At 71.5% G+C, this 41,979-nt stretch carries 41 protein-coding genes and 1 tRNA gene (1 of these 42 only partly in view); 20 read left to right on the top strand and 22 right to left on the bottom strand.

Annotated elements, in window-relative coordinates; translation table 11 throughout:
- The coding region (locus tag ABWI04_RS07370) for a PAS domain S-box protein (protein ID WP_353831853.1) at positions 1-1,019 on the bottom strand (1,019 nt) is incomplete at its 3' end.
- Positions 1,020-1,433: 414 nt separating this feature from the next.
- The gene (locus ABWI04_RS07365; RefSeq protein ID WP_353831852.1) at positions 1,434-1,826 is read right to left on the bottom strand and encodes an STAS domain-containing protein; all 393 of its coding nucleotides are present in this window, start codon (positions 1,824-1,826) and stop codon (positions 1,434-1,436) included.
- Between the two features lie 469 nt (positions 1,827-2,295).
- Here ABWI04_RS07365 and ABWI04_RS07360 point away from each other — a divergent pair, with 469 nt between their 5' ends.
- From ABWI04_RS07360 to ABWI04_RS07345, 4 genes are all read left to right on the top strand, one after another.
- The gene (locus tag ABWI04_RS07360) at positions 2,296-2,628 is read left to right on the top strand and encodes a hypothetical protein (RefSeq protein ID WP_353831851.1); all 333 of its coding nucleotides are present in this window, start codon (positions 2,296-2,298) and stop codon (positions 2,626-2,628) included.
- Between the two features lie 442 nt (positions 2,629-3,070).
- On the top strand, positions 3,071-3,532 hold the full coding sequence (locus ABWI04_RS07355) for a DUF5994 family protein (protein ID WP_179842321.1): 462 nt from the start codon (positions 3,071-3,073) through the stop codon (positions 3,530-3,532).
- Positions 3,533-3,606: 74 nt separating this feature from the next.
- Complete coding sequence (locus ABWI04_RS07350; protein WP_353831850.1) at positions 3,607-4,038, top strand: STAS domain-containing protein; 432 nt, start codon at positions 3,607-3,609, stop codon at positions 4,036-4,038.
- A 189-nt stretch (positions 4,039-4,227) separates the two neighbouring features.
- Complete coding sequence (locus tag ABWI04_RS07345) at positions 4,228-4,650, top strand: hypothetical protein (RefSeq protein ID WP_353831849.1); 423 nt, start codon at positions 4,228-4,230, stop codon at positions 4,648-4,650.
- A 198-nt stretch (positions 4,651-4,848) separates the two neighbouring features.
- On the opposite strand, the gene ABWI04_RS07340 is transcribed toward ABWI04_RS07345, so the two are convergent.
- From ABWI04_RS07340 to ABWI04_RS07310, 7 genes are all read right to left on the bottom strand, one after another.
- Positions 4,849-5,748, bottom strand: a complete 900-nt coding sequence (locus ABWI04_RS07340; RefSeq protein ID WP_353831848.1) for a carbamate kinase — start codon at positions 5,746-5,748, stop codon at positions 4,849-4,851.
- Positions 5,745-6,683 carry an ornithine carbamoyltransferase gene (gene argF, locus ABWI04_RS07335; protein WP_353831847.1) on the bottom strand — a complete coding sequence of 313 codons (939 nt, stop codon included), beginning with the start codon at positions 6,681-6,683 and terminating at the stop codon, positions 5,745-5,747. The genes ABWI04_RS07340 and argF overlap by 4 nt, the downstream gene beginning before the upstream one ends.
- A complete protein-coding gene (locus ABWI04_RS07330; RefSeq protein ID WP_353831846.1) occupies positions 6,680-7,888 on the bottom strand; it encodes an arginine deiminase in 1,209 nt (402 codons plus the stop codon). Before ABWI04_RS07330 ends, argF begins: the two co-directional genes overlap by 4 nt.
- 25 nt (positions 7,889-7,913) lie before the next feature.
- Positions 7,914-9,278 carry an amino acid permease gene (locus ABWI04_RS07325; protein WP_353831845.1) on the bottom strand — a complete coding sequence of 455 codons (1,365 nt, stop codon included), beginning with the start codon at positions 9,276-9,278 and terminating at the stop codon, positions 7,914-7,916.
- 1,958 nt (positions 9,279-11,236) lie between these two features.
- Positions 11,237-11,635, bottom strand: a complete 399-nt coding sequence (locus tag ABWI04_RS07320; protein ID WP_353831844.1) for a hypothetical protein — start codon at positions 11,633-11,635, stop codon at positions 11,237-11,239.
- Positions 11,632-11,874 (bottom strand): helix-turn-helix domain-containing protein, encoded by a 243-nt coding sequence (locus ABWI04_RS07315; protein ID WP_353831856.1) that lies wholly within the window; start codon positions 11,872-11,874, stop codon positions 11,632-11,634. Before ABWI04_RS07315 ends, ABWI04_RS07320 begins: the two co-directional genes overlap by 4 nt.
- A gap of 232 nt (positions 11,875-12,106) precedes the next feature.
- On the bottom strand, positions 12,107-12,394 hold the full coding sequence (locus ABWI04_RS07310) for a hypothetical protein (protein WP_179842312.1): 288 nt from the start codon (positions 12,392-12,394) through the stop codon (positions 12,107-12,109).
- 573 nt (positions 12,395-12,967) lie between these two features.
- Between ABWI04_RS07310 and ABWI04_RS07305 the strand changes: the two genes are divergently transcribed.
- The 5 genes from ABWI04_RS07305 (at position 12,968) to ABWI04_RS07285 (ending at position 18,359) form a co-directional block, all read left to right on the top strand.
- Positions 12,968-13,159 carry a transposase gene (locus ABWI04_RS07305; protein ID WP_353831855.1) on the top strand — a complete coding sequence of 64 codons (192 nt, stop codon included), beginning with the start codon at positions 12,968-12,970 and terminating at the stop codon, positions 13,157-13,159.
- Positions 13,160-13,403: 244 nt separating this feature from the next.
- A complete protein-coding gene (locus ABWI04_RS07300) occupies positions 13,404-14,828 on the top strand; it encodes a DUF4331 domain-containing protein (protein ID WP_353831843.1) in 1,425 nt (474 codons plus the stop codon).
- Positions 14,829-14,883: 55 nt separating this feature from the next.
- Positions 14,884-16,185 carry a tetratricopeptide repeat protein gene (locus ABWI04_RS07295; RefSeq protein WP_353831842.1) on the top strand — a complete coding sequence of 434 codons (1,302 nt, stop codon included), beginning with the start codon at positions 14,884-14,886 and terminating at the stop codon, positions 16,183-16,185.
- A 158-nt stretch (positions 16,186-16,343) separates the two neighbouring features.
- Entirely contained in the window at positions 16,344-17,783 is a 1,440-nt protein-coding gene (locus ABWI04_RS07290) for a High-affinity nickel-transporter (protein ID WP_353831841.1), read from the top strand.
- Between the two features lie 294 nt (positions 17,784-18,077).
- Positions 18,078-18,359 carry a hypothetical protein gene (locus ABWI04_RS07285; RefSeq protein ID WP_179848283.1) on the top strand — a complete coding sequence of 94 codons (282 nt, stop codon included), beginning with the start codon at positions 18,078-18,080 and terminating at the stop codon, positions 18,357-18,359.
- Between the two features lie 607 nt (positions 18,360-18,966).
- Here ABWI04_RS07285 and ABWI04_RS07280 read toward each other — a convergent pair.
- From ABWI04_RS07280 to ABWI04_RS07270, 3 genes are all read right to left on the bottom strand, one after another.
- Positions 18,967-19,359, bottom strand: coding sequence for an STAS domain-containing protein (locus ABWI04_RS07280; RefSeq protein ID WP_353831840.1), 393 nt, complete (start codon positions 19,357-19,359; stop codon positions 18,967-18,969).
- A gap of 78 nt (positions 19,360-19,437) precedes the next feature.
- The gene (locus ABWI04_RS07275) at positions 19,438-20,016 is read right to left on the bottom strand and encodes a DUF5994 family protein (RefSeq protein WP_353831839.1); all 579 of its coding nucleotides are present in this window, start codon (positions 20,014-20,016) and stop codon (positions 19,438-19,440) included.
- 67 nt (positions 20,017-20,083) lie between these two features.
- Complete coding sequence (locus tag ABWI04_RS07270) at positions 20,084-20,395, bottom strand: hypothetical protein (protein ID WP_353831838.1); 312 nt, start codon at positions 20,393-20,395, stop codon at positions 20,084-20,086.
- An 822-nt stretch (positions 20,396-21,217) separates the two neighbouring features.
- On the opposite strand from ABWI04_RS07270, the gene ABWI04_RS07265 reads away from it, so the two are divergent.
- Both ABWI04_RS07265 and ABWI04_RS07260 read left to right on the top strand, forming a co-directional pair.
- Complete coding sequence (locus ABWI04_RS07265) at positions 21,218-21,574, top strand: PRC-barrel domain-containing protein (RefSeq protein ID WP_353831837.1); 357 nt, start codon at positions 21,218-21,220, stop codon at positions 21,572-21,574.
- 32 nt (positions 21,575-21,606) lie between these two features.
- Complete coding sequence (locus tag ABWI04_RS07260) at positions 21,607-21,774, top strand: hypothetical protein (RefSeq protein WP_345172709.1); 168 nt, start codon at positions 21,607-21,609, stop codon at positions 21,772-21,774.
- A 192-nt stretch (positions 21,775-21,966) separates the two neighbouring features.
- Here the strand turns inward: ABWI04_RS07260 and ABWI04_RS07255 are convergent, their stop codons facing one another.
- From ABWI04_RS07255 to ABWI04_RS07240, 4 genes are all read right to left on the bottom strand, one after another.
- Positions 21,967-22,170, bottom strand: a complete 204-nt coding sequence (locus ABWI04_RS07255) for a hypothetical protein (protein WP_353831836.1) — start codon at positions 22,168-22,170, stop codon at positions 21,967-21,969.
- Positions 22,171-22,355: 185 nt separating this feature from the next.
- Positions 22,356-22,622: a hypothetical protein gene (locus tag ABWI04_RS07250; RefSeq protein WP_353831835.1), complete on the bottom strand. Its 267-nt coding sequence runs from the start codon at positions 22,620-22,622 to the stop codon at positions 22,356-22,358.
- A 367-nt stretch (positions 22,623-22,989) separates the two neighbouring features.
- Positions 22,990-23,062: transfer RNA gene (locus tag ABWI04_RS07245), tRNA-Lys, on the bottom strand.
- A 44-nt stretch (positions 23,063-23,106) separates the two neighbouring features.
- Positions 23,107-24,393, bottom strand: coding sequence for a cytochrome P450 (locus ABWI04_RS07240; protein ID WP_353831834.1), 1,287 nt, complete (start codon positions 24,391-24,393; stop codon positions 23,107-23,109).
- Positions 24,394-24,417: 24 nt separating this feature from the next.
- Here ABWI04_RS07240 and ABWI04_RS07235 point away from each other — a divergent pair, with 24 nt between their 5' ends.
- Both ABWI04_RS07235 and ABWI04_RS07230 read left to right on the top strand, forming a co-directional pair.
- Entirely contained in the window at positions 24,418-24,810 is a 393-nt protein-coding gene (locus ABWI04_RS07235; protein WP_353831833.1) for a PaaI family thioesterase, read from the top strand.
- Between the two features lies 1 nt (position 24,811).
- Positions 24,812-25,498, top strand: coding sequence for a dienelactone hydrolase family protein (locus tag ABWI04_RS07230; protein WP_353831832.1), 687 nt, complete (start codon positions 24,812-24,814; stop codon positions 25,496-25,498).
- A 55-nt stretch (positions 25,499-25,553) separates the two neighbouring features.
- On the opposite strand, the gene ABWI04_RS07225 is transcribed toward ABWI04_RS07230, so the two are convergent.
- Positions 25,554-26,084, bottom strand: coding sequence for a C40 family peptidase (locus ABWI04_RS07225; protein ID WP_353831831.1), 531 nt, complete (start codon positions 26,082-26,084; stop codon positions 25,554-25,556).
- A 650-nt stretch (positions 26,085-26,734) separates the two neighbouring features.
- On the opposite strand from ABWI04_RS07225, the gene ABWI04_RS07220 reads away from it, so the two are divergent.
- The gene (locus ABWI04_RS07220; RefSeq protein ID WP_345172725.1) at positions 26,735-28,114 is read left to right on the top strand and encodes a glycoside hydrolase family 1 protein; all 1,380 of its coding nucleotides are present in this window, start codon (positions 26,735-26,737) and stop codon (positions 28,112-28,114) included.
- 70 nt (positions 28,115-28,184) lie between these two features.
- On the opposite strand, the gene ABWI04_RS07215 is transcribed toward ABWI04_RS07220, so the two are convergent.
- Both ABWI04_RS07215 and ABWI04_RS07210 read right to left on the bottom strand, forming a co-directional pair.
- Positions 28,185-29,207 (bottom strand): DNA topoisomerase IB, encoded by a 1,023-nt coding sequence (locus ABWI04_RS07215; RefSeq protein WP_345172727.1) that lies wholly within the window; start codon positions 29,205-29,207, stop codon positions 28,185-28,187.
- Between the two features lie 10 nt (positions 29,208-29,217).
- Positions 29,218-30,066 carry an SDR family oxidoreductase gene (locus ABWI04_RS07210; RefSeq protein ID WP_353831830.1) on the bottom strand — a complete coding sequence of 283 codons (849 nt, stop codon included), beginning with the start codon at positions 30,064-30,066 and terminating at the stop codon, positions 29,218-29,220.
- 179 nt (positions 30,067-30,245) lie between these two features.
- On the opposite strand from ABWI04_RS07210, the gene ABWI04_RS07205 reads away from it, so the two are divergent.
- The 5 genes from ABWI04_RS07205 (at position 30,246) to ABWI04_RS07185 (ending at position 37,680) form a co-directional block, all read left to right on the top strand.
- Positions 30,246-31,019 (top strand): SDR family oxidoreductase, encoded by a 774-nt coding sequence (locus ABWI04_RS07205; protein WP_345172731.1) that lies wholly within the window; start codon positions 30,246-30,248, stop codon positions 31,017-31,019.
- A gap of 8 nt (positions 31,020-31,027) precedes the next feature.
- Positions 31,028-31,792 carry a crotonase/enoyl-CoA hydratase family protein gene (locus ABWI04_RS07200; RefSeq protein WP_345172734.1) on the top strand — a complete coding sequence of 255 codons (765 nt, stop codon included), beginning with the start codon at positions 31,028-31,030 and terminating at the stop codon, positions 31,790-31,792.
- Positions 31,793-32,010: 218 nt separating this feature from the next.
- The gene (locus ABWI04_RS07195; RefSeq protein WP_353831829.1) at positions 32,011-32,754 is read left to right on the top strand and encodes a L,D-transpeptidase family protein; all 744 of its coding nucleotides are present in this window, start codon (positions 32,011-32,013) and stop codon (positions 32,752-32,754) included.
- 81 nt (positions 32,755-32,835) lie between these two features.
- Positions 32,836-35,649, top strand: coding sequence for a helix-turn-helix transcriptional regulator (locus ABWI04_RS07190; RefSeq protein ID WP_353831828.1), 2,814 nt, complete (start codon positions 32,836-32,838; stop codon positions 35,647-35,649).
- A 222-nt stretch (positions 35,650-35,871) separates the two neighbouring features.
- Positions 35,872-37,680 carry a M4 family metallopeptidase gene (locus ABWI04_RS07185; protein WP_353831827.1) on the top strand — a complete coding sequence of 603 codons (1,809 nt, stop codon included), beginning with the start codon at positions 35,872-35,874 and terminating at the stop codon, positions 37,678-37,680.
- Between the two features lie 210 nt (positions 37,681-37,890).
- Here the strand turns inward: ABWI04_RS07185 and arfB are convergent, their stop codons facing one another.
- The gene (arfB, locus tag ABWI04_RS07180; protein ID WP_353831826.1) at positions 37,891-38,316 is read right to left on the bottom strand and encodes an alternative ribosome rescue aminoacyl-tRNA hydrolase ArfB; all 426 of its coding nucleotides are present in this window, start codon (positions 38,314-38,316) and stop codon (positions 37,891-37,893) included.
- A gap of 129 nt (positions 38,317-38,445) precedes the next feature.
- On the opposite strand from arfB, the gene ABWI04_RS07175 reads away from it, so the two are divergent.
- Positions 38,446-39,315, top strand: coding sequence for an oxygenase MpaB family protein (locus ABWI04_RS07175; protein ID WP_353831825.1), 870 nt, complete (start codon positions 38,446-38,448; stop codon positions 39,313-39,315).
- A gap of 176 nt (positions 39,316-39,491) precedes the next feature.
- Here the strand turns inward: ABWI04_RS07175 and ABWI04_RS07170 are convergent, their stop codons facing one another.
- A complete protein-coding gene (locus tag ABWI04_RS07170) occupies positions 39,492-40,466 on the bottom strand; it encodes a S1C family serine protease (protein ID WP_353831824.1) in 975 nt (324 codons plus the stop codon).
- A 271-nt stretch (positions 40,467-40,737) separates the two neighbouring features.
- Positions 40,738-41,979, bottom strand: the 3' portion of a protein-coding gene (locus tag ABWI04_RS07165) for a sensor histidine kinase (RefSeq protein WP_353831823.1). Its footprint extends 303 nt past the window's final position; only the last 1,242 of its 1,545 coding nucleotides appear in the window; its start codon lies off the right edge, out of view; its stop codon occupies positions 40,738-40,740.

Here is a 41,979-nt window from a genome sequence, read left to right as displayed (position 1 = left end):
TGGGTGGTGTACAGCCGGGCGTTGGACAGGACGAGGCCGGTGCGGCGCGCGATGTCCTCCACGACGAGCCGGTCGTCAGGACCGTAGCCGTGCCGGGGGCGGGAGTAGCCCAGGGTCAGCGCGCCGTAGGTCTCGCCCCGGGCCGTCAGGGGGGTGATGATCACGTTGTGGGCGTCCATGGTCTGGAAGAGCTCGTGCTGCGCGGCGGTGAGCGGCTCGTCGGAGTACGGCCGGGCATCGTCGCCACTGATGACCATGGTCGGGGCGCCGTGCAGCACTCGTGCGAGGGGGCCGCGCGGGGACCGGGGGAGTGGCGGCAGTGGCCCTTCCAGGAGAGCGGTGTCGGCGGGGGAGAACTCGCGGTGGGTCGCGGCCACCCGCTCGACGCGTCCGTCCGGGATGAGCAGGTCGACCTCCGCCCAGTCACCGAGCGCGGGGACGGCCAGCCGGACCAGCCGCCGCAGCACCTCGTTCTCGTCCAGGGTGGACGACAGCACGGTGGTGATCTCGGCGACCAGCTCCAGCCGGGAGTTGGCCCGCCGCGCCTGCTCCATCCGGTCGTGCTGTTCCCGCTCGATCCGGAGCCGCTCGGTCACGTCCTGCAGCACGATGACCGCTCCGGTCACCGTCCCGGCCTCGCGTTCCTCCGTTCCCGGCTCGCCGGCGTAGATCGGAGCGGACGACCAGGCCAGCATCACCGGGTGTCCGTCGCGATGGGTGAACGAGTCAGCGCCGGCGTCGACGGGGACACCGGCCCGCAGCACACGCAGGATGCGGTGGTCCCACCGCGGATGGGCACCGCCCTCGGCGACGCGGTGCAGGAACCGCTCCACTGGCCGTCCCAGCGCCTCCTCGGCGGTGTGGCCCAGCAGGTGCCGGGCCCAGGGACTCCAGGCCGTGATCATGCCGGACGCGCTGACGGCCACGATCGCTGAGTCCATCGCACCGACCGGGCCCGCGTGGTCCGCGCCGACCCGGGCGTGCGGCTGCCCGCTCATCTGCTCCTCCTGGTCGGACATCAGGATCCCTGCCCCCCGCGGCCACCGGAACACCTCGGTCCCGCGGGTGCGTGGCCGATCTGGCGCCGGTCCCTGGAAAGTCCCTCCGGTTCCGGTGCACTGTGCGGTCGCCTCCGGTCGGCCGGTTCAGGAGACGATCAGAGAGACGACGGCGACGACCGCGCAGACGGCGGTCAGCGCGATGGCCATGCCTGCGGCGAGGCCCTTCATCAGCGCGAGGTATTCGTCTTTCATCGTCATCGGCTCGCCTCGGAGTTCGATGGACCTCTCGTCGGGGTCGCCGGTGCGGAGAGCGCGCGGCGGGGGATCACGCGTCCGCCCTGTCAGTGAACGCCCCGCGCCGTCTGGTACGACCAGCCTGATCGGACACGGTGCGCTCTGGCGCCATACCCGTGGCGTCCAGAGTCCCGGCGGTCATGCCGCGGCCGCGACCTGCGCCCCCGGAGCATTCTGGACCACGAGTACGCGGTCCAGGCCCGTGAGGTGGAGGAGTTCGGTGGGTTGCCGGTTCGCGGCACCGAGGCGGACGGTGATCCCGAGTCCTGCGGCGCGGCGCTGGATGCCGACCAGGACGGCGAGCCCGGCCTCGTCGCAGGACGACACCTCACCCATATCGAGTATCAGCAGCCGGCTGCTGGAACGCAGCACTCCCAGCAGGTGCTCGCGCAGCGCCGGCGCAGCGCCGGAGTCCAAGGCGCCGTGCAGCGCGACGATGGTGTGGCCGGGGCGCCGATGGGCGGGCATCCGCACCTCGGCGGGCGCCGCGGTCAGGCCATCGGCGGTGGACGCGGCGGTCATGGCGCTCATTGGTGATCTCCGATCACGGAACGCTCTACCGCCCCGGGAGGTAGGCGACGAATGACACCGAATCGCGTGGCACGGCAGGCGAGGAGCTCCTCCGCAGCACATCGCCGACCGGGACCGCCGCCTGACGACACATGCGAATCGAGCAGTGTGCGGGCCATCTCGAAGGCCCCGTTCTCGGTCCGTCGAGGACCGGGTCGTGATCGCCGAAGACGGCGCCGACGTGGCGGCCCGCGCACGAAGTGCCTCCGGTACCACCGAGCCTACGCCACCGGGCCCCGCCCGGGGGCTGCTGCCGGCGATCGAGGTCACTGGAGTGCCGGACCGACCTGCGCCGGCTCATCGCGATGGGTGGGCCTGTTCGTTCGGGGGTATGAGCTGGCCACTCCTCCGGAACCACGGGCACGGACGCCGGGCGCCCCTCTCCGGGCCGGCAAGCCGATGCAAAAGGACGGGGCTCACTGTGGGCGCGATGGATCACATGCTGCGGTTACTCGGTGTCACAAGACCGCCCCGTCCCGAACCAGCATCCGCCCCACCGCTGGCAGCCGCGCGGCACCGGGAGTTGGCCGACGCCATGCGGTGCCTGCCCGGGGGTTTCCAGGATCGGCTGCCCTCCTCGACGCTGCACCGCGTTGCCGACTCGGCCGCCCGCGGCTCGTGGGAGAAGGCGATCGGCGAGCTGATCATGGGCTTGTACATGAGGGATGCGCCGGTCAGCGCAGCAGAGCGCGACGAACTGCGCGACGCTCTGCAGGCGCTCGGTGTACCGGCCCATCGCCTCGACAGGCTGCGCTCACGCTGACCCCGGCGGCCACCGTCGGAGCCGGTGAGGCGATCGAGCCACGTCGGGCCACGACAGCTCTTCTCACACCTGGTCTTCCCGCCACGCTCGATGACCAGGAAGCCGGACGGGGCGGAAATGCGATGGAAATCCACCGCCGTCAAACCCGCGAAATCCAAAGACAGAAGAAGAAATGTCGAAAACTTGGGCAGACATTACTCCAGGTTTTTGAGGCGTCGAGGATTGGCGACTAGAGTTATCGATATCCGGCAAAGACGACATCCCCGCCCTTGAGGGTGATCCGCCGCACCGGCTCGTTCGCTGATCGGAACCGCCCCGCTTGCCGGGTTCTGCCGCATCACCCCGCATCTGCGGGGGAGCCCCAGACCTGTCGGCCGGTCCGTCCGATCGACAGCTCACCCAGAGGAGCCGCCTCGCGGTTCCGGGGGGAGGGGAATAGTCCATGCGCACCACCGCGGAACCGATCACGACCGGCGGGCTCCCGCCGCCCCCGGCCCCCCGGCTCGCCCTGCAGCCGTCCGCCCCGCTCATGCGCCACCGTTCAGGGCGGGGACGCGCGCTTCTGGACGGCGCCTGGTGGCCCCGCTCGGCCGATCCGGTCGCCGAACTGCCCGCGTTGCTGCTGGCCTTGCGGGCCCACGGCCCACCCGGCGACCGCCAGCCGATCAGCCACGTCCTGCTGCGGGCGGCCGACTGGCACACCCATCCGCGCCGCCTGCTCGTCAACGGCCCCAACGACACCCGCGAGGTCCTGCTGAGCTGGTTCGACAACCTGCCCGCCGGGCTGCTCACCGCGATCTACGCCGACGGCCGCCGCATCGACCTGCTCACCGTCCCGGCCGCCACCGGCCACACGGCGGCCCAGGCGGCCCTGGACAAGGCCGCCGATCGGCTGACCGCGTGAACCGTCAATGCCGCGCTGACCCGCGGACACGACCGGCACGGCCGAATTCATCCACCCCGCGATCGGAAATCGCCATGACCGGCGGCAAGCCCACGACCGTATGCACCCGGTACTCCGGCCCCACCCGGTTCACCGCCGTCAGCCGATCCCGGGCCGTCGCCAGGGCCACCGCGCCTTCCCCCGGACGTCCGGGCATCACCATCGTCGCCTTGCGGGGCGATCTCGACATGGCTTCCGCCCCCGCACTGGGCGAGCGACTTCTCACCGCACTGCCCCAAAGCGCCCGGCTGCTGATCCTCGACCTGCGCGAGGTGACCTTCTGCGACGCGGCCGGGCTGACCATGCTGATCGGCATCCAGCGCGATGCCACCGAATTCGGCATCAGCCTTTACCTGTCCGCCCCCCGCCCGCAGGTCGCCAAACTGTTGCGCATAACCGGCCTGGACCGCGGTCTCAACGTCCACCCAGGCTCTTCCCGCCACGCCCCGGATGCTCCAGGCAGCTGATGCGGTCGAACTGGAAATCCACGGCGCCCGCCAGACCGCCCGCCGTCCGGTCGACCAGAACGGCGGCCGGCCGGACCGGCGTGGTGGCCGCCCGGTGCGTTCGGTGCTGCGGCCGGGCTCGCGCGGCGGGCGGAGCGAGCGCACCGCCGCGGGCCGGCGTCCTTCAAACCATCAAGGAAGTGGTCTGCGATGCCGGAACACCCGCCCCACCTACCCGCGGACGGCGGGCCCCCAGACTTCAGCGTGCTGGCCGATGGGCTGATCCGCCAGGCGTTCACCGTCAGCATGGACCTGCACCAAGACCTCGCCCGGCTCAGCCCACACGACGGTGACGACCATCCGCCCCGGCGGCAGCGCGACGGCAGGCCCGGTCGGCCTGCCGCTGCGGCGCCGGCCCATCGCCAGGTGACCCCCGCTGAGGCCGAGCGGCTACGCAGGACACTGCGGCAGGCGATCGGCACACTGGACGAGATCATCCACGGCATCCGCGCCGCGGCGCTCGCCCACGCCATCGCCCAGGCGCCGCCGGCCCCACCGACCACGACCTTCGCACCCGACGGGAGACTCGGTGCCGCACGCCACCGCCGCTGGACGGCGGAACGGCCGCACTGAGGCCATCGGCGTCCCTGCCTTCCGGGACGGGACGGGCCGGGCCGGCGCTCCCTCGTCGACCTCGGCTCCCCGGCCATGACGAAGTTCACCGGCAGGGTGGACGCGGGGCCGCCGTCCCGGCTCAGGCGATCCGGCCGACCGCGAGGTCCTGCGGCAGGGCAGGACAGGTGTCGGCATCGAGGGCCTGCGGTCCGGCGCTCATGGTGTCTCGATTCTGGTGCCCGCCTCGCCGGTGAGCAGGGCGGGCGCGTCGGCGAGGGAGCCGATGACCGCCGCGGCGCCGGGACGCTGCTCGGCGAAGCGGCAGGCGGCTTCCGCCTTCGGCCCCATGGAACCGCTCGGGAGGTCCATCGCGCGTAGCCGGGCCGGGGTGATGAGGCCGACGGGACGGGCGTCCGCGGTGCCGTAGCCGGCCATCACGGCAGGAACGTCGGTGAGCAGCATCAGCGTGTCCGCCTTCAGGCGCGCGGCGAGGAGCGCGGCCGTGAGGTCCTTGTCGACCACCGCCTCGACACCGTGGTGGTCCGGGTCGATCGGGACGCCTCCGCCGCCGGCCGCGATCACCACGCAGCCGTCGTCGACGAGCCGCCGCATGGCCGCGAGTTCCACGATGTCGCGCGGTTCGGGGGAGGGGACGACCCTCCGCCACATGCGGCCGTCCGGGCGCATCGCCCAGCCCCGGGCGTCCCGCAGCCGCCGTGCCTCGGCCGGTGGGTAGCCGCGGCCGATGAACTTGGTCGGGTCGCGGAAGGCGGGATCGGCCGGGTCGACCAGGGTCTCGGTCAGCAGGGCGACGACCTCCCGGTGGGGAAGGACGCGGCGCAGCTCGCGGATCAGCCAGTAGCCGATCATGCCCTGGGTCGCGGCGCCGAGGGCATCGAGCGGGTAGGGCGCGGCGAGTTCCGGGTCCGCGGCGCTCTCGATCGCCAGTAGCCCCACCTGCGGACCGTTCCCGTGCGTGACGATCAGATCGTTGCCGTCCGCCAGAGCCGCGAGGCCGCGGACGGCCTCGCGGACATGCGCGATCTGGACGGCGGCGTCAAGGGGTTCCCCGCGCTGGAGCAGCGCGTTGCCCCCGAGCGCGGCGACGATCCTCATCGTCGGCCTTCCAACTGGTCGGTCAGGAGGGCGTAGAGGACGGCCTGTGTGGCGGGCAGCCGGTTGGCGGCCTGCCTGAAGGCCAGCGACCGTCCGCCGTCGATGACGGCCGCGGTGACCTCCTCGCCGCGATGGGCGGGAAGGCAGTGCATGAACACGGCGTCCTCACCGGCACGGTTCATGAGGTCCTGGTCGACCCGGTACGCGGCGAACACGGAGCGGCGGCGCGCGTGTTCGTCCTCGGAATCTCCCATGGACAGCCAGACGTCGGTGTAGACGACGCTTGCGCCGCTGACGGCCGCGGCGGGGTCATGCGTCACCACGATGCTTCCGCCGCGCCTTCCGGCTTCGGCCTGGGCGGCCGCGAGGGCCTCCTCTTGGGGCAGGTAGCCGTCCGGGGCGGCGATGGCGATGTCCATGCCGGCGACCGCGGCGGCCTCCATCAGGCTGCGGGCGACGTTGTTGCCGCCGTCGCCGACGTAGGCGATGCGGTTGCCGTGCAACTCGCCGAAGTGCTCCTTGACGGTCAGCAGGTCGGCGACGGCCTGCAGCGGATGGTGCCCGTCGGTCAGCGCGTTGACCACCGGGATCGGGGCGGCGGCCGCCAGTTCCTCGACGTCGGTGTCGGCGAAGGTGCGGATGACGATCGCGGCGGCGTAGGAGCCCACCACCCGGGCGGTGTCGGCGATGGTCTCGCCGCGCCGCAACTGCAGTTCGTCCGGCCCGACGGTGACGGGTGCGCCGCCGAGTCGCGCGACCGCCGCCGCGGTGGACAGGCGGGTCCGGGTGGACGGCTTGGCGAAGTACATCGGGACGATGCGGCCGGCCAGCAGGTTGTGAGCCGAGCCCGGTTCGTCCTGGAAGCCGGTGGCCAGCTTCAGCAGCATGGCCAGGTCGTCGGCGCTGAGGTCCGCGGTGCGGAGCAGGTCCTTCATGGGGTCACCTCGTCGCGGTGCAGGGGGCAGCTCATGCATCGGGGGCCGCCTCTGCCGCGGCCGAGTTCGCTGCCGGGGATGGTGATGACCTCGATGCCGTGGTGGCGGAGCATGGTGTTGGTGGTGACGTTTCGCTCGTAGGCGACGACGACGCCGGGTGCGACGGCCAGGACGTTGTCGCCGTCGTCCCACTGCTCGCGCTCGGCGGCGCGGACGTCCTGATCGGCGGTCAGGACGCGGACGTGCGGCAGGTCGAGGGCGCGGGCGATGGCGGGGAACAGCGCCTCGTTCTCGTGCACCAGCACCTCGGTGGCCCGGCCGGGCGTGAGCGTGTAGGACCGCAGCGGCGGAAGCCCGCGGTAGACGGTGAAGGCGTCCCGGTCGACCATGGTCATGACGGTGTCCAGGTGCATGAACGCCCGCCGCCGGGGCAGCTGGGCGGCGATGACGCGGTGCGCGGCGCCCTCGGCGAACAGCCACCGGGCGAGCAGCTCGATGGCCTGCGGTGTCGTCCGCTCGCTCATGCCGATCAGGACCAGGCCCTTGCCGAGGACGTGGATGTCGCCGCCTTCGAGCGTGGGGAGGGCGAAGTCCGCGCCCGGATACCAGACGGGCTGGTGCTGCTCGGCGAACATCGAGTGGTACCGGTAGATCGCGTCGAGATGGAGGGTCTCGCGGCGGCGGGCGGGCTTGGCCATCGGATGCAGGGTGACGCCGCCGTACACCCAGGCCGACGGGTCGCGGGTGAACAGGTGGTTGGGCAGCGGCGGCAGGACGAAGTCGCCGTCGTCGAGCGAGGCCAGCAGGAGGCTGTGGACGGCCAGGCCCATCTCGGCCTTCGTCAGCCCGCCGATGAGGTGCCGGGCGAGGGTGTCGGGGTCGAGGCCGTCCAGCGCGGCCCGGACGGGATCGGCCAGCGTCGGCCCGAGCACGGTCTCGGCGGCGGTGTGGTCCAGCACGTGCGCCCGCGCCTGGTCGTCCTTGAGGGTCTCGGCCAGCAGGTCGGCGACGTAGAGCACCTGGACGCCGCGCTCGCGCAGGGTGTCGGCGAACACGTCGTGCTCCTGCCGGGCGCGCTTGGCCCACAGCACCTCGTCGAAGAGCAGGTCGTCCTTGTTGGCCGGAGTGAGGCGGAGCAGTTCCAGGTCGGGGCGGTGCAGCAGCACCTGCCGCAGCCGCCCGACCTCGGAGGAAACGGTGAACAAGGGATCTTTCCTTTCGGACGGCGGTTCAGGCGGCCTTGGCGGGCGGTTCGGGCTCGCTTCCGACGGCCTTGAGCGGAGTGCGAGCGTCGCGGTACTTCAGCCACGCGTAGACGGGGAATCCGGCGAAGACCAGCAGCGTGCCCTTGAAGACGACCTCCTGGCCGGCGCCGGAGATCGCCCACACCGAGTAGCCGAACGCCAGCAGCGCGATCACCGCGTCGCGGGCGAGCCGGCGCCCGGAGAACGCGGCATGGTCGGTGGCGAGCAGCACCAGTTCGGCGGCCGCCGCGTAGGCGTAGGGGATGACGGTGGTGAGGGTGGCGAGCAGGATCACGAAGGTGAACTGGTCGACCAGGCTCGCGTTGTAGTTCATCGCCATCAGCGCCGTCACTAGCACACTGGAGATCACCAGGCCGGCGACCGGGGTGCCGCCGCGTCCGGTGCGGGCGAAGATCCGCGGGAACAGCCCGTCGCGCGCGGCGGCGAACGGCACCTGGCCCTGCAGCAGGATCCAGCCGTTCAGCGCCCCGAACGCGCTGATCGCGGCGCCCGCCGCGACGAGGTCGGCGGCCCAGCCGCCGAACGCCGCGTCCGCGGCGTCCGCGAACGGCGCCGTCGAGCCGGCCAGCGCGGCGGCGGGCACCAGACCGAGCACGGCGACGGTGCCGAGGATGTAGATCAGCGCGGTGACGGCGGTGCCGGCGATGGTGGCCCTCGGGATGGTCTTCTCCGGGTTCTCCACGTCCTCGGCCGGAACGGTGGCCGACTCCAGGCCGATGAACGACCACAGCGTCAGCGCCGCGGCGGCGGTGACCGCCGAGAACGCGCCCTCGCCGCTGCCGTTGAACGGCCCGAAGTTGGCGGACTTGATGAAGAACAGCCCGCCGACCGCGATCAGCAGAAGCGGCACCAGCTTCACCACAGTCGTCACGACCTGGACCGCGCCGCCCTGCCGGACGCCGTAGGCGTTCACGGCGGTCAGCAGCCAGATCACCGCGATCCCCACCACGGCCGCCAGGGCCCTCTCGGTGGCCAGCGCGTGCCAGAAGTGGGCCAGGTAGCCGACGAACGCCACCGCGATCGCCGCGTTCCCAGCCCAGACCGCGATCCAGTAGCCCCAGGCCGTCTGGAAACCGACGAAGTCGCCGAACGCCCGCCGCGCGTAGGCGTAGGGCCCGCCCGTCCGCGGGTAGGCGCGGGCCAGGCGCGCGAACACCAGCGCCAGCAGCACGGCGCCCGCGCTCGTGAACACCCAGGCGATCAGGCTGATGGGGCCGTACTCGGCCAGCGAACTGGGCAGCAGGAAGACACCTGATCCGATCATGTTGCCGACGACTAGGGCGGAGGCCATCCAGAAACCCAGTCTTCGGCGGGGGGATTGCGTGCGCATGAGCGTCTCCTCGATGAGCGGCCTGCGTGCCGCGACACTCAGTCGATCACCGGCGGCCCGCCCGATCGCCGGTCGTCCGTCCCCAACCCTCCGGACCAAGGTCCCGCCCCGTGGAGACAATCGGCCGCTGCCCCGCACAATGACGGGCTGCTGGACGCGGCTCTCGCGGACCGGGTGACGCGGAACAGGTGCGGCGAGTCGTGGCCGCCGCGCCGCATTGGGAACGGCGTAGGAGGGCACGGTGACGGCAGAGTTCGCCGCAGCGCCGGCACGCCCCTTACGTCGCAGGAAGCGGTCGGCCAGGAAGGAGGAGGCTTCCCGGCCGCGCACGCCGTTAACCTGGCCGCCCGGCTGCACGGCACGCCATCGGACCCGCCCGCCGAAACGGACGTCGTCGAGGCCCGCATGACGCCCGTTCCGCACCCGTCGGTTGCCGAAAGGCGCATGCTGGTCCACGCTGTGCCGACGGGCACTTCCGTCGGCATCGATTACGTCAGCGGCGAGGGCCCGGACGCGGCCGGTGTGAAAGTCCCGTTCGTAGTGAGTTCGCCCGCCCTCGTGTCTGGCTGCGGCGTTTCTCAATGGTTTATAGGCGGCTGTCCATACTGTTCCAGTGATCATCTTGCTGCCTGGGAAAAGCGGAACGGGATTCAGAGATATGGCCCGCGCCGTGGTGTGATCAGGGCAGGATGCCTTCTTGAGGGGACGGATCGGTGGCCGGGCTCATGTCGGCCGTGGATCCGGCTCCTGGTCCGGCATCGGCGGCACACCGAGAGGCCCGCGCGGAGGGCCGTGAATCCCGGGGCCGTCGATGCCCACGGCCATACCTCGCCGCCGATCGTGGCCGTCGGGACGGGCCGAGTTGGCACCAGGGCAGTTGCGCTTCTGGCGCGACGGCGCCCCGACTTCTTCCAGGTGCCGTACCTCCTCTGCTTCCGCCAATTTCAAGGTGCTGTCCGGGCCGTCGCTACCTGTAGCCCTACGCCGCACCCTTGGTCGGCCTGTACTGGAAGGAAGTGCCAAGGACATGTGCGGCGTATGACACGGGCGGGTGCTAACGGCAGCCCTGCTCCGGGGCTCGGGTGAGGGAAGTATGCGCGGCTGCGTGCGGAGGACATCGCAGTGACCGCGCGGACCAGAACCGTGCGGCTGCGCGCCAAGCACCACCAGGTTCGTATGATCGCCCTGATTGCCGGCTCCGTCACGCGGAACCAGTACTTGCTCCGGTTACTCCACTGTGGAGGCCCGCGATCCGAGAGCGCTGGGGCACCAAGGGCGCCTGCACGGCGGGCGGGGCACGCCGTCCGGCGCACAGCCGGTCCACTTGTCGGTCTCTGGCACTGCGCTGGTGTAGGACGCGAAGCGCTCGGGATCGCGACCCCCACAACGATTGGGCGTTGCCTACTCCGACAGGCAAGGGCCAGCGTTTTGTGGCCCAGACCGTGAAATCCTCGGCCGCATGGAGAACGGCGGCTATCGATTGAGCCGGTGACGTTCGGCTTGCCGGAAGATGTCTGGAACGGGCTGGCTCTGCACAGGGCGGCGAATGATGCCGCGCTGTGGAGACGCCCGCGGCGATGAGCAGGACCGCGGCAGTCTCGGGACCGACTCGATAGCAGCCCGCCACGCCGGATGGCAGGTGGTGATGGCGGCGGCGATCTGAGCTTTGAGGTCGTCGATCTCTTGGGGCAGACGCAGGATCCGTCGAGCCAGTGACCGCAGCGTGTGACCAGTCGGGGCGCCGGTGGTCGTGGCCGCGGCAGGTTCCAGGACGGCGCAGCGACGAATCGGCGGCGGAGGCGGCGGTCTGCGTGGTGGGCGAAGCCGGGCGACAGTGTGTTCGACCAGTGATCTCCGGTGGGGGTAGGCGGCTTGCCAATCCGGTGCGCCGGTTTCCGAAGCTGGCTTTGACACGCGAAGGGGGAGCCGCGGCCCTTCACCCCGCGACTCCCCGAAACCTACACCTTGCCCTGTGTCACTCGCAGCACCTCACCGCGACCCGCCCCCAGCAGGTGACGCGCCACCATCAGCCCCTCTTGTCCATAGTGCAGATGCACTAGCGCAAGATCCACCACATCAGTCTCCGCCCTCCGACGATCGTTCACCTCGCGCTCCCGGATCGACTCGGTACGCGTCACCACCGCCCTGACGACCGACCACACCAGGTCCAGCACATCCACGGTCACCTCCAGCGCATCACCCGTCCCCGCCAGGGACAGGCCGTCAGAATCGCGCTGCACCACCTCCCAGGCCGTTCTCGCTTGCTGGTAAAGCGCCTCGAGCGTCACCTCCACCGTGTCCGGCCCAGACACGTCCGGCCCAGACACGTCCGGCCCAGACACGTCCGGCCCGGTCACCGGACATCTCCTGCAACGTGTGACACTGCGGGCCCGGCCTTACGTGCTGCGGCCCGCCCGTACCACAGGTGCTCGACCTGTTCACGGCTGTAACGGTGTATACCGCCCTGTGCGCGATCACTCGCCAGCTTTCCTCTGTTGCCCCAGCGCACCACAGTGTTGCGACGCACACTTAACATGTGCGCAGCCTCACCGGAAGTAAGAGTCCGCCCAGGACCGAAGTCGCACCCGTCGACCATCACCCGGGCAGCGATCATCCGTTCTCCCACACCGATCCCCTCTGTCATTGAAGGCGACCACGGCGGGAGCAGACCCATGCAGATCCACCCCACGCATGGCAAGAACAAGCCGCGCATGCTTGATACGCGCACGCGCCCATCGAACTTCCCGGCCCGCCAGCACTTCCGAGGACCGCCACGGCGAGAACACGCGTATCAGCCCGCTGGTACAGCAACTCGGCGTCGGACCGCTTCAGGAGAGATCACGACACCGCAACTCGGTCAAGACGGCCTTTCCGCCCTTATAGTCGAAGCGCGAACCCCACCGTGTGACGGACTCCGCGACCGTGCGCAGGCCCCAACTGCCCTGACTGAGCGTCTCGGTCTCCTTGAAGACCGGAAGGGGTCTGTCCCCGTCCCAGGCCTCCACGACATACGCGCTACCGGAAGTGTAGGCGTTCACCGTGCCCAGCTCCGTTTTTGCGTGAATCACGGCATCTGGTCGCCAGTTCGATTGCGACCAGCCGAGCTGAGCACGCATCGACTGGCCACCCCTCGGCAGCGATCTTCACGACTGATCAAGAGCGGCCTTGACACTGGCCGGTTCAGCTTTCAGATAGATCATCTAGAGCGCTTCAATGGTTGGTTTTACCGACTGTGTCTTGATAGTGACTGGTCTGCGGGGTGAGCGGGTTACCTCTGGTGGATGCGGTATGGGCGGGGGCGCCGATGTCGGTGAACCGGTGACGGCGGGCCTGGCAGACGGGAGGGACGGCAGCGCTGGCCTCCAAGGGCGCCAGTGGCGCGAAATGCAAAGTGACCGGCGATCAGGTGAAGCTCCTGGAGGAGGCGTTGGAGGCCGGTCCGGCCGCGCACGGCTGGACCGAGGCAAAGGCACTACCGGGGGACGACGCGGACGCACACCGGTCGTGCGCGTCACCGCTCGCGGCACCCACCGGAGGGGTTCGACGAAGGCGACTACATCCGCTTACTGGACGCCGCTCACCAGCATTTCGGCGGACCGATCGTCGTCGTTTGGGATGGCCTCAACACCCACCGCTCGGCCCGGATGCGCCGCTACCTGGCCGCCCGGGACTGGCTCACCGTCTTCTAACTGCCGCCCTACGCCCCCGAACTCAACCCCGTCGAAAGCGTCTGGGCACACCTGAAACGGTCTCTGGCCAACCTCGCCAAGCACGCCATCGACCAGCTCATGACGCTCATCAAGACCCGCCTGAAACGCGTCCAGCGCCGGCCCGCCCTACTCAACGGCCTCCTCGCCGGCACACACCTACCACTCTGGTAACCCCAACTCTTGAAGCTCTCCAGTCCGGAGTCGCGCGCCGGCTGGACGACTCGACGATGGTGTGTCCTGGATCACAGTCCGCCACTCGGGCTGTGCGGTGAGCCGCGTTGTTTGCCGAAGGCCGCCGTTCCTTTTCTTTTTCATGCCCATCCCCGTGCCGGTGTTCTCCGAATGTCGAATGAAGACACCCGGGCGACGACATCCAAGTCCGTTTTAGGGTGGTATCGAGAGGAATTCAACTATCGTGATAAAAGTCAGCAAACCGGTGGCCGCCGCTGCCGGGGCGGGAGTGATCGCGGCTGGAGGGCTGGTCGCCGCCGTCGCGCTGCGGCCGGCGCCATCGAGCGCGTCCAGCCACCGCGAGGCGCCGCTGATCGCGGGTGACCCACAGGCCGACAACACCGACCTGTACGCCTTCACCAGCCCCGACAGGCCCGACACGGTGTCGCTGGTGGCCAACTGGATTCCGTTCCAGGAGCCGAACGGCGGACCGAACTTCTATCCGTTCGCCACCGGTGCGCGCTACAACATCAAGATCGACAATGACGGCGACGCCAAACCCGACATCGTCTACCGCTGGACGTTCCGGAACGAGGACCGGCGCGGCAACAAGACGTTCCTGTACAACAACGGACCAGTGACGTCGCTCGACGACCCCAATCTGCTGTTCCGCCAGCACTACACACTTCAGCGGATCACCCGTAAGGGCACCCGCACGCTGGTCCGCGATGCTCTCGCCGCGCCCTCGCGGACAGGTGCGGCGTCTATGCCCGACTACGGGACGCTGCGCCGGCAGGCGACGCGGCAGCTCGCGGGCGGTGCCCGGACCTACGCCGGGCAGGCCGACGACTCCTTCTTCCTCGACCTGCGGGTCTTCGACCTGCTCTACGGCGGGAACCTCAAGGAACGGGGCAACGACACCCTGCGCGGCTACAACGTCAACACCATCGCGCTCCAGGTCCCCAAGAAGGACCTCGCGCTCAAGGGCGACCCCGGCCGCAACCCGGTCGTCGGGATCTGGTCGACCACCGACCGCCGCGGCGCGTCGGCGAGGCTCGGCCACCACCGCGCCGGCGGCTACCACCAGGTCTCGCGACTGGGCAACCCGCTGGTCAACGAGGTCGTCTCGTCAGCCGGGCTGAAGGACGCCTTCAACCGGCTCGCCCCGGACAAGGACCACACGGTCAAGCCGCTGGTGAAGCGGGTGCTGGAGCCGGAGGTCCCCGTCCTGGTGGAGAAGATCTACGGGATCAAGGCGCCGCCGACCCCGCGCCGGGACCTGTTCGAGATCTTCCTGACCGGCCTGGCCAAGAAGACCGGCGGGCCGCTCCAGGCCGACCTCAACTCCCAACTGCTCAACAAGGACGCCCGCGGTGCGCGGTTCACACCCGCCGAGATGCTGCGGCTGAACATGGCCGTCCCGGTCACCCGCGACCCGAACCGGCTCGGCGTGCTGGCCGGTGACCTTCAGGGCTTCCCGAACGGGCGGCGGCTCACCGACGACGTCGTCGACATCGAGCTCCAGGCACTGGAAGGCGCGGCCCAGACCGGGCGGCTCGTCCCGGCCCTGGCCGACGGCGACCGCGTCAATCGCAACGACGCACCGTTCGGCGGAACGTTCCCGTACGTGGCGCTGCCGCACACCGCCGCGGTCAACCAGGCCGGCTGAGCAGACGGGGTGCAGGAGGCCGCGGCCTCCTGCACCCCTCATCCGAGAGGGAAACGTGCTGTCCACACCCAAGCTCAGACGTGCGGCCTTCCTGCTGCTCCCGGCCACCGCGCTGGCCGTCGCCTCGATCGCGGTCGTGGGAGTCGCGCGCGGACCAGCGCCCGCGCGCCGCGATCCCGGCCCCGCCGCATCCGCGCCGCCGGCGGACGCGGCGGCGGGCGCCATCGCGCGCTACCAGCGGACACTCCGGGAAACACCCGGCGACTACGCGACATGGGCGGCGCTGGGCGCGGCCTACGTGCAGCAGGCCAGGATCACCGTCGACCCGGCGTACTACGCCAGAGCCGAAGGCGCGCTACGCCGATCCCTGGCGCTGAACGCGGCCGGCAACCACCGAGCGATGATCGCCATGGCCGCGCTGGCCAACGCCCGCCACGAGTTCACCGACGCCGTCCGCTGGGGCCGGCGGGCCGAGCGGATCGACCCGGCCAGCCCCGAAGTGTACGGCGTGCTCACCGACGCCTACACCCAGCTCGGCGACTACCCGGCCGCGACCGCCGCCGTGGCCCGCATGAACGATCTGGGCCCCGGCGTCGCGGCGTTCACTCGCGCGTCCTACGAACTCGAGACGCACGGCGACGACGCGAGCGCCCGCCGGGTGCTGCGGCAGGCGGCCGAGGACGCCTACACCCCGTCGGACATCGCGTACTGCCGCTACTACCTGGGCGAACTCGCCCTGCACTCCGGCGACCTGGACGAAGCCGCCCGCCAGTACCAGGCGGCCCGCAGCGCCGACCCCGCCTACGTCCCCGCCGCGCAGGGCATCGCCAAGACCCATGCCCTGCGCGGAGACCTCGCGGGAGCGATCAACGGCTACCGTGACGTGGTGGGCCGCGTCCCGCAGCCGCAGTACATCGCCGAGTACATCGAGCTGCTCCGCGCGGCCGGGCGCACCGGCGAGGCCGCCGAACAGCATCGGCTGCTGCTCGCCCAACGCGGGCTGATGGCCGGCAACGGCGTCGTGGACGATCTGAGCGCGTCCGAGTACGCCGCCGACACAGGCGACGCGACCAGGGCGCTGCGGCACGCCCGCGCGGAGTGGGCGCGCCGCCGGAGCGTCGTCGTGGCCGACGCCCTCGCCTGGGCGCTGCACCTCAACGGCCGCGACCGGCAAGCACTGCGACACGCAGAGCAGGCGACCCGCCTTGGCTGGCGCAACGCACTGTTCTACCGCCACCGGGCCGAGATCCACGCAGCCCTCGGCGACAACGACGCAGCCCGCCGGGACCGCGCGACGGCCCGGCGCATCAACCCGCACCTCGACCTGAGACTCCCCGCGATCGGCAGAGCATCATGACTCCAACCGGCCCAGCCACCACGCTGAACGGACACACCCAGCCGACGTCTCGGCCGAGCAACCGGACGCGCCGCCTGACCGCACGGGCCGCAGCACGAATCGCGCCAGGACGCGCCGGACTATCGGCTGCGCTGGCGTTGATCTCCGCCCTGATCGCGGTGATCTGTTGGGGACCTCCCCTCCCCGCCAACGCCGGCACCTCGTTGCCCCACCATCCGCTGGGCAACTTCACCGTCAACCACTACGACGGGTTGCGGCTGGAGACCGACCGCGTCGAGGACACCGCGATCGTCGACTCCGCGGAAATCCCCACCCTCCAGGAGCGCGCCGCGGTCGACACCGACCGGGACGGGACGGTCAGCGCACCTGAGGCGGCCCGCTACGCCGAGCGGCAATGCGCCGCCGTCGCCCTAGCCAAACCGCTGACCGTGGGAAACAGGACGGTCGCCTGGCGGCCGACGGCCACCTCCTACGCCCGGGTCCCCGGCTCGGCAGGACTGCCCACCAGTCGCCTGACCTGCACGCTTTCGGCGCCCGCCACCATAACGGCGGCCACACGGATCCACTTCAGCGACACCTTCCGCAACGACCGGATCGGCTGGCACGAGATCACCGCCACCGGCAAGGGTGTGCGGATCGACCGATCGCCCGTCCCCGCGAGCAGCATCAGCGACCAACTGCGCCACTACCCCAGCGACCTGCTCACCTCGCCACTGGATGTCCGATCGGCAACCCTCGACGTCCGACCCGGCACCGGCTCGTCCTTCGCACGACTACCCGGGCTGCCCACCGCCGGGCCCTTCACCCGAACGCTCGGACACCTCACCACCTACTTCGACTCCCTGGTGGGCGCCCGGCACCTGTCCCTGAGCGTCGCCCTGCTCGCCGTTGCTCTCGCCGCCATCATCGGCGCCGGACACGCCGCGCTCCCCGGCCACGGCAAGACGGTCATGGCCGCCTACATCGCCGGACGCCGGGGCAGGGCCCGCGACGCCATCATCCTCGGCGCCACCGTCACCCTCACCCACACCGGCGGCGTCCTGATCCTGGGCCTGCTGCTCTCGACCTCGGCAGCCCTGGCCGGAGAAACCATGCTCGCCTACCTCGGCGTCGCCAGCGGCCTCCTGGTCGCGGCCATCGGCATCGGACTCCTCCGCTCAGCCTGGCGCACACACCACAACCGCCACCCCCACGCCCACGCCCACGGGCACGGCCACGGGCACGGCCACGGCCACGGGCACGGGCACGGGCACGGGCACGGCCACGGCCACGGGCGCTTCGGCAAGGCCGGATTGATCGGGTTGGGACTCTCCGGCGGCCTGGTACCCAGCCCGTCCGCGCTGGTGGTACTGCTAGGCACGATCGCCCTTGGCCGGACGTTCTTCGGAGCCGGTCTCGTCCTGGCCTACGGAATCGGCATGGCCGCCACCCTCACCGCAGCGGGCCTCACCCTCATCCGCCTGCAAAGCATGCTGGGCCGGACCTCCCTCACCCGCAAAGCGAAGTGCTTGAGCCGCCTCGTTCCCTTCGCAACCGCCGCGCTGGTCATCGTGGTCGGCCTCGGCCTGATGCTGCGCAGCTTCAACGGCTCGGTGTAGGCCGACACCCCATGACCACCATCAGGGTCCGAGTCGATGCGGAGGGTGATGACGAGTGGTGGGCGATGTGCTCGTCCCGTGCCTCAGCCAGGCCGAAGCCCCGCCGTGTGGGCACTGTCGCGAATGCCCCGCAACGGCGGAGGAGCTGACAGGTGTCGACAACGCACCCGACACCGAGCCACAGACCGATACCGAGACCTTCGCCGTAACCGGCGCCAAGCAGACTCTCGGTGGCCGGTACGCCGCGGGGGTCCGCGCTCTTGGCACCCGAGCCGCCGAGGGGACCGTCCCGGCATGATCGGCGAACTGTTCGAGGAGGCGCTGTATGGCAGCGCACGGGTGGAGATCGAACACCTCGACGGCCGACGGCGGCGCTGGCCCACCGCGGACTTCCAGTACTCGGCATCGACGCGGCACCGCGCGCGGTCGAACTGGCCATCGCGGCCGGCGCCCCGACCCTGTGTCGAGACGTGTTCGGCCGCGTGCCAGGCGCCGGGCGATGGCGGACGATCCTGCTTGCCGCCGGAAACATCGGCATCGGCGGCGACCCCGCAGCACTGCTGCGCCGCGTCCTGAGACTGCTGGGGCCAGGCGGCCAGGTGTTGATCGAAGTCGACCCGCCCGGCACGAGCTCACGAACCGAGCCGATGCGGCTGCGTTCAGCCCGGGCGATCGGCGATTGGTTTCCCTGGGCTCATGTTTCCACCGATGGCGCCGACGCGCTGGCCGCCTCATGCGATGCGGCCGTCACCGAGCGATGGGAGGAGGCGGACCGCTGGTTCGTCGCCCTCCACCGCCCGGCAACCAGCACCACACTTCCCGGAGAATGTGGTGGAGGCGAACAGGACACCGCACGCCGGGGGCGCCATCAACAACGCTCACGAAGAGGTTCCCCCGGTTAGTACCAGCAACTGGAGTGATGGACGTTCAGCCGGCCAGATCGCGTTCACATTTCCCATGGCCATCAGGTGTGTTGAGCGACCAGGCGGAGATGGCATCCCGATTCGGGGAGTGTCGAGTCAACGGCGGATCCGATGATCAAGGAGACGCCAGGTGACCGACAGCATCGTTGGGGACGACTCCGCTGAGCAGCCGGTCCGGGCGCCGCAGGGGGCGGTCCAGCCCGTTTCGGAACCGCCGAGCGGACAACGAGCCAACATCTCTGTGCCCGGCGCCCATGCGGTCATGCGGCGAGCCCGGCGCGGACTGCCCGAGCGGGCAGGACGATGAGCGCGCGGTCGAGCCCGGTGGCGCGGAGCAGCGCGGCGACCTGCGGGCCGGGGGCGGCCAGGCGCAGGGTGATGCCGAGTCCGGCGGCGCGGCGGCGGATGCCGATCAGCACGGCCAGTCCGGCCGCGTCGGCGGACGTCACCGTGCTCAGGTCGAGTATCAGCAGGCGGCCGTTGGGCCGCAACGCGTCGATCAGGTGTTCGCGCAGCGCTGCGGCGGCGGCACCGTCCAGGGCGCCCGACAACGCGACGATGGTGTGACCGGGGCGCCGGTGGGCGGGCATCCGCACCTCGTGGGGGCCTCGTACGAGATCTGCGGCGGCGGGCGGGGTGGTGAAGGTGGTCATGGTGATCTCCGTTCGGAGAGGGGCGGAGGTTCCGTGCCCGGGCGGCCGCCCGACGGGCCGGCCGGGCAACGGGTCGGATCAGCGTGTCGCCGGGTCTCCTCGAAGGCGTCCGCCCTCGGATTCCCAAGCGTCCTCCGAGGCGTTCTGGGTGCCGGCCCGGTCCGGTCGGCCGGGTGCCGCGGTGAGGGCGGCCAGCAGGCCGGGGGTGTGCAGATGGTTGGCGGGGTGGGACGCCAGTTCCATCACCGCCTCGGCTTCGGTGCGGGTCGTGGAGACCGGGACGGTGAGCAGGTCGACGCGCCGCCCGTCGGCATGGATCGCGGTGAGGAGCCCGGCGGGAAGCGAGTCGAACCAGCTCAGCCGCACCACCCTGCTGTCGGCCGGGCCGTCGATCCGCAGCCGGCGCGGTCGGCTGTCCCAGTCGTCCACCCGCAGCAGGACGTGGGTGACGGGACGGTGGTCGTCGATGGGGCCGTGGTCCTGCAGCGCCAGGACCAGCCCCGGCAGCTCCGCGACCGGGTCGGCCGAGCGGGGCCACCAGGCGCCGTCCAGCGCGGTCCGCACCGAGCCGGGAGGAGCCGCGGGGCGCAACCGCAATCGTGGAGTCGAGGGTGGTGACAGGCTGATCGTCGTGCGGCGTTCGGTGGTGGTCCACATGGCCGGCACCTTCTTCTGAATTTCGATCGATGCGGCGAGCCGGTTCCTCATCGGAGGCGCTTGCGCGTCAGCGGCCGCGTTGGGCGAGGCGGGCGGTGCCCAGAATCAGGGGGACCGCGAGTCCGGCGGCCATCGCGGCCAAAAGCACGACCGCCAGCGGCAGGACACCGCTCATGCCGGCGAAGTTGCTTACCACGACCACCATGAAGACGGCCGAGATGACCGCGACGGCCAACATCCCGGGCCACGCCACGCTGGTGCGGGTCACCGTCACCGTCTGCGGGGCCGACCGGGTCTTGCGCTGTCCGGGCGAGCCGGGGCCGGGCCGGAAGCCCGCGCCGGGACGGCCGCTGGTGCGAGGCTCGTACGAATTCGGCATGACTCCCCCTCTCGGGGGCGAGCCGGTGTGACGGAACAACCTCAGAATGAGGACGTCATCGTTGCCGGATAATTTGATCCTACCCGACGATTCATGAATATTTGCAATTATCTAAAAAGATTTCTTTGAAAGGTGTGCAGGGACACGGGATCAGGATTCATTCGAGCTCCGGGCGGGCGGTCATCGGTGCGAGTGATGCCGTGTGCGCGCTTTGCCTGTTTCCCGCCATCAGGCCGTCCGACTTGAATGCGAAGCAGCCGGTCACCGCTGGGGGCTGCGCCCGGCTGGTCCAGGACCGTCCGCTCCTCCCCGGGCCGGCAGGCCCTGCACCACGGCCGACCCGTGGTGAGGCGAGACCTTTGGCCGGGTTGCTGAACAGGAAGTGAGCCCCATGACCGTCCGAGACCGGGTCTCCCCGATCCGAACCTCGAAATGCAGCCCCCCTCCCGGCGCGCCGGACTGGGCCGACCACGAACGATCTGGACCAGACCGAGGCGCGCCTGCTCAGCACCGCCCAAGCCGCGGGCCTGAGCTTCGAACAGATCGCCGCCGTCCTCGGCCTCGGCGTCGAGGAGACAGAGGAGCGCTACCGGCAACTCAAACCCCGCCTGGACGAACCGGCCGCCGCACCGTCCCCGGCACCGCCGCCCCGCGCCGGCTCGAGCCGGGCGCAGACCAGGACGCGGTCGGCGCCGAAGGTCACGGTGGCTTCCGGCAGATCCCCCCACCGTCCGGGCACACCGCCCACGGATCAGCCGACCTGGGACGAAGTGGACGACGAAGACTGGGGAAACTGATTCAACCGGAAATGAAGGAGTCCCAATGATCCAGATGGCCGACATCAGGGAATGGCGCACCCGCGCCGTCCTCGACTCCGGCGGCCACAAGATCGGCACACTGGAGTCGGTCTACGTCGACACCAGCACCGACGAACCCGCCATGGCCACCGTGCGGATCGGTCTGCCCACCCGGCACCGCCTGGCCTTCGTCCCCCTGGAAGGTGCGACCGCCGGCCCCGGCTACGTGCGGATCCCCCACGACAGGTCGCAGGTCAAGCACAGTCCCGCGATCGGCATGGACGACGTTCTGCCCGCCCAGGACGAGGAAGCGGTCTTCCGGCACTACGGCCTGCACTACGAACCCGGCGCAGGCGGCGAGCGCCAGCTCGCCCGCCGCTGAACACTCGGACCCGACCGAAGGAGTGAAGGCACATGATGGTCTTCGTCCTCGTGGTGGTGATCGCCGCGCTGGTGCTGGGCATCCTCGGCATCCTCGTCCACGGCCTGTTCTACCTGCTGATCATCGGCGTCATCGTTCTCGTCGCCGATCTGGCGTTCCTCGGCGTGCGCTCGACCAGGCGCGAACGGCCGCTTCGCTGACCACCTGCACGGAAGCGGCCCCGACATCACCGCGTCGTCCGCGGGCGGGTCGAAGTCGACGTCGACGTTCTCGAACCCCTTGTGGCGTTCGGTCTCGGCACAGGAGGCGTAGGCGCCGGTCTCCGGCGGTCAGCTCGACATTGCCGGTGAAGGGCGTCAGCAGGCTGCGGGGCCACAGCCGCCGCTCGCGCATCACGTTGATCTCCGCGCCGCCACGAAGGTGACCGCGCCCAGGTAGATCCACGTCAGCAGCCCGAGCACGAGACCGAACATGCCGTAGGTGGCGGTCGCGCCCTTGAGCATGTGGGGGAGCAGGAACGCACCGGCCCATTGCAGGGCCTGCCAGACCAGCGCCGAAACGATCGCCCCCATCCGGACCTGCGCGACAGACGCCACCGGACGCGGCCACCGCCGACAGCAGCGTGGTCGCCGGGACCGCCCCGCCGCCGACCGCCGGCAACACCAGACTGCGCACCCTGGCGGCGGGCTCATGAGGGACACCAGCATGAGCTGCGCGTTGGTTACTCCAGCTCGGGACGCAACGGCCCGCCGACCGCATGGAGATGGCGCAGCGCCTGCGCTTAGGACTGGAGGAGACTCGTCTCGCAATAGGCGACGCCGTGGCGGTTGCTGAGGGCGCGCACGAGCGTCTGCGCGCGGATCACCGACCCCCAACGACGGATCGCCCCGTTGCCGTGGGACAGCAGGTCCATACCGCGTATCGAGAGCCAGAGCGCCGCGAACGCCGTGATCGCCGCCTCCAACTCGTCGGTGTCCTCGGCGATACCGCCAGCTAGAAGGTAGCGGGCCGCGAACTCGCGCAGGTTGTCGTCGAGAAGTACGTGCAAGGGCCACGCGCGTATGAGTATTGAGGGGCAGAGGCAGGCCTTCGTCCGCCTTTTGCTCTTGACTGCGCCGCCCCCCACGGCCACCAGATGGGAAGCGCATCGATGATGCCGCCAGCGGGATGCGAGCCTCCGGATTCACTCTGCGGGAGGGTGCTGCTGACTGCTCTGGTGGTGCTGCGGTCGGTTCAGTGGGTGGTATGACCGGCTTGGGCGGGCGAAGAGCGCCCGGGTTCGAGGCTTGACCAAGGTGGACGCATGGCCCGGATCGAGCCGCCGAGCCGTCCTCAAGCCGTCAGGGGGACGGAGTGGGGGGAATCGGGCAGTTGGCAAACCGGGACATTTTCGCGTTTGCCCTGGTCGGACTGGGTGGGTCGCGTGGGACTCGAACCCACAACCTACGGATTAAAAGTCCGGAGCTCTGCCAATTGAGCTAGCGACCCGTCCTGGCAAGCGTACCGAGATCGACGGGGGGTTCGCGACGGGGTTAGGGGGCGGGGGTCAGGTGGACGGGGAGGTGCTTGAGGCCGTTCTGGAAGTTGGAGGCCAGGCGGACGGGCGTGCCGGTGAGGGTGACGTCGTGGGGGAGGAGTTCGCGGAAGACGGCGCGCATCTGGGTGCGGGCCAGGTGGGCGCCCAGGCAGAAGTGGGGGCCGAAGCCGAAGCTGACGTGGTCGTTGGGGGTGCGGGTGATGTCGAAGCGGTCGGGGGAGGGGAAGACGGTCTCGTCGCGGTTGGCGGAGGCGTGGTAGACGACGACCTTGTCGCCGGGCTCGATCTTCTGGCCGCCGAGGTCGAGCGGGGTCGTGGCGGTGCGGCGGAAGTCCATGACCGGTGGCCAGTAGCGGAGCATCTCCTCGACCGCGGACGGCAGCAGGGACGGGTCGGCGCGGAGGCGGGCGAGTTCGGCGGGGTGGTCGAGGAGGGTGAGCAGGCCGCCCGGGATGCCGTTGCGGAGGGTCTCGTTCCCGGCGACGGCGAAGAGGAAGAACATGTTCTCGAACTCGGAGGGGGTGAGACCGCCTTCGAGCATGCGGGACATGATGTCGCCGGACGGGTGGGAGCGCTTCTCGGCGGCGAGGGCGTGCGCGTAGGCGAACATGTCGGCGAGGGCCGTGGAGGAGCGCGGGTTGATGGGGCGGCCGTCGGGGCGGACGGTCTCGGACGGGCGGTGCCTCATCGCCTCGCGGGCCATGGGGGTCATCGCGGCGGCGTCGGCGGTGGAGAGGCCGGCGTAGTCGGGGTCCTGGTAGCCGATGACGCGGGACGCCCAGTCGTAGAGGAGGCGGCGGTCGGAGTCGGGGACGCCCATGATGTGGGCCAGCGTCCAGACGGGGAGGTCCGCGGCGAGCTCGACGAAGTCGGTGTCCTCGCCGAGGGCGGAGGCCACGAGGGCGCGTGCCCGCTCGTTGATGGTGTTCTCCAAAGCGCGGACGGCGCGGGGGGTGAACGCGGCGGCGACGATGCGGCGCAGGCGGGAGTGGTCCGGCGGGTCCTGGTTCAGCATCATCGCGCGGACGAAGGCGAGGTCCTCGGGCGTGTCGGGGTCGCGGATCTGGGTGGCGCCGAGGTGGGAGGAGAACAGGTCCGGGGAGCGCAGGACGTGCTTGACGTCGGCGTGCCGGAAGACCGCCCAGAAGCCGGGGCCCGCGGGCCAGGGGCCGACGGCCGGTTCGCCGACCCGGGCGACCGGCGACGCGGCGCGGAGCCGGGCGAACGTCGCGTAGGGGACGCCGGCGGCATAGGTGGCGGGCAGGAAGATCTCCTCGTGCATGCCCTCAGCGTGCATCATGACGGGGTGAAGCCTGAAGAGATCCTCCGTGACAACTTCGCGCCGTGGGTGCTCGACCTGGGCCTGGTGCCCGAGGAGGTCGGGGACGGGACGGCGGTGCTGCGGCTGCCCTGGTCCGACCGTCTCGCCAGGGAGGGCGGCGCGCTGTCGGGGCAGGCGCTGATGGCGGCGGCCGACACGGCGGTGGTGCTGGCGGTGTCGGGGGCCAGGGGGGCCTTCGTGCCGATGACGACGGTGCAGCTCAGCACGACGTTCCAGCGGCCCGTGACGGGACGGGACGTGCTGGTGCGCGCGGAGCTGTCCAAGCTGGGCCGGACGCTGGCGTTCGCGGAGATCGACATGACCGCGGACGGGCGGACGGTCGCGCATGCCAGCGCGGTCTACGCCATCATCGGCTGACATGACGTGTACAGAGAAGGTCGTCGTCGCGGACGGCGAGTTCGACCTGCGGGTGTGGGGGACGCGCGGTCCCGGGATCCTGCTGCTCCAGGAGATCTTCGGTGTCGGCGACTACATGGAGGCGGTCGCCGAGGACCTGGTCGCGCTGGGGTTCGTCGTGGCGGCGCCCGACATGTTCTGGCGGATCGAGCCGAACTGGACGACCGCGCACAACGAGGCGGCCCTGCCCAAGGGGATGTCGATGGTCTCCCAGTTCGACTGGGAGAGGGGCGTAGAGGACGCTGTGGCGGCGCTGGGGGTCCTCAAGGGGCTGCCAGAGGTGGGTCGGGTGGGCGTCCTGGGGTTCTGCTTCGGCGGGACGCTGGCGTACCTGGTGGCTGCGAACGCGCAGGTCGATTCGCTCGTCTCGTACTACGGGTCCGGTGTGCCGGGAATGCTTGACAAGCTCGACGCCGTCCAGGCGCCTGCGCAGTTCCACTTCGGCGGTGCCGACGCGTACATCCCCCGGGAGGACGTCGCCAAGGTGGAACGTGCGGTCGAGCAGAGGGACCACATGGAGATCCACGTCCAGGAGGACGGCGGGCACGCGTTCCACAACCGCAAGGCGCCGATGTTCTACCAGCCGGAGCCCGCCGCGCGCGCTTGGCGGCTCACCGAGGAGTTTTTGCGGCGGACCCTGCCGGCCTAGTGACGCGAAGGCCCCGCGCCGGGCGGGCGGCGCGGGGCCTGGCGTGCGGTCCGGGTCAGATCCCGGGCCGGACGGCGCCGTGGAAGTTGCGCTTGTAGTAGCCGTTCAGCTTGATCTTCTTGACCCGCTTGCCGGAGCTCGGCGCGTGGATCATGTAGCCGTGGCCGACGTAGATGCCCATGTGGCTCCGGCCGCCGTAGAAGAACAGCAGGTCGCCCTTGACGGCGCCCTTCCAGGAGACCTTCTTGTGGACCGCCTTGTAGATCTGCTGGGTGGTCCGGGGGAGCTTCACCCCGGCCTTGCGCCAGGATCCTCCGGCGAGCCCGGAGCAGTCCCAGGAGCCGGGGCCCGTGGCGCCGTAGCGGTAGGGGTCGCCGATCTGCTTGGCCGCGTACCTCACGGCGTAGTCGGCGCGCTTCCTCTGCTTGGCGATCCGGGCCTGCTTGGCGGTGAGGGCCGTGGTGGTGACCGTCGCGGCCGGGGCCGCGGCGAGGGGCGCCCGCTGCGGGGCCGCGGCGTGCACGGGCCCTGCCGCCAGGACGGACGCGCCGAGCGCGGTGGTCGTGGTGAGCACGAGCCCGCCCACGGTGAATCCGGCCTTGAGGGGGTTTCGAGGGGTATGCAGAATGTCTCCAGACCTCGCGGTTGATGCCTACCGGGCAGCCGTCACCCTCCGGATTAATTGGAGGGTTCGGGATGCAGCGGCCGATTTCGCAGCGTCATTGAGGGGGGACGCAGAGAAATGGCGGCCGCTTCCGGTTCCGTGCCTCTCGTCTGCACGGATTCGGCGTCCGACGACGGCTTCCGGGCGGGGTCCCTGGAGGGGACGACCTGGGGGTCCGCGCCGGCCTCCCGTGGGAGACCGTCCGCGCCGCCGCCGCGCGTCGGGGTGCGTGTTCTGTTGTCCGGGCGGCTCGGGCGCCGCATGAACCGGGCAGGAAGGTAGCCAGCGCGCGGCCGGGCTGGCAAATCACCCGCCATTTCTCCACGGTGGCGGCGGTCCGTTTGAGACACCGGTCCAGCGTTCTGCCAGCACTGATCGGCAACCCCTTTCACTGATTGTGAAGTGAGTCACAAGCGCCGGAAAAGCATGATCAATTTATCGGTCTGTGATGCGCGGCACAGCCGGGGGCGGGCCCGGCGGTTGCCGGATCCGGCCGTGTCCGGCCATTGACGGGGGCACGCGCGACCCCTGTAGTGCGAAGGAGATTCATGTCCGCCTCCGGAGGGAGTCCCGTGTTCGGCAGACCCCGCAGAGCACGCCCCGTCCACCTCCTGCCGGCCCTCGGCCTGGCGGCAGCTCTCGCGCTGACCGCCGCGTCCCCCGCCGCGGCCGCCCCGGCCGCCGAGCCCGCCGCCGGCAGGCCCGCCACCGCCAAGTTCCCGCCGGGATTCCTCTGGGGCGTCGCCACGTCCGGCTTCCAGAGCGAAGGCTCCTTCCCCGACAGCAACTGGACGAGGTACGCCGACCGCAAGGCCGGCGGCGTCACCGACCCCTACGGGAATTCCGTCGACTTCCGGCACCGCTACCCGAGCGACCTGAAACTCGCCCGCGGGCTCGGCGCGAACGTGTTCCGGACGTCCGTCGAGTGGTCCCGCGTCGAGCCGCGCCGCGGTTTCCGCGACCCCAAGGCGATCGCCTACTACGACGACCTCGTCCGCCGGATCAGGGCGGCCGGGATGCGCCCGATGCTGACGCTCGACCACTGGGTCTACCCGGGCTGGGTCGCAGACCAGGGCGCCTGGGACAACCCTCGGACGGGGGACGACTGGCTGCGCAACGCCCGCTTCGTCGTGGACAGGTACAAGCGCCAGGGCGTCGTCTGGATCACCTTCAACGAGGCCAGCGCCTACGTCTACAAGGAGTTGACGGCCCGTCCGATGGACCTCGGCCAGATGATGAGGATGCGCGACGCCCTGGTCAGGACGCACCGCGCCGCCTACGACATGATCCACGCGGTGGACCCGGGCGCCCCGGTGTCCAGCAACGTCGCCTACGGGTCGCCTGTCAACGGCATCTTCGACGCGGCCCTGTTCAACGAGGTCACCGACAAGCTCGACTTCATCGGCATCGACTACTACTACGGCGCCAACCTGCAGAATGGGACCGCGGCCTACGCGCTCATGGGCGAGTTCTGGAAGATCGACCCCGAGCCCGAGGGGCTGTACTACGTCCTCAGGAACTACCAGCGCCGGCTGCCGAACCTGCCCATCTACATCGTCGAGAACGGCATGTCCACGGACGACGGCAAGCCGCGCCAGGACGGCTACACACGCTCGGACCATCTGCGCGACCACGTCTACTGGATCCAGCGTGCGATGGCCGACGGCGTGAAGATGATGGGCTACAACTACTGGAGCCTCACCGACAACTACGAGTGGGGCAGTTACCGGCCGCGGTTCGGCCTCTACACGGTGGACGCGCTGACCGATCCGTCCCTGGCGCGCCGTCCGACCGACGCCGTCCCGACCTACCGGTCGATCATCGCGAACCGGGGCGTTCCCGCCGGTTACGTGCCGGTGCGCAAGCCCGGCTGGTGCTCGATCGAGGACCCCGTCGCCACCTGCCTCGGCACGACGCCCACCCCGCCCGCCGCCTACCGCCGCGCGGAGTGAGGACGGGCGTCTCCGCCTCCGGCGGACATCAGGAGGCCTTCGGCGGACATCAGGAGGCCTCCGGAGGGCCTCAGGAGGCCCCGCGGAGCAGGTCGAGGACGGCCTGCTCCGCCGGCCCCTGCGTCGCCAGCTCGCCCTCGGCGACGTCCACGCCGAGCCGTCCGAGGGCGGGCGCGATCGTCGCGCCCTCCTCGTACAGGTCGATGACGCGCGGGTCGATGTAGGACGCCCGCGCCACGGCCGGGGTGTTGCCGAGGTAGGAGGCGACCTCCTTGACGACGCGGACGACGGCGCGGTTGCGCGAGGCCTCGCTGTCACCGGCGCGCACCGACACCGCGAGCCCGACGGCCGCGAGGACGGTGGCGTGCCACGTCCGGAAGTCCTTGGCGGTGAAGTCGCCCTGGGTGACCTCGCGGATGAACTCGTTGATGTCGGACGTGGTGACGTCGTGCCAGCCGCCGGGCGTCCGGTAGGCGAGCAGCTCGGGCGAGTCGTCGCCGCGCCGCTTGAGGCCGCTCACCACCTTGCGCACGTTCTCCTCCGCGACCGCCTGGTACCGGTCCTTCGAGCCCTTGGCGGGGTAGTCGAACGTCACCCGGTCGCGCCCGCAGGTGACGTGCTCGCGCAGGACGGTCGCGAGCCCGAAGGTGCCGTTCTCGGCCGCGTACGCCTCCCCGCCGATCCGGAAGAACCCGAGGTCGATGAGGCGGACGGCCGCCGCGAGCACCCGCTCGCGCGTGTAGCCGCGTCCGGCCAGGTGCTCGGTGAGCGTGTGGCGGACCTTGGGCAGCCGCTCGGCCAGTTCCAGGACGTGGTCGTGCTTCTCCCGGTCGCGCTGCTCGCGCCAGGCGTCGTGGTAGAGGTACTGGCGGCGCCCGGCGACGTCCGTCCCGACGGCCTGGATGTGGCCGTCGGAGTCGGGGCAGATCCAGACGTCCTTCCACGCGGGAGGGATGACGAGGGCCTTGATCCGTGCCTTCTCGGCGGCGTCGGCCAGGGTCCGGCCGTCGAGGCCGAGGTACACGAATCCCTTCCCGCACTTCCGGCGTCCGTAGCCGGGCTCGCTCAGGTCGCTGCGTCGCAGCTCCGTCATCGGCACTCCATCAGCCCGGGTGGATCTCACCGCCGGCGGGGACCAGGGTCTGCCCGGTGTAGTAGGACGACTGGCGGTCGGAGGCGAAGAAGACGTAGGACGGCGCGATCTCGTCGGGGTCGGCGGCGCGTCCCATCGGGGCCTGCTTCCCGAAGTCCTCGACCTTCTCCGCGTCGAAGGTGGCGGGGATGAGCGGCGTCCAGACCGGGCCGGGCGCGACGCAGTTGACCCGGATCTCGCGGTCCATGAGGTTCTGGGCGAGGCACGTGGTCAGCGCCATCGCCGCCGCCTTGCTGGCCGAGTAGTCGATGAGCGTCTTGTTGCCGCGCAGCCCGTTGATGGACCCGGTGATGATCACCGACGATCCGGGGCCCAGGTGGTCGAGGGCCTCCTGGACGGTCCAGAACAGCGAGAACACGTTCACCTCGAACGTCCGCCGGAGCTGGGCGTCGTCGATCTCGCGCACGTCCTTCACCGGCGTCTGGGTGCCGTGGTGCAGGACGAGCAGGTCGAGCCCGCCGAGGTCGCGGACGGTGTGCCGGACCACCTCGCGGCAGTGCCGCTCCTCGGCCAGGTCGCCGCCGAACGTCACGCACCGGCGGCCGGCGGCCTCGACGAGGCCCGCGGTGTGCCGGGCGTCCTCGTCCTCCTCCAGGTAGGTGATCGCGACGTCCGCGCCCTCCTTGGCGAACGCGACGGCCGTCGCCCGGCCGATGCCGGAGTCGCCGCCGGTGATCAGTGCGCGCCGTCCCTCCAGCAGGCCGCTGCCGGTGTAGCCGCGCATCTCGTCGCGTGGTTCGGGCGTCATGTCCTCGGTGCGCCCGGGGTAGGACTGGCTCTGTGCAGGACGCTCGCTCATGGGGTCCGGGTGCCCTTGCCAGGGGGCGGCAAACGTTCTCTATTGTGACTCCAGAGTAACTTCGCCTTCCCGGGCGAGGTCGCGCCTCCGTGATCCGCGGGGGTGTGAGCAGAGCGCGCGACGACGTCTGGATAGCATCACCCCGAACCACATTCGGTCCCTCACGTAAGGTGTCGCTTATGGACCTGAACGGAGTTTCCGCCGTCGTATCCGGTGGCGCGAGCGGCCTCGGTGAGGCCACCGTCCGCGCGCTGGCCGCCGAAGGCGCCAAGGTGGTCATCGCCGACCTGAACGAGGACAAGGGCAAGGCCCTCGCCGACGAGATCGGCGGCGTCTTCGTCAAGACGGACGTGTCGAACGAGGAGCAGGTGCAGGCCGCGGTGCAGGCCGCCGTCGACTCGGGCGCCCCGCTGCGCGTCATCGTCAACAGCGCCGGCATCGGCTGGGCGTCGCGGACCGTGAACCGCGACGGCACCCCGCACGACCTGGCCTCCTACGAGACCGTCATCCGGATCAACCTGATCGGCACCTTCAACCTGATGCGGATCGGCGCCGCGGCGATCTCCAAGACCGACCCCGCCGACGAGGACGGCCTGCGCGGCGTGGTGATCAACACCGCCTCCATCGCCGGCATCGAGGGGCAGACCGGGCAGCTCGCGTACTCCGCGTCCAAGGGCGGCATCATCGGCATGACGCTCCCCGCCGCCCGCGACCTCGCCGCGATCGGCGTCCGCGTCAACACGATCTGCCCCGGCATCATCGACACCCCGATCTACGGCGAAGGCGAGGCGGCGGAGGCGTTCAAGGCCAAGCTCGCCGCCCCCGTCCCGTTCCCGAAGCGGATGGGCAAGGCGTCGGAGTTCGCCCACCTGGTCAAGTCCCTGATCGAGAACGACTACATGAACGGCGAGACGATCCGCTTCGACGGCGGTATCCGCTTCCAGCCGAAGTGAGGCACTGAATGACCGACGCTGTCCTTACCGAAGAAGACGGCGCCGTCCTCATCGTCACCATCAACCGCCCGGAGGCCCGCAACGCGGTCAACGGCGAGGTGGCGAAGGGGATCGCGGCGGCCCTCGACGAGCTCGACTCCCGCAAGGACCTGTCCATCGGCATCCTCACCGGCGCGGGCGGGACGTTCTGCGCCGGGATGGACCTCAAGGGCTTCCTGACGGGCGACAACCCGACCGTCGAGGGACGCGGCTTCGCCGGCATCACCGAGCGCCCGTCGGCCAAGCCGCTGATCGCCGCCATCGAGGGCTACGCCCTGGCCGGCGGCTGCGAGGTGGCGCTGTCCTGCGACATGATCGTCGCGGCGCGGGACGCCCAGTTCGGGCTGCCCGAGCCGAAGCGCGGGCTGGTCGCCGCGGGCGGCGGGCTGCTGCGGCTGCCGCAGCGCATCCCGTTCCACATCGCCATGGAGATCGCCCTCACCGGCGACAAGTACCCGGCGGAGCGGATGGCCGAGCTCGGGTTCGTCAACCGGCTCGCCGAGCCGGGCGGCGCGCTCGCCGCGGCCAAGGAGCTGGCCCTGAAGGTCGCCGAGAACGCCCCGCTGGCGCTCGCGGCGACCAAGAAGGTCATCGTCGAGTCCGCGGACTGGACGTCCGACGAGGCGTGGAAGAAGCAGCAGGACATCACCCTGCCGGTCTTCATGTCCAAGGACGCCCAGGAGGGCCCGGCGGCCTTCGCCGAGAAGCGCAAGCCGAACTGGAAGGGCGAGTAAGCCCCCTGGCCTGAGTGGCCCTTTTTGGCGTCGTGATGGCACGCAGAACGCCCGCAACTTCACAGTTCCGGGCGTTCTGCGGTTCTCCAAGCGTCGCGGCGTCGTCATGCTCCCGATCATCACCGGGCCCGCTCCGCCGCGCGGGCGGGTGAGGGGTACCCGGGCGGGGTAGAGACCGAGGCATGATCATCCGTTTCTCGGGAGCAGGGAGCCGCGTCATGCGTTGGGGTGCCATGCGGGTCACGGTTCTCTCCTCTGCCGCCGCGCTGTCCTCTGCCGCGGTGCTGGTCGCGGCGGGGGTTCATGCTCCGCAGGCGCTCGCCCGGGAGAGGGCGGAGGATCCCTGCCGGGCGCTCGGCCAGGGGAAGACGCGCTACGAGCCGGGTGCGGCGCGGCATGTGGTGTTCGCCGTGGCGGCCCAATACGGCACGACCGAAGTGGCCGTCACCGAATGCGTCAGGGCGGGGCGCTCGTGGAAGACGCTCCTGACCGCACCGGGGCATGTGGGACGGAACGGATACGCCGAGCCGGGCGCCAAGCGGGAGGGCGACGGCAGGTCGCCGACCGGCTCCTACAGTCTGACCCAGGCGTTCGGCGAAGGGGACCCAGGCACCCGCCTCCCCTACCGCACGCTGCGGGAGGGCGGCGACTGCTGGGGCTCGACGATCGGCGACCGGCGGTACAACCGGTACTACCGGGGCACGTGCCTGCCCGCCGACGAGAACCTCTCGAAGATCATGCGGGACGGGCCCTACCGGCAGGCCGTGGTGATCAACTACAACCGGCCTCCGGACTCGCCGGTCGTCCAGGGGAACGGCTCGGCGATCTTCATGCACGTCGGCGCGGGTCGGACGGCCGGGTGCGTCTCGATGGAGCGGTCCGTCCTGGAGGCCGTCATGCGGACCCTGCGCCCGCACGACCGGATCATGATGGGGACGAGCCAGGCCCTGTTCCGCCCCTGAGCGGAACGCGGGCGTTGTGACGGGTTCGTCCGCTGGCTATCGTCGGTGGCGGCGTCCTAGTCCTCCTGAGGGGAGCGAGTCATGGACGTCCTCGCCGCGTCATCGGTGGTCCGCGCCGGAGCACCGCCCAGGCTGGCAGGGCGGTCCGCGCTGCTCGCGTCCGTGGAGTCCCGGATCGGGCGGAACGGCAGCGTGGTGCTGACCGGTCCGAGCGGTATCGGGAAGACGGCGCTGCTCGAAGCCGCCGGAGCCGCGGCCGCGGAACGCGGGGAGCTCGTGCTGCGGGTCGCGGGCACCGAGACCGAGCGGTGGGTGCCGTGCTCGGGGCTCGCCGAGCTGCTCGACCAGCTGCCGGGCGCGCTCACCGCCGAGCTGCCGCGCGAGCGGCTGTCCGGGCTGCCCGAGCCGCATCCGGCGGCGGCGTCCGACCATGCCGCGTGCCGGCTGGCGTTCCGGGGGCTGCTCGCCCGGTGCGCCGAGGAGCGGCCGGTGCTGCTGCTCGTCGACGACGCCCAGTGGCTGGACGCCGAGTCCGTGCACGCCGTCCGCTACACGGTCGGCCGGCTCGGCCCGCGCGGCGTGCGCGCCATCGTCGCCGGGCGCTGGCCGGAGGGACTCGCCGCGGGCGACGGCGGCGGCGACACCTGGACGCCCGCGCCCGACGCCGCGCACCTGCCCGTCCCGCCGCTGGAGCCGGACGAGCTGGCCGAGATGCTCGACAGCTACGGGCTCCCGGTGCGGGTGGTGAACACCCTGCACGCCGACTCCGGCGGCAACCCGTACCTGGCGCTCGCGCTCGGCGGCGCGTTCACCGGGCGCGTCCCGCGGCACTGGCGCCCCGCCCCGCTGCCGCAGCGGGTGCGGGCCGTGATCGCCGAACGGCTGGCGCGGCTGCCCGAGCGTGCCCGCGAGACGCTGCTGATGGCGGCGCTCGCGATCCGGCCGACGGCGGACCTGCTGCGCCGGGCCGGGCGCGCCGAGGCGGCGCGCGACATCGGGCACGCCGCCGGGCTGGGGCTGCTGATCACCGAGGGCGGCGGGATCCGGTTCACCCCGCCCGCGGTCGGCACCGTCCTCGCCGAGTCCGCCGACGCCCCGCACCTGGCGCGGGTGCACCGGGCCCTCGCCGAGGTGGTGCCGGACGCGGCGGGACGGGCCCGGCACCGCGCCCTCGCCGACCCGGGCCCGAACGCCGAGCTCGCGCACTCGCTGGTCACCGCCGCCGAGCAGGCCGTCCGGCAGGGGTCGCACCGGATGGCCGCCGAGCTGTACCTGCTGGCCGCGGACCGCTCGCCGGCCGAGCCCGCCGCCGAGCGGCTGGAGTGGCTGGTCGCGGCGGCCGAGACCGGCGCCAGCGGCGGCCTGCCCGACCTCGCGCACCGCGCCGCCGACGCCGTCCTGGCCGCCGACGCCACCCGCGCGCAGCGGGTCCGGGTCCGGCTCGCGCTGCTGGACCTGTCCGGCCAGGGGCTCACCGAGATGGGCGAGCTGTTCGCCGCCGCGCTGGTGGACGCCGAGGGCGACCCGGCGCTGCTCGGGCAGGTGCGGCTGCGGACGGCGCTCGGCACGCTCGTGACCGGCGCGCCCGGACGCGCCGAGCAGGAGGTCAACGCCGCGCTGGTGCACGCGCGCGACACCGGCGACACCGACCTGGAGGCGCGGGCGCTCGCCGTCCGGGCGAACATCGCGCTGATCGAGGGGCGCGGCGACTACGCGGGCGACCTCGAACGGGCGCGGCGGCTCCCGGAGCCCCCGCTGGACGGACGGCTCCACATGACGCCCCGGTACCTCGCGGCCTACTGCGCCATCTTCGAGGACCGGCTCACCGAGGCGCGCGCCGAGCTGCTGCGGCTGCTGGCGCTGGTGGAGCGCGGCTCCGGCGAGGAGGTCGTGCACGTCCTGCGCAACCTGTCGGAGGTGTCGGCGCGGACGGGCCGCTGCCGGGAGGCGCTGGACTTCGCCGACCGCGCCATGCGCGTCACCGAGCAGGCGGCCCTCAGCCCCGGCCCGGCCTGGTACCACGGCGCGCTGGCGGAGCTGGCGGGCGGGGACATCGACCGGGCGGTCGCCCTCGCCGAGCGCGGGGTGCGGGCGTCCGAGCAGGAGAACGACGTCATCTTCCAGAGCCGCCTGCTGCACGTGCTCGGCGTCGCCCAGACGCGGAGCGGGGACGTCCGGACGGGCGTCGGCACGCTGCGGCGCATCGAGGCGCTCGGCCAGGACCGCAGGCTGCCGTCGCCGACGGTGCTGCCCTGGCAGTGCGACCTCGCCGAGGGGCTCGCGGCCCTGGGCGACACCGGGCGGGCCGCGGAGCTGATCCGCACGACCCGCGCCGCCGTCGGGTACCGCGGCGCGAGCGTCACCGGACGGCTGGACCGGGCGGAGGCGGCGCTGCTGGCCGCGCGCGGCGAGCACGACGCGGCGGTCGCGCTGCTCAGCGAGGCCGCGGCGCTGTTCGCGCGGCTCGGCCAGCCGCTGGAGGCCGGGCACTGCCTGCTCGACCAGGCGCGCGTCGAGCGGCGCCGGCGGCGCGGCGCGGCCGCGCGGCGGGCGGCCGAGGACGCCCTGGAGATCTTCACGCGGTGCGAGGCGCGGCCCTGGATCGAGCGGGCGCGGCACCGGCTGTCCCGCCTGGAGACCGGCCTGCGGGACGGCCCCGCCGGGCCCGGTCCCGCCGCCCGGGCGTCGCTGACCGAGGGGGAGCGGCGGATCGCCGTCCTCGTCGGTCAGGGCGCCACCAACCAGCAGGTGGCCAACCGGCTGTATCTGAGCGTGAAGACCGTCGAGGCGTCCCTCACGCGCGTCTACCGCAAGCTCGGCATCCGCTCCCGGGCGCAGCTCGGGGCGCTGCTGGGCGGCGGGCCGGCCGGCCCCGGGGCGTCGCCGCCGCACTAGGGAACCCTCGTCCGCCCCCTGGCCGTGTAGGGGTTTCCCTTGCCGTGCGGCGGGCCTCCCTACACCTCAGGTGCAGGGGGAACTTTGCGATGACATGCCGGAAATGGCGTGTCATCGTTCCCGAGGCAAACCCCCCACTCCGGAGTTCCGCGGCCCCACCGGGCCGCAGGAGCGCTCCCCCTCGGGCGTCCCCGCGACGGCCGGCAGACAAGGAGTACCCCCGTGAGATCCACGACCCCCGGACGCGCCCACAGGCGCGTCGCCCTGAGCACCTCCCTCGTCACCGTCGCCGCCATGGCGCTGCTGAGCATGCCGATGGGCCCGGCGTCCGCCGCACCCGCGCGGGCGCCGAAGGGCGACCCCGGCCAGCTGCCGGCGAAGGTGAGCGCGCAGGAGTACCGGACGCTCGTCGGCCGGGCCGAGGCGCGGCAGGACGAGACCCGGTCCGCGCTGAAGCTCGGCGCGAAGGTCGGCCTGAAGGTGAAGACCGTCGTCAAGGACCAGGACGGCACCACCCACACGCACTACGAGAGCACCTACGAGGGCCTGCCCGTCCTCGGCGGCGACCTCATCGTGCACCGCTCCAAGGCCGGTTCGATCGAGCGGGTCTCCCAGGCGCTCACCAAGCCGCTCCAGGTGGAGACCGCACCGAAGACCCTGGTGTCGACCAGGCCGAACACGCCGAAGGCCGAGGGCAGCGTCGCCCCGCGCAAGGTCGTGTGGGTCGGCGAGGGCGGCGAGCCCGTCCTCGCCTGGGAGACCGTGGTCGGCGGGACGCGGAAGGACGGCACGCCCAACCGGCTGCACGTCCTCACCGACGCCGTCTCCGGCAAGAGGATCATCGAGTGGCAGGGCGTGCAGACCGGCACCGGCAGGAGCCAGTACTCCGGCACGGTCCAGCTCGGCACCAGCTCGTCCGGCGGCAGTTACGTCCTGCGCGACACCGGGCGCGGCAACCACGACACCACCAACCTCAACCGGGCCACCACGGGACGCGGCACGCTCTTCTCCGACGCCGACGACACCTGGGGCGACGGCACGGCCGGCAACAGCCAGACCGCCGCGGTCGACGCCGCCTACGGCGCCGGGGAGACCTGGGACTTCTACAAGACCGTCTTCGGACGGTCGGGGATCCGCGGCGACGGCGTCGGCGCCTACTCCCGCGTCCACTACGGCACCGGCTACGTCAACGCCTTCTGGGACGACAGCTGCTTCTGCATGACGTACGGCGACGGCCAGGGCAACAGCAAGCCCCTGACCGAGCTGGACGTCGCGGGCCACGAGATGACGCACGGCGTCACCTCCAACACGGCCGGCCTGGTCTACCAGGGCGAGTCCGGCGGCCTGAACGAGGCGACGTCGGACATCATGGCCAGCGCCATGGAGTTCTGGGCGAACAACTCCAGCGACGTCGGCGACTATCTCATCGGCGAGAAGATCAACCTGCGCGGCGACGGCGCGCCGCTGCGGTACATGGACCGTCCCAGCAAGGACGGCTCCTCGCTGGACAGCTGGTCGCCGAACGCCGGGAACGTGGACGTCCACTACTCCTCGGGGATCGCCAACCACTTCTTCTACCTGCTGTCCGAGGGCAGCGGCTCCAAGGTGATCAACGGCACCGCCTACAACTCGCCGACCTCCGACGGCAAGCCGGTCACCGGCATCGGCCGGGAGAAGGCCGCGGCGATCTGGTACAAGGCGCTCACCGAGGAGATGCGCCCGACCACGAACTACGCCGACGCCCGCCGCTCGACGCTCGCGGCCGCGTCCAAGCTGTACGGGCAGTCCAGCGCCGAGTACGCCGCGACCGCGAACGCGTGGGCCGGGGTCAACGTCGGCAGCCGCGTCAGCGACCCGGGGCCCGGCGACCCCGGCCCCGGCGACCCGACCGGATCGTGGGCCGCGGGCACCGCGTACAAGACCGGCGACGTGGTGACCTACGACGGCGCCAGCTACCGATGCCTTCAGGCCCACACCGCCATGCCCGGTTGGACCCCGCCCAACGTCCCCGCCCTCTGGGAGAGGATCTGACCGAACCCGCGCGCCGCGGTGCTCCCGCCGAGCACCGCGGCGTCGTGCCGTGTTCTCGGGTCGCGCCGTGTTCTCGGGTCGCGCCGTGTTCTCGGGTGGCGCTGTGTTCTCGGGTGGCGCTGTGTTCTCGGGTGGCGCTGTGTTCTCGGGTGGCGCCGTGCGCTGCCGTCGGGCCGGGCCGGATCCGCGTGCTGGGGGACGCCGCCGGGGTCAGTCCCAGCGAGCGTTGCGCTGGCGCTTCACGTTGCTGCGGCGCTTCTTGTTCTCCAGCCGCCGCTCGTTGATGCCCCTGGGGACCTTCTTGGGGATCCGCTTCTTCGGGGGAGGGGCCGTCGCCTCGGCCAGGAGGGTCGCCAGGCGGGTGCGGGCCGCGTCGCGGTTGCGCTGCTGGGAGCGGTACTCCTCGGCGCGGATCGTGAGGACGCCGCGGACCAGGCGGCCGGACAGGCGCTCCAGGGCGCGGGCGCGCAGCGGCTCGGGGAGGGACGGCGAGTTCGTGACGTCGAAGGAGAGTTCGGCGGCGGTGGCGCTGGTGTTGACGTGCTGCCCGCCCGGCCCCGAGGAGCGGGAGAAGCGCCAGCCGAGCTCGGACTCCGGGATGGAGACCGAGCCGCGGACGTGGATCTGGGCGGGCATGCCCCCATTGTCGCAGGGAAGGGCCGGCCCGGTCGCTCCAATATCGTGCCCGCCGCCGCGTCGCGCCCCAACCTCCGGCTCGCGGGTCCGACTGGCGACCGTTGCAAGTACTTACTTACACTGGGCGCCATGACCGTTCTCGCCGATGACCATGCCGACGAACCAGGGCTCTTCCGGGACGACGACCTCATCCGCGTCATCACGCGGGAGGGCGTGCTGATCGCCGCGGGCGGGGCCGCGTCGCTCCTCCAGACCGCGCACCCCAAGGTCGCGCAGGGCGTCTACGACCACAGCTACACGGCGGACGACCCGCTGCGCCGGCTGCGGAACACGATGGGGTGGCTCTACGCGGTGCAGTTCGGGACGAAGGAGGAGGCCGAGACCTTCAGCGCCCTGGTCACCAAAGGACACGCGGCCGTCACGGGCCCGGACTACGAGGCGAACGACCCGGAGCTGCAGGTGTGGGTCGCGGCCACGCTGTTCGCGGTGGCGGTGCAGTTCTACCAGCTGGTCTTCCGGCGGACGTTCACCGACGCGGAGCTGGAGGAGTTCTACCGGCAGACCAAGGTCTACGCGACGATCCTCGGCTGCCCGGAGGAGCGGATGCCGGAGACGTACCCGCGCTTCCGCGAGTACTACGCGGGGATGCTGCGCGGCCTGGAGATCACCGACGCGTCGCGGGCCATCGCCGAGCAGGTGCTGAACCCGCGGCTGCCGGGCGGGCCGCTGCACGCGCCCGGGCTCGCGGCGATCCGGCTGCTCACCGCGGGGCTGATGCCCGCGCCGATCCGCGAGCAGTACGGATGGACCTGGAACGCGGCGCGGGAGCGCCGCTTCCGCCTCCTGGTCGGCGTGATCGCGCTCGTGTACCCGCGGCTCCCGCTGCGCGTCCGCACGCTGCCGCGCGACTACTACCTGCTCACGACCCGCCGCATGCTAGCGAAGCTGAAGCGCCGCCCGGCCGTCGAGGTGCGGAGCGCGGCGCCGGAACAGGGCTGACCGCGGGCCCGGGCGGGCCGGAGACGGATGTGAGCGGCCGCGCGACCCACAGGCAGGTCACGCGGCCGCTCTCCCTTGCTCGGTCCTCCCGCCCAGACCCGGCGGGAGGACCTACCGGCCCGGGTCGCCGTCCGCCGCCCGCTCCCCCCAGAGCCCTGGCCGGACGGCGCCCCGGGTCAGACCGATGCGCCGGCGATGATCGCGTCGGCGGCCTTCTTGGCGGAGTCGACGGGGATGGCGAAGCCGACCCCGATGTTCCCCTCGCTGCTCCCGGACGTGGCGATGGCGGTGTTGACGCCGATCACCTGGCCCGCGGCGTTCACCAGCGCGCCGCCGGAGTTGCCGGGGTTGATGGCGGCGTCGGTCTGGATCGCGTTCTTGATCACGGTCTGCTGCTGCTGCGACAGCCGTCCCTGGAGCCCCGGCGGAAGCTGCTGCTGGTCGCCGCCCTCCTGGATGTCGCGGCCCAGGGCGCTGACGATGCCGGACGTCACCGAGCCGTCCAGCCCGAGCGGGCTGCCCACGGCGAGGACCGCGTCGCCCACCGAGACGCGGCCGCCGGTGCCGAGCGTGGCGGGCTTCAGGCCCGACACCCCCTGCGCCTTGACCACGGCGACGTCCTCCGCCGTGTTCGCGCCGAGGACCCGCGCCGAGGCGGTCCTGCCGTCGCTGAACTTCACCGCGACCTGCTGGGCGCCCGACACCACGTGCGCGTTGGTGAGGATCACCCCGTCGGAACGCAGGACCACGCCCGAGCCGCCCTCGACGCCCGACGCCGTCCGCGCCTGGATCGACACCACGCTCGGCTGAACGGCGGCCGCGACCTGCGCGGTCGTGCTCTTGGACGAGACGCCCGAGACGGCCGTCGGGCTCGCGTAGACGGTGCTCTCGTGCGTCAGCGCGAGCACCACTCCCGCGCCGGCGCCGCCCGCCCCCAGGGCCAGCGCCATCGCGGCGCCCGCCGCGGCGAGCTTGTGCCGCGTCGTGCTCAGCACCCCCATGCCGAACACGCCCGGACGAGACGGCGCCGCCGCTTGCTGCTGCGGCGGGGCGTCGCCCGCCCACGGCGGGTATGGCTCGAACCCGGGTGTGCTGGACTCCCCGGGTCTGCTGGGCTCCCAGGGCTGCTGCTGCGGCCGGTCGGCGTTCATCGGATCCCCCTGTCGCTCTCTCACCATGAAGAGTGCGTCCCGGGTCTGCAGGCCGCCTGGAGCCAACCTGAAAGTGTGCTGAACGCCTACATGTCATGAAAAAGGCGGCCGGAAGGGTGGTCCCTTCGGCCGCCGTGCCGACCGTCGCGAAGCTGGCCAGGGCGCGGCCTCCCGCTCCCCGTCGAGACCGGGGCGCGCCCTGTGGGTCCATTGGAACCCACGATCCTGAACGTTTCCTGAACGGGGCGGCGGCGTCCCCCGGCCGTCGCCCCTAGCCGTCCGCCAGAGGCAGGACGACCGAGAACGTCGCGCCCTCGCCGGGAGTGGAGTCGGCCCGGACGACGCCCTCGTGGGCGGCGACGAGCGCGGCGACGATGGCGAGGCCGAGACCCGCGCCGCCGTCGTCGCGCGAGCGGCCCTCGTCGGAGCGGTAGAAGCGCTCGAAGACCCGTTCCACCTGGTCGGGAGCCAGCCCGGGCCCCTGGTCGGCGACCGCGACGACCGCGGCCGGCTCGCCCCGCAGAGTGCCCGGCGACAGCCGCACCTCGACCGGCGTGCCCTCCGGCGTGTGCGTGACCGCGTTGGCGAGCAGGTTGCCGAGGACTTGCCGCAGCCGCGGTTCGTCCCCCAGCACCTGGTAGGCCAGCCCTCCCTCGACGGTGAGGTCGATCGTGCGCTCGGGTGCCAGGACTCTCGCCTCCTGGACAGAGTCCGCGGCGACGGCGAGCAGGTCCACCGGGCGCCGCTCGATCGGGCGCTGGCGGTCCAGCCGGGCGAGCAGCAGCAGGTCCTCCACGAGCAGGCCCATCCGGGACGCGGTCTCCTCGATCCGGCCGATCAGCCGGTCCAGCTCCTCGGGGGAGCGGGCCGCGCCCTGCCGGTAGAACTCGGCGAATCCGCGGATCGCGGTCAGCGGGGTGCGCAGCTCGTGGCTGGCGTCCGCGACGAACCGCCGCATCCGCTCCTCCGAGAGCCGCGCCGTCTCCTCCGAGCGCAGGGCCGTCTCCTCCGACCGCCGCGCCGCCGCCTCCGACTCCGCGCGCGCCCCGAACGCCGCCTCGATCTGCCCGAGCATCGTGTTCAGCGACCGTCCGAGCCGGCCCATCTCCGTCCCCGGGTCCGCCTCCGGGACGCGCCGGGACAGGTCGCCCGCCGCGATCGCGCCCGCCGTCTCCTCCACCGCCGACAGCGGGCGCAGGCTGGCCCGGACGACGCCGACGCCGACCACCGTCAGCACGGCCAGCACGGCCAGCCCGACGATCGCGTCGATCACCACCAGCCGCTGCACGGTCCGGTCGATCTCCTCCAGGCTGAACGCGAGCACGATCACCGCGCCGCCGGGGATCGGCTCGGCCAGGATCCGCCACGTCGACCCGCCGGTCCCGGTCACGGTGAACGGCTGGTCGACGTGCCTGTTCAGGTCGGCCGGCAGGCGCGGATGGCCGGCCTCGCTCCACGCCTCGTTCTGCCCGAGCGAGCGGCCGTCGGTGGTGCGGACCTGCCCGTACATCTC

The sequence above is a fragment of the Actinomadura sp. NPDC000929 genome, assembly GCF_040492065.1.
In the GTDB taxonomy this organism is placed as follows: domain Bacteria; phylum Actinomycetota; class Actinomycetes; order Streptosporangiales; family Streptosporangiaceae; genus Spirillospora; species Spirillospora verrucosospora.
Note: the sequence above shows the minus strand (reverse complement) of the source record. Positions and strands in the feature narration are given on the sequence as shown.

What these genes read in the sequence shown, in the direction of transcription:
- ABWI04_RS07365 (WP_353831852.1), bottom strand. Translation starts at nt 1,826, where the DNA reads ATGAGCGCCATGACCGCCGCGTCCACCGCCGATGGCCTGACCGCGGCG.
- ABWI04_RS07360 (WP_353831851.1), top strand. Translation starts at nt 2,296, where the DNA reads ATGGATCACATGCTGCGGTTACTCGGTGTCACAAGACCGCCCCGTCCC.
- ABWI04_RS07355 (WP_179842321.1), top strand. Translation starts at nt 3,071, where the DNA reads ATGCGCACCACCGCGGAACCGATCACGACCGGCGGGCTCCCGCCGCCC.
- ABWI04_RS07350 (WP_353831850.1), top strand. Translation starts at nt 3,607, where the DNA reads ATGACCGGCGGCAAGCCCACGACCGTATGCACCCGGTACTCCGGCCCC.
- ABWI04_RS07345 (WP_353831849.1), top strand. Translation starts at nt 4,228, where the DNA reads ATGCCGGAACACCCGCCCCACCTACCCGCGGACGGCGGGCCCCCAGAC.
- ABWI04_RS07340 (WP_353831848.1), bottom strand. Translation starts at nt 5,748, where the DNA reads ATGAGGATCGTCGCCGCGCTCGGGGGCAACGCGCTGCTCCAGCGCGGG.
- argF (WP_353831847.1), bottom strand. Translation starts at nt 6,683, where the DNA reads ATGAAGGACCTGCTCCGCACCGCGGACCTCAGCGCCGACGACCTGGCC.
- ABWI04_RS07325 (WP_353831845.1), bottom strand. Translation starts at nt 9,278, where the DNA reads ATGCGCACGCAATCCCCCCGCCGAAGACTGGGTTTCTGGATGGCCTCC.
- ABWI04_RS07315 (WP_353831856.1), bottom strand. Translation starts at nt 11,874, where the DNA reads ATGGTCGACGGGTGCGACTTCGGTCCTGGGCGGACTCTTACTTCCGGT.
- ABWI04_RS07310 (WP_179842312.1), bottom strand. Translation starts at nt 12,394, where the DNA reads ATGCGTGCTCAGCTCGGCTGGTCGCAATCGAACTGGCGACCAGATGCC.
- ABWI04_RS07285 (WP_179848283.1), top strand. Translation starts at nt 18,078, where the DNA reads ATGATCGGCGAACTGTTCGAGGAGGCGCTGTATGGCAGCGCACGGGTG.
- ABWI04_RS07280 (WP_353831840.1), bottom strand. Translation starts at nt 19,359, where the DNA reads ATGACCACCTTCACCACCCCGCCCGCCGCCGCAGATCTCGTACGAGGC.
- ABWI04_RS07275 (WP_353831839.1), bottom strand. Translation starts at nt 20,016, where the DNA reads ATGTGGACCACCACCGAACGCCGCACGACGATCAGCCTGTCACCACCC.
- ABWI04_RS07270 (WP_353831838.1), bottom strand. Translation starts at nt 20,395, where the DNA reads ATGCCGAATTCGTACGAGCCTCGCACCAGCGGCCGTCCCGGCGCGGGC.
- ABWI04_RS07265 (WP_353831837.1), top strand. Translation starts at nt 21,218, where the DNA reads ATGATCCAGATGGCCGACATCAGGGAATGGCGCACCCGCGCCGTCCTC.
- ABWI04_RS07260 (WP_345172709.1), top strand. Translation starts at nt 21,607, where the DNA reads ATGATGGTCTTCGTCCTCGTGGTGGTGATCGCCGCGCTGGTGCTGGGC.
- ABWI04_RS07240 (WP_353831834.1), bottom strand. Translation starts at nt 24,393, where the DNA reads ATGCACGAGGAGATCTTCCTGCCCGCCACCTATGCCGCCGGCGTCCCC.
- ABWI04_RS07230 (WP_353831832.1), top strand. Translation starts at nt 24,812, where the DNA reads ATGACGTGTACAGAGAAGGTCGTCGTCGCGGACGGCGAGTTCGACCTG.
- ABWI04_RS07215 (WP_345172727.1), bottom strand. Translation starts at nt 29,207, where the DNA reads ATGACGGAGCTGCGACGCAGCGACCTGAGCGAGCCCGGCTACGGACGC.
- ABWI04_RS07210 (WP_353831830.1), bottom strand. Translation starts at nt 30,066, where the DNA reads ATGAGCGAGCGTCCTGCACAGAGCCAGTCCTACCCCGGGCGCACCGAG.
- ABWI04_RS07205 (WP_345172731.1), top strand. Translation starts at nt 30,246, where the DNA reads ATGGACCTGAACGGAGTTTCCGCCGTCGTATCCGGTGGCGCGAGCGGC.
- ABWI04_RS07200 (WP_345172734.1), top strand. Translation starts at nt 31,028, where the DNA reads ATGACCGACGCTGTCCTTACCGAAGAAGACGGCGCCGTCCTCATCGTC.
- ABWI04_RS07195 (WP_353831829.1), top strand. Translation starts at nt 32,011, where the DNA reads ATGCGTTGGGGTGCCATGCGGGTCACGGTTCTCTCCTCTGCCGCCGCG.
- ABWI04_RS07190 (WP_353831828.1), top strand. Translation starts at nt 32,836, where the DNA reads ATGGACGTCCTCGCCGCGTCATCGGTGGTCCGCGCCGGAGCACCGCCC.
- arfB (WP_353831826.1), bottom strand. Translation starts at nt 38,316, where the DNA reads ATGCCCGCCCAGATCCACGTCCGCGGCTCGGTCTCCATCCCGGAGTCC.
- ABWI04_RS07175 (WP_353831825.1), top strand. Translation starts at nt 38,446, where the DNA reads ATGACCGTTCTCGCCGATGACCATGCCGACGAACCAGGGCTCTTCCGG.
- ABWI04_RS07170 (WP_353831824.1), bottom strand. Translation starts at nt 40,466, where the DNA reads ATGAACGCCGACCGGCCGCAGCAGCAGCCCTGGGAGCCCAGCAGACCC.